Annotated in this window: 61 protein-coding genes and 1 tRNA gene (2 of these 62 running past the window's edge); 39 read left to right on the forward strand and 23 right to left on the reverse strand. The window is 40.1% G+C overall.

Annotation, left to right across the window (positions count from 1 at the left end):
• The 5 genes from I5349_RS00975 to I5349_RS00995 form a co-directional block, all read left to right on the forward strand.
• Positions 1–210 carry the 3' portion of a RagB/SusD family nutrient uptake outer membrane protein gene (locus I5349_RS00975; protein ID WP_226388852.1) on the forward strand. 1,368 nt of this gene lie to the left of the window's left edge, so only the last 210 of its 1,578 coding nucleotides appear in the window; its start codon lies beyond the left edge, outside the window; it ends in the stop codon at positions 208–210.
• Positions 211–230: 20 nt separating this feature from the next.
• Complete coding sequence (locus tag I5349_RS00980; RefSeq protein WP_226388853.1) at positions 231–1,271, forward strand: SusE domain-containing protein; 1,041 nt, start codon at positions 231–233, stop codon at positions 1,269–1,271.
• Between the two features lie 81 nt (positions 1,272–1,352).
• The gene (locus tag I5349_RS00985; protein ID WP_226388854.1) at positions 1,353–4,154 is read left to right on the forward strand and encodes an alpha-amylase family glycosyl hydrolase; all 2,802 of its coding nucleotides are present in this window, start codon (positions 1,353–1,355) and stop codon (positions 4,152–4,154) included.
• A 26-nt stretch (positions 4,155–4,180) separates the two neighbouring features.
• Positions 4,181–5,242, forward strand: coding sequence for a class II fructose-bisphosphate aldolase (gene fbaA / locus I5349_RS00990; protein WP_226388855.1), 1,062 nt, complete (start codon positions 4,181–4,183; stop codon positions 5,240–5,242).
• Positions 5,243–5,312: 70 nt separating this feature from the next.
• Complete coding sequence (locus I5349_RS00995; RefSeq protein WP_226388856.1) at positions 5,313–6,881, forward strand: alpha-amylase family glycosyl hydrolase; 1,569 nt, start codon at positions 5,313–5,315, stop codon at positions 6,879–6,881.
• Positions 6,882–6,929: 48 nt separating this feature from the next.
• Here I5349_RS00995 and I5349_RS01000 read toward each other — a convergent pair whose 3' ends face one another.
• Positions 6,930–8,036, reverse strand: coding sequence for a porin (locus I5349_RS01000; RefSeq protein ID WP_226388857.1), 1,107 nt, complete (start codon positions 8,034–8,036; stop codon positions 6,930–6,932).
• Positions 8,037–8,234: 198 nt separating this feature from the next.
• On the opposite strand from I5349_RS01000, the gene I5349_RS01005 reads away from it, so the two are divergent.
• The 4 genes from I5349_RS01005 (at position 8,235) to I5349_RS01020 (ending at position 12,661) form a co-directional block, all read left to right on the forward strand.
• Positions 8,235–8,840, forward strand: coding sequence for a sugar transferase (locus tag I5349_RS01005; protein WP_226388858.1), 606 nt, complete (start codon positions 8,235–8,237; stop codon positions 8,838–8,840).
• Positions 8,841–8,847: 7 nt separating this feature from the next.
• Entirely contained in the window at positions 8,848–9,447 is a 600-nt protein-coding gene (locus tag I5349_RS01010) for an acetyltransferase (protein ID WP_317194217.1), read from the forward strand.
• A gap of 1 nt (position 9,448) precedes the next feature.
• Positions 9,449–10,576, forward strand: coding sequence for an aminotransferase class I/II-fold pyridoxal phosphate-dependent enzyme (locus tag I5349_RS01015; RefSeq protein ID WP_226388859.1), 1,128 nt, complete (start codon positions 9,449–9,451; stop codon positions 10,574–10,576).
• A 180-nt stretch (positions 10,577–10,756) separates the two neighbouring features.
• Positions 10,757–12,661, forward strand: coding sequence for a polysaccharide biosynthesis protein (locus tag I5349_RS01020; RefSeq protein ID WP_226388860.1), 1,905 nt, complete (start codon positions 10,757–10,759; stop codon positions 12,659–12,661).
• Between the two features lie 50 nt (positions 12,662–12,711).
• Here I5349_RS01020 and I5349_RS01025 read toward each other — a convergent pair whose 3' ends face one another.
• From I5349_RS01025 to I5349_RS01035, 3 genes are all read right to left on the reverse strand, one after another.
• On the reverse strand, positions 12,712–12,897 hold the full coding sequence (locus I5349_RS01025; protein WP_226388861.1) for a CsbD family protein: 186 nt from the start codon (positions 12,895–12,897) through the stop codon (positions 12,712–12,714).
• 158 nt (positions 12,898–13,055) lie between these two features.
• Positions 13,056–13,478, reverse strand: coding sequence for a DoxX family protein (locus tag I5349_RS01030; protein ID WP_226388862.1), 423 nt, complete (start codon positions 13,476–13,478; stop codon positions 13,056–13,058).
• A gap of 11 nt (positions 13,479–13,489) precedes the next feature.
• Positions 13,490–14,263 (reverse strand): sulfite exporter TauE/SafE family protein, encoded by a 774-nt coding sequence (locus I5349_RS01035; protein WP_226388863.1) that lies wholly within the window; start codon positions 14,261–14,263, stop codon positions 13,490–13,492.
• A gap of 92 nt (positions 14,264–14,355) precedes the next feature.
• Between I5349_RS01035 and I5349_RS01040 the strand changes: the two genes are divergently transcribed.
• On the forward strand, positions 14,356–14,919 hold the full coding sequence (locus tag I5349_RS01040) for a DUF3109 family protein (protein ID WP_226388864.1): 564 nt from the start codon (positions 14,356–14,358) through the stop codon (positions 14,917–14,919).
• 5 nt (positions 14,920–14,924) lie between these two features.
• Here I5349_RS01040 and I5349_RS01045 read toward each other — a convergent pair whose 3' ends face one another.
• Complete coding sequence (locus I5349_RS01045; protein ID WP_226388865.1) at positions 14,925–15,512, reverse strand: MarR family winged helix-turn-helix transcriptional regulator; 588 nt, start codon at positions 15,510–15,512, stop codon at positions 14,925–14,927.
• A 146-nt stretch (positions 15,513–15,658) separates the two neighbouring features.
• Here I5349_RS01045 and I5349_RS01050 point away from each other — a divergent pair, with 146 nt between their 5' ends.
• Positions 15,659–18,103: a TonB-dependent receptor gene (locus tag I5349_RS01050; RefSeq protein WP_226388866.1), complete on the forward strand. Its 2,445-nt coding sequence runs from the start codon at positions 15,659–15,661 to the stop codon at positions 18,101–18,103.
• A 56-nt stretch (positions 18,104–18,159) separates the two neighbouring features.
• Here the strand turns inward: I5349_RS01050 and accC are convergent, their stop codons facing one another.
• The 8 genes from accC to pdxA form a co-directional block, all read right to left on the reverse strand.
• Positions 18,160–19,506 carry an acetyl-CoA carboxylase biotin carboxylase subunit gene (accC, locus tag I5349_RS01055; RefSeq protein ID WP_226388867.1) on the reverse strand — a complete coding sequence of 449 codons (1,347 nt, stop codon included), beginning with the start codon at positions 19,504–19,506 and terminating at the stop codon, positions 18,160–18,162.
• A gap of 40 nt (positions 19,507–19,546) precedes the next feature.
• Positions 19,547–20,020, reverse strand: a complete 474-nt coding sequence (accB, locus tag I5349_RS01060) for an acetyl-CoA carboxylase biotin carboxyl carrier protein (RefSeq protein ID WP_226388868.1) — start codon at positions 20,018–20,020, stop codon at positions 19,547–19,549.
• A 133-nt stretch (positions 20,021–20,153) separates the two neighbouring features.
• Complete coding sequence (gene efp / locus I5349_RS01065) at positions 20,154–20,717, reverse strand: elongation factor P (RefSeq protein WP_226388869.1); 564 nt, start codon at positions 20,715–20,717, stop codon at positions 20,154–20,156.
• 29 nt (positions 20,718–20,746) lie between these two features.
• Positions 20,747–21,745, reverse strand: coding sequence for a beta-ketoacyl-ACP synthase III (locus I5349_RS01070; RefSeq protein ID WP_226388870.1), 999 nt, complete (start codon positions 21,743–21,745; stop codon positions 20,747–20,749).
• Between the two features lie 10 nt (positions 21,746–21,755).
• On the reverse strand, positions 21,756–22,703 hold the full coding sequence (plsX, locus tag I5349_RS01075; protein ID WP_226388871.1) for a phosphate acyltransferase PlsX: 948 nt from the start codon (positions 22,701–22,703) through the stop codon (positions 21,756–21,758).
• Positions 22,704–22,715: 12 nt separating this feature from the next.
• Positions 22,716–22,901, reverse strand: coding sequence for a 50S ribosomal protein L32 (rpmF, locus tag I5349_RS01080; RefSeq protein WP_226388872.1), 186 nt, complete (start codon positions 22,899–22,901; stop codon positions 22,716–22,718).
• A 19-nt stretch (positions 22,902–22,920) separates the two neighbouring features.
• Entirely contained in the window at positions 22,921–23,496 is a 576-nt protein-coding gene (locus tag I5349_RS01085; RefSeq protein ID WP_226388873.1) for a YceD family protein, read from the reverse strand.
• 84 nt (positions 23,497–23,580) lie between these two features.
• Positions 23,581–24,612, reverse strand: a complete 1,032-nt coding sequence (gene pdxA, locus I5349_RS01090) for a 4-hydroxythreonine-4-phosphate dehydrogenase PdxA (protein WP_226388874.1) — start codon at positions 24,610–24,612, stop codon at positions 23,581–23,583.
• Positions 24,613–24,747: 135 nt separating this feature from the next.
• Between pdxA and rsmA the strand changes: the two genes are divergently transcribed.
• From rsmA to I5349_RS01115, 5 genes are all read left to right on the forward strand, one after another.
• Positions 24,748–25,542, forward strand: coding sequence for a 16S rRNA (adenine(1518)-N(6)/adenine(1519)-N(6))-dimethyltransferase RsmA (gene rsmA / locus I5349_RS01095; RefSeq protein ID WP_226388875.1), 795 nt, complete (start codon positions 24,748–24,750; stop codon positions 25,540–25,542).
• Positions 25,520–26,887: a magnesium transporter gene (gene mgtE, locus I5349_RS01100; RefSeq protein WP_226388876.1), complete on the forward strand. Its 1,368-nt coding sequence runs from the start codon at positions 25,520–25,522 to the stop codon at positions 26,885–26,887. The genes rsmA and mgtE overlap by 23 nt, the downstream gene beginning before the upstream one ends.
• Before the next feature lie 8 nt (positions 26,888–26,895).
• Entirely contained in the window at positions 26,896–27,831 is a 936-nt protein-coding gene (locus tag I5349_RS01105; protein WP_226388877.1) for a 2-hydroxyacid dehydrogenase, read from the forward strand.
• A gap of 221 nt (positions 27,832–28,052) precedes the next feature.
• Positions 28,053–28,526, forward strand: a complete 474-nt coding sequence (gene greA / locus I5349_RS01110) for a transcription elongation factor GreA (protein ID WP_226388878.1) — start codon at positions 28,053–28,055, stop codon at positions 28,524–28,526.
• A gap of 2 nt (positions 28,527–28,528) precedes the next feature.
• Positions 28,529–28,924 (forward strand): HIT family protein, encoded by a 396-nt coding sequence (locus tag I5349_RS01115; protein WP_226388879.1) that lies wholly within the window; start codon positions 28,529–28,531, stop codon positions 28,922–28,924.
• A 74-nt stretch (positions 28,925–28,998) separates the two neighbouring features.
• On the opposite strand, the gene ruvC is transcribed toward I5349_RS01115, so the two are convergent.
• Positions 28,999–29,571 (reverse strand): crossover junction endodeoxyribonuclease RuvC, encoded by a 573-nt coding sequence (ruvC, locus tag I5349_RS01120; RefSeq protein WP_226388880.1) that lies wholly within the window; start codon positions 29,569–29,571, stop codon positions 28,999–29,001.
• Positions 29,572–29,573: 2 nt separating this feature from the next.
• Between ruvC and I5349_RS01125 the strand changes: the two genes are divergently transcribed.
• The 16 genes from I5349_RS01125 (at position 29,574) to I5349_RS01200 (ending at position 42,474) form a co-directional block, all read left to right on the forward strand.
• Positions 29,574–30,464 (forward strand): hypothetical protein, encoded by an 891-nt coding sequence (locus I5349_RS01125; RefSeq protein WP_226388881.1) that lies wholly within the window; start codon positions 29,574–29,576, stop codon positions 30,462–30,464.
• Positions 30,458–31,576, forward strand: a complete 1,119-nt coding sequence (locus I5349_RS01130; protein ID WP_226388882.1) for a glycosyltransferase — start codon at positions 30,458–30,460, stop codon at positions 31,574–31,576. The genes I5349_RS01125 and I5349_RS01130 overlap by 7 nt, the downstream gene beginning before the upstream one ends.
• Positions 31,536–31,820, forward strand: coding sequence for a hypothetical protein (locus I5349_RS01135; RefSeq protein WP_226388883.1), 285 nt, complete (start codon positions 31,536–31,538; stop codon positions 31,818–31,820). Before I5349_RS01130 ends, I5349_RS01135 begins: the two co-directional genes overlap by 41 nt.
• 3 nt (positions 31,821–31,823) lie before the next feature.
• Positions 31,824–33,035: a PP2C family protein-serine/threonine phosphatase gene (locus tag I5349_RS01140; protein WP_226388884.1), complete on the forward strand. Its 1,212-nt coding sequence runs from the start codon at positions 31,824–31,826 to the stop codon at positions 33,033–33,035.
• Positions 33,032–33,661, forward strand: a complete 630-nt coding sequence (locus I5349_RS01145; RefSeq protein WP_226388885.1) for a polysaccharide deacetylase family protein — start codon at positions 33,032–33,034, stop codon at positions 33,659–33,661. Before I5349_RS01140 ends, I5349_RS01145 begins: the two co-directional genes overlap by 4 nt.
• On the forward strand, positions 33,658–34,740 hold the full coding sequence (locus I5349_RS01150; protein ID WP_226388886.1) for a glycosyltransferase: 1,083 nt from the start codon (positions 33,658–33,660) through the stop codon (positions 34,738–34,740). The genes I5349_RS01145 and I5349_RS01150 overlap by 4 nt, the downstream gene beginning before the upstream one ends.
• The gene (locus tag I5349_RS01155) at positions 34,737–35,507 is read left to right on the forward strand and encodes a TatD family hydrolase (protein ID WP_226388887.1); all 771 of its coding nucleotides are present in this window, start codon (positions 34,737–34,739) and stop codon (positions 35,505–35,507) included. Before I5349_RS01150 ends, I5349_RS01155 begins: the two co-directional genes overlap by 4 nt.
• Before the next feature lie 3 nt (positions 35,508–35,510).
• Positions 35,511–36,587, forward strand: a complete 1,077-nt coding sequence (locus tag I5349_RS01160; RefSeq protein ID WP_226388888.1) for an asparaginase — start codon at positions 35,511–35,513, stop codon at positions 36,585–36,587.
• A gap of 113 nt (positions 36,588–36,700) precedes the next feature.
• Positions 36,701–36,788, forward strand: a tRNA-Ser gene (locus I5349_RS01165).
• Between the two features lie 211 nt (positions 36,789–36,999).
• The gene (locus I5349_RS01170) at positions 37,000–37,830 is read left to right on the forward strand and encodes a MotA/TolQ/ExbB proton channel family protein (RefSeq protein ID WP_226388889.1); all 831 of its coding nucleotides are present in this window, start codon (positions 37,000–37,002) and stop codon (positions 37,828–37,830) included.
• Positions 37,831–37,862: 32 nt separating this feature from the next.
• Positions 37,863–38,195, forward strand: coding sequence for a hypothetical protein (locus I5349_RS01175; RefSeq protein WP_226388890.1), 333 nt, complete (start codon positions 37,863–37,865; stop codon positions 38,193–38,195).
• On the forward strand, positions 38,195–38,830 hold the full coding sequence (locus I5349_RS01180; protein ID WP_226388891.1) for an ExbD/TolR family protein: 636 nt from the start codon (positions 38,195–38,197) through the stop codon (positions 38,828–38,830). The genes I5349_RS01175 and I5349_RS01180 overlap by 1 nt, the downstream gene beginning before the upstream one ends.
• Positions 38,830–39,291 carry an ExbD/TolR family protein gene (locus tag I5349_RS01185; protein WP_226388892.1) on the forward strand — a complete coding sequence of 154 codons (462 nt, stop codon included), beginning with the start codon at positions 38,830–38,832 and terminating at the stop codon, positions 39,289–39,291. Before I5349_RS01180 ends, I5349_RS01185 begins: the two co-directional genes overlap by 1 nt.
• Before the next feature lie 60 nt (positions 39,292–39,351).
• Positions 39,352–40,656 carry an MFS transporter gene (locus tag I5349_RS01190; RefSeq protein WP_226388893.1) on the forward strand — a complete coding sequence of 435 codons (1,305 nt, stop codon included), beginning with the start codon at positions 39,352–39,354 and terminating at the stop codon, positions 40,654–40,656.
• Positions 40,657–40,742: 86 nt separating this feature from the next.
• Positions 40,743–41,105 carry a T9SS type A sorting domain-containing protein gene (locus I5349_RS01195; RefSeq protein WP_226388894.1) on the forward strand — a complete coding sequence of 121 codons (363 nt, stop codon included), beginning with the start codon at positions 40,743–40,745 and terminating at the stop codon, positions 41,103–41,105.
• A 112-nt stretch (positions 41,106–41,217) separates the two neighbouring features.
• The gene (locus tag I5349_RS01200; RefSeq protein ID WP_226388895.1) at positions 41,218–42,474 is read left to right on the forward strand and encodes an MFS transporter; all 1,257 of its coding nucleotides are present in this window, start codon (positions 41,218–41,220) and stop codon (positions 42,472–42,474) included.
• A 58-nt stretch (positions 42,475–42,532) separates the two neighbouring features.
• Here I5349_RS01200 and asnS read toward each other — a convergent pair whose 3' ends face one another.
• Positions 42,533–43,984 carry an asparagine--tRNA ligase gene (asnS, locus tag I5349_RS01205; protein WP_226388896.1) on the reverse strand — a complete coding sequence of 484 codons (1,452 nt, stop codon included), beginning with the start codon at positions 43,982–43,984 and terminating at the stop codon, positions 42,533–42,535.
• Between the two features lie 244 nt (positions 43,985–44,228).
• Between asnS and rpoN the strand changes: the two genes are divergently transcribed.
• From rpoN to I5349_RS01220, 3 genes are read left to right on the forward strand one after another with little or no spacing between them, the layout of a single operon-like run.
• Positions 44,229–45,686 carry an RNA polymerase factor sigma-54 gene (gene rpoN / locus I5349_RS01210; RefSeq protein WP_226388897.1) on the forward strand — a complete coding sequence of 486 codons (1,458 nt, stop codon included), beginning with the start codon at positions 44,229–44,231 and terminating at the stop codon, positions 45,684–45,686.
• On the forward strand, positions 45,686–46,303 hold the full coding sequence (locus I5349_RS01215) for a PA-phosphatase (protein ID WP_226388898.1): 618 nt from the start codon (positions 45,686–45,688) through the stop codon (positions 46,301–46,303). Before rpoN ends, I5349_RS01215 begins: the two co-directional genes overlap by 1 nt.
• 13 nt (positions 46,304–46,316) lie before the next feature.
• The gene (locus I5349_RS01220) at positions 46,317–47,099 is read left to right on the forward strand and encodes an enoyl-CoA hydratase-related protein (RefSeq protein ID WP_226388899.1); all 783 of its coding nucleotides are present in this window, start codon (positions 46,317–46,319) and stop codon (positions 47,097–47,099) included.
• 68 nt (positions 47,100–47,167) lie between these two features.
• Here I5349_RS01220 and I5349_RS01225 read toward each other — a convergent pair whose 3' ends face one another.
• Genes I5349_RS01225 through I5349_RS01235 form a run of 3 tightly spaced genes read right to left on the reverse strand, consistent with a single transcriptional unit; the run spans position 47,168 to position 49,104 of the window.
• The gene (locus I5349_RS01225; RefSeq protein WP_226388900.1) at positions 47,168–47,656 is read right to left on the reverse strand and encodes a DUF4168 domain-containing protein; all 489 of its coding nucleotides are present in this window, start codon (positions 47,654–47,656) and stop codon (positions 47,168–47,170) included.
• 51 nt (positions 47,657–47,707) lie between these two features.
• Positions 47,708–48,154: a gamma-glutamylcyclotransferase family protein gene (locus I5349_RS01230; protein WP_226388901.1), complete on the reverse strand. Its 447-nt coding sequence runs from the start codon at positions 48,152–48,154 to the stop codon at positions 47,708–47,710.
• On the reverse strand, positions 48,151–49,104 hold the full coding sequence (locus I5349_RS01235) for an NAD-dependent epimerase/dehydratase family protein (protein WP_226388902.1): 954 nt from the start codon (positions 49,102–49,104) through the stop codon (positions 48,151–48,153). Before I5349_RS01235 ends, I5349_RS01230 begins: the two co-directional genes overlap by 4 nt.
• Positions 49,105–49,226: 122 nt before the next feature.
• On the opposite strand from I5349_RS01235, the gene I5349_RS01240 reads away from it, so the two are divergent.
• Both I5349_RS01240 and kbl read left to right on the forward strand, forming a co-directional pair.
• Positions 49,227–49,412 carry a hypothetical protein gene (locus I5349_RS01240; protein ID WP_226388903.1) on the forward strand — a complete coding sequence of 62 codons (186 nt, stop codon included), beginning with the start codon at positions 49,227–49,229 and terminating at the stop codon, positions 49,410–49,412.
• A gap of 1 nt (position 49,413) precedes the next feature.
• Positions 49,414–50,610: a glycine C-acetyltransferase gene (gene kbl, locus I5349_RS01245; RefSeq protein WP_226388904.1), complete on the forward strand. Its 1,197-nt coding sequence runs from the start codon at positions 49,414–49,416 to the stop codon at positions 50,608–50,610.
• Between the two features lie 80 nt (positions 50,611–50,690).
• On the opposite strand, the gene I5349_RS01250 is transcribed toward kbl, so the two are convergent.
• From I5349_RS01250 to folP, 5 genes are all read right to left on the reverse strand, one after another.
• Positions 50,691–51,605, reverse strand: coding sequence for an alpha/beta fold hydrolase (locus I5349_RS01250; RefSeq protein ID WP_226388905.1), 915 nt, complete (start codon positions 51,603–51,605; stop codon positions 50,691–50,693).
• Positions 51,606–51,722: 117 nt separating this feature from the next.
• Positions 51,723–52,592, reverse strand: a complete 870-nt coding sequence (locus tag I5349_RS01255) for a DUF808 domain-containing protein (protein WP_226388906.1) — start codon at positions 52,590–52,592, stop codon at positions 51,723–51,725.
• A 441-nt stretch (positions 52,593–53,033) separates the two neighbouring features.
• Positions 53,034–53,177 carry a hypothetical protein gene (locus I5349_RS01260; protein ID WP_226388907.1) on the reverse strand — a complete coding sequence of 48 codons (144 nt, stop codon included), beginning with the start codon at positions 53,175–53,177 and terminating at the stop codon, positions 53,034–53,036.
• Positions 53,178–53,683: 506 nt separating this feature from the next.
• On the reverse strand, positions 53,684–54,550 hold the full coding sequence (gene cdaA, locus I5349_RS01265; protein ID WP_226388908.1) for a diadenylate cyclase CdaA: 867 nt from the start codon (positions 54,548–54,550) through the stop codon (positions 53,684–53,686).
• Positions 54,534–55,319: a dihydropteroate synthase gene (folP, locus tag I5349_RS01270; RefSeq protein WP_262895342.1), complete on the reverse strand. Its 786-nt coding sequence runs from the start codon at positions 55,317–55,319 to the stop codon at positions 54,534–54,536. Before folP ends, cdaA begins: the two co-directional genes overlap by 17 nt.
• 122 nt (positions 55,320–55,441) lie before the next feature.
• Between folP and I5349_RS01275 the strand changes: the two genes are divergently transcribed.
• Positions 55,442–55,999: a DUF1599 domain-containing protein gene (locus tag I5349_RS01275; RefSeq protein WP_226388910.1), complete on the forward strand. Its 558-nt coding sequence runs from the start codon at positions 55,442–55,444 to the stop codon at positions 55,997–55,999.
• A gap of 21 nt (positions 56,000–56,020) precedes the next feature.
• A protein-coding gene (locus I5349_RS01280) for a BT_3928 family protein (RefSeq protein WP_226388911.1) crosses the window boundary here: on the forward strand, positions 56,021–56,609 show its 5' portion. It continues 509 nt past the right edge of the window; 589 of the gene's 1,098 nt are visible here — the first part of the coding sequence; the start codon lies at positions 56,021–56,023; the stop codon falls past the right edge of the window.

Consider the following 56,609-nt stretch of genomic DNA (forward strand, 5'->3'; position numbering starts at 1 on the left):
TTAGATGAGCGCATGAGGGAGTTAAGCTGGGAAGCACACAGAAGATCTGACTTGATCAGATTTGGACTATTCACAGGTGGTGATTATCTATGGCAGTGGAAAGGTGGCGTGAAGGATGGACAGTCTGTACCAGCTACTAGAAATTTATATCCACTTCCAGCAGCTGAATTGACAGCTAATCCTACTTTGGAGCAAAATGATGGATATTAAGAACCCAAAATCAAATGAATATGAAATCAATCTTTAAAATTTTAAGCCTAGTGAGCATGATGGTGTTCGCTATAGCTTGTACTGAGGAGCCTGCTATCTTTTTAGAGGAAAATCCTCAAATGGCAACACTTTCAGTGCCGTTTAACAATGCGGTATTGAATCAAGAGAATGCTGATGAGAACATTACTTTCACTTGGGAGAAATCAAACTATGGTTATGATGCAGCGGTGACATATACTGTTCAGGTCGCGATTGCAGGAACTGAGTTTAGAGAGCCTATAGATTTAGTATCTAGTACAACTACACAAGCATCAGTGACAACTGCTGAGTTTAACCAAAGACTTATTGCATTGGGAATACAAGCAGATAGTGAAGGTGAGATAGAAGTAAGACTAGAATCAAAACTCAGCGGAACAAAAGTGTCTGAAATGTATTCAAATTCTTCTATTATGACTGTTACTCCTTATTTCGTAGAGTTGACATTCCCAAGATTATACATTCCGGGTGAATACCAAGGATGGGATCCTTCTAGAGAAAATACGATCATTTACTCAGAAAGATCTAACAATATATACAGTGGATATATCCATATCTATGGTGGATCTGGTGAGTTTAAAATCAATGAAGGCCCAAGCTGGGATGTCAACTATGGTGATAATGATGCTAATGGGACTCTTGATCAAAATGGAGCTAACATCAACGTAGGAACTGAGTTCGGTACGTTCAAATTGGATGTCAACATGAATGAGTTGACTTATACACTTGGTGCACCGATCAAATGGAGAATCATCGGTAGTGCTACACCAGGTGGATGGGATGCCGATACAGATATGACTTTCAATCCAGATGAAAACGTCATGGAAATCACTACTGATCTAGTCGTTGGAGAGTTGAAGTTTAGAGGTAATGCAGACTGGGGTAGTAACTTCGGTGATGATAATGGAGATGGTGTTTTAGAGGCTAATGGAGATAATATACAAGTGCCAGAAGCTGGTAACTACACCATCAAGATGGACTGGAAAACTCCAGGGCAAGTTAGTTATACATTAGTTAAGAATTAATATTACACCTATACAATGAAAGGAACAGTGACTCCACTGTTCCTTTTTTTCCTCTATTAAGATTACATTTCCCTCTTGCTTATGAAACGATTATTACTTTCTCTGATAGGTTTATTGGTGACCGTATTTGCTATAGGGCAAGTCACCACAGAACCTGCCAATCCAAGACCCAATCAAACAGTCAAAATCATTTATGATGCTACTCAAGGTACTTCAGGCCTACAAGGAGCTGCGAAGGTTTACATGCACTCTGGTGTGATCATCGATAGCCCAAATGGCACTACATGGGAATATGTGGTAGGTAACTGGGGTCAAGATGATGGTATCGGTGAGATGACTCGAGTAGAAGGCGAGACTAATAAGTGGGAGATCACGATCACACCAACTGAATACTACCCCATTACAGCAAATGATGTCATATATAGATTAGGGATGGTTTTTAGAAATGCTGACGGAAGTAGAGAGGGTAAAAATGCCAGCAATGGTGATATTTTTGTCAATATGAACCTTGGCTTTGATGTCAGATTTGATGAGCCAGCCAATAGCAGTATTGCGATATCTGAAGGAACATCGGTTAATTTCAAAGCAGCAGCCACTGAGATAGCGGATTTTTCTTTTAAGCAAGATGGAGTAGAAATTGGGACTGGAGCAGCTTCTTTGACTTTTGAGCAAACAGTATCTGGCCTGACAGAGGGTTCATACACTTTTCAAATTGACGCCACTTTTGAAGGCGAAACAAAGTCCGCGACTAGAGAAGTGGTTGTTTTTGGTGCTAATGTACAAGAGCCACTTCCTGTAGGTGCTAGACCTGGGATCAATTATATAGATGATCAGACTGCCATTTTAGTTTTACAAGCACCCAACAAAGCAAATGCCTTTGTGATTGGTGATTTTACCGATTGGGAGATCAATGCGGCTTATCAAATGAAGCAAACACCAGATCAAGAGTTTTTCTGGTTACAAATCAATGACCTCACTCCAGGGGAAGAATATCTATTTCAATACTTAGTAGATGGAAGAATCCGTATAGCTGATCCTTATGCCAAAAAAGTGGCTTTTCCTAATAGCTATGGAGAGGAAGAAGAGATCACTGCAGAGAATAGATATCCAGGATTGAAGCCTTATCCAGCTGGGAAGACTAATTTTGCGGTTTCATATCTGCAAACAGCACAAAATGAGTACGCTTGGATAAATACAGACTATGAAAAACCAGCACCAGAAGACCTTGTGATTTATGAGCTTTTGGTGAGAGACTTTACAGATGAGCGCACATATAATGCTGTCACTGAGCGCCTAGACTATCTTCAATCTTTGGGTATCAATGCCATAGAACTTATGCCTGTGATGGAGTTTGAAGGAAATCTTAGTTGGGGATATAATCCTGCCTTCTTTTTTGCTCCAGATAAATACTATGGAACAGAAAACGAGCTTAAAAGACTAATCGATGAGGCACACGGCAGGGGGATGGTGGTCATCATGGATATGGTCTTGAATCATGCCTACGGGCGTAATCCGATGGTCAGACTCTACAGCAGCGGAGACTATGGACCACCTACAGCTGATAATCCATGGTTTAACATTGAAGCTACGCACCCATTTAGTGTGGGCTATGACTTCAATCATGAAAGTGAGTACACCAAATCATTTGTAGACTCGGTCAATAGATATTGGATAGAAGAATATAAGATAGACGGCTACAGGTATGACCTTTCTAAAGGCTTCACACAAGTCAATAGTGGAGGAGATGTAGGACTATGGGGTCGAAGAGACGATAGTCGAATTGCGCTTCTTAAGAGAATGTATGATAAGATCAGAACTTACTCTGATGCTTATGTGATATTGGAGCACTTTGCTGATAATGAAGAAGAGAAGATCCTAGCTGACTACGGCATGATGCTCTGGGGCAATATGAATGGAGACTTTAGAAATATGGCCAAAGGTGCTAGCAGTAATTTCAATTGGGCATATCATGGAACCAGAAATTGGGAGCAACCTCACCTAATTGCCTATATGGAAAGTCATGATGAAGAGCGACTCATGTGGGAATCTCTCAACTTTGGAGCTACTAATTCGACCTTCAATGTGAGACAGCTTCCTAACGCTGTTCGTAGAAATCAAATGTTGGCCGCATTTTTCTTCAGCATACCAGGTCCTAAGATGCTCTGGCAGTTTGGAGAGTTTGGGTATGATGAGGAATTGAATGATGACCGACTGGGAGTAAAACCTACTAGATGGGAATACTTGGATGATCCTGACCGCAGTAGACTATTTGGAGTATATGCCAATATGGCTAAACTCAAGACTACTGAGTCTATATTTAAGACTACCGATGTGACCCTTTCTCTCAACAGTAATTTGAAAAAAATCTTGCTTCAAGAAGGAGACACTAAGCTTTTTGTGGTAGGGAACTTTGCAAGTACGGTTTACAGAGGCTCATTAGGCTTCCCAGAAGAAGGTACATGGTATGATTACCTGACTGGTGAAGAGGTACAGGTAAATAGAGTTGGACAGGATTTTAGACTAGAGCCTTCTCAGTTTCACGTATTGATCAATAAACCGATCACTTTTCCAGAGGAGGAAGATCTTGTAGATTTTTCTCTCAATGGTGTTGTGACTAATATTGAGGTAGTCAATTTTAATAAAGTATTTAAACTATACCCTAACCCAACCAATGGTGTAATAACTTTGGAAATACCATCAGGATTGCAGACTTTTGAGTGGCGAATCCATGACCTATCAGGTCGTGAAGTGCTCAATGGCCGCCACCAGCAGTATCAATCCGATGCGATATCTTTAGATATGACAGCTATGAAGGCTGGGATTTACATGCTTGAAATTTTTGATGGTCAAAGAGTCTATCGCTCAAGAATCAGTAAACAATAAATTTTCAACATTTTAACCATTGCATAATGAAATTTAAACCAGGCGTACTACATGGCCAAGCGCTAAAGGATCTGATGGCTTATGCTAAAGAGAACCAGTTTGCACTTCCAGCTGTCAATGTCATCGGAACAAACTCTGTCAATGCAGTATTAGAAACTGCAAAAAAGGTAAATTCACCAGTGATCATCCAGTTTTCGAATGGTGGCGCTCAGTTTTTTGCAGGGAAGAGTTTGCCTAATGACCAACAGCAAGCATCTATCGCTGGTGGTATCTCAGGGGCACTTCATGTACATGAGATGGCCAAAGCCTATGGAGTACCAGTAGTCCTTCATACGGATCATGCAGCTAAAAAATTACTTCCTTGGATCGATGGATTGTTAGATGCAGGAGAGAAATATTTCAAAGCTAACGGACAGCCACTTTACAGCTCTCACATGCTTGATTTGTCAGAAGAACCTATCCATGAAAATATCGAGACTTCCGTCAAGTACTTTGAGCGGATGAATAAGATGGGAATGGGCATCGAGATAGAGCTTGGTGTAACAGGCGGTGAAGAAGATGGTGTAGACAATAGCCACGTAGATAGTTCTAAGCTTTATACACAGCCTGAAGAAGTCAATCAAGCATACGAAGCTTTGAGCAAAGTTGGAGATCTATTCACCGTAGCAGCAGCTTTTGGTAATGTGCATGGAGTATATAAGCCAGGAAATGTGAGTTTGAGGCCTTCGATTTTGGATGATTCACAACAATTTATCGTCAAGAAGCATGGATTGACTGGCAAGCCAGTATTCTTTGTATTCCATGGTGGCTCTGGCTCTTCCGTAGAGGAAATCAGAGAAGCGATAGGCTATGGTGTGATCAAAATGAACATCGATACTGATATGCAATGGGCATACTGGGAAGGTGTCAAAAACTACTATCAAGCCAACGAAGGCTACCTACAAGCACAGCTAGGAAATCCTGACGGTGATGATAAACCAAATAAAAAGTATTATGATCCGCGTGTTTGGTTGAGAAAAGGAGAAGAGAATTTTGTAAAAAGACTCGAAGTGGCTTTTGACATGCTCAATGCGATCAACAAAAACTAAATTTAATGTCAGAGCCTCAGTCGATTTATTGACTGAGGCTTTTAGTTTATTTCAAACCTAATCTAATACCATGAAGACCAAAAACTTATTACTTGTAGCTTTAGCAGCGGTGAGTATGGCTTGTGGCGAGCAAAAAGCCGAAGAACCAGCAGTGGAAGCTAAGACGACTAAATTTCCCAATGGAGTTACTTATGAAATCTTTGTTCAGTCATTCAATGATACGGATGGAGATGGCATTGGAGACTTTAATGGTGTCACTGAAAAACTAGATTATATCAAAGATCTTGGAGTTTCTGCTATTTGGTTTATGCCGATCATGCCTTCTCCATCTTATCACAAGTATGATGTGACTGATTATAAGGCAGTTCATCCAGACTATGGTACCATGGAGGATTTTAAGCGACTACTAGATGAGGCGCATAAGAGAGATATCAAGATCATCATAGACTTGATCATCAATCATACAAGTGATGAGCATCCGTGGTTTTTAGAAGCTAAAAAAGGTCCTGATAATCCTTACAGAGATTACTATGTATGGGCACAGAAGGATACTATCCAAGACTATTTGAACAAGAAGACAATCACACTAGACAGTGATAATATCCGTCAATGGCATGATCCAGGGCAAGGCGATCAGTTTTACTATGGCTTTTTTGTGGGAGATATGCCAGATCTAAACTTTGACAATCCTAAGGTGAGAGAAGAAGTCTATGAATTAGGAAGATTTTGGCTAGAAGATATCGGTATAGATGGGCTTCGAATGGATGCTGCTAAGCACATCTTTCCAGATGAGCGCGCTACAGATAATCATGCCTTTTGGAAAGAGTTTAGAGATGAGATGGTCAAAATCAAACCTGATGTATATATCGTAGGTGAGGTCTATGACAATCTCGATGTAGTAGCACCTTATTTACCAGGTCTACCAGCACTATTTGATTTCGATTTTCATTATACCTTATTAGGTGCTTTCAATGAGTCTGATGGAATGAAGCTAGTGAAAAGACACCAAGAAATCTTAGATTTTTATGCAGAGATTTCTGATGATTTTGTAGACGCTACTTTGCTATCTAATCATGATCAAAACAGAATATTGACTGATCTGGGTGGAGATATCAGAAAAGGAAAAGTAGCAGCTGCTGTACTCTTCACTATGCCTGGGGCACCATACATTTATTATGGCGAAGAGATAGGTATGCTAGGCAAAAAGCCAGATCCTAATATCCGTGAACCATTCCTATGGGATATCAAAGAGAAAGATAGCGGGAGAACTACTTGGATCGAACCAGTCAATACGACTGACGAAACAGTCACGCCTTTAGCACTTCAAATCCAAGATGATCAATCGATCTATAATGTTTATAAGCAATTGATCGCTTTGAGAAATGATAATGCTGTCCTCGTTCACGGGGAGTTGATAGCAGTAGACACGCAATCTGACAAATCAGTCATGGCCTTAGAGCGAAAGTTAGGCAATGAAAGTTGGTTGATCTTCCACCAAATTGGTGATCAATCGAGTACTTTTACGCTTCCTCAAGGATACGAAGATCATAGCGAAGAGGTCTGGAAGCATGCAGGTGCGACTATTTCAGATGGTCAAGTCACACTTCCACCTTTTAGTACATTGATTTTGAAGAAATAAACAAATGCATAAAGCCTTTGAAGTAGTTCAAAGGCTTTATTTTTTTGACTAATAAACTGATTTAGATAATTGCATTGCCATAGATAAGGCAACAAAGATATTGTTTTGAGAAATACCCGAAGGGCTTTCAAATATTTCTGTACTACTCCTTAGATTTCTCACTTCTAGCCTACAAAATAAACTGGTTACGGGCTGATAATCTAAGTTGAGTGAAAAGCCTAGTGTTTCGAAGCCCTGTTGTTGATCAGTAATAACGATGACTTCATTAGGATCTTGATAGTACTCTGCTCTGGCTGCTAATCGCCATTGATCAGATATTTGATATCTTCCTATCAATAGTGGGCTAAGCCAAGTTTGGGATAATCCAGTTTGGTCATTGTTTTGCTGTAAGCCCAAATCAAAGCCTGCTATCAAACCTATGCGATCTGTTATCTCAAATTGGCCATAAAAATTATTAAAAACCCGTATTCTCCTACTAATATCTGGATCGTCAGTTCCTACAAAAGTGCTCCAATTAAGTAGCAGATTTTTGGAAGGTGTATATCTCAATTGGCTTCCTGCAGATAAGAGAGAATTACCTGTTACTCGTTGTATTCTTTGCCATCCATTTAATGCTAAAAGTGAGATTTCCCAAGCATCATTAGGGTTATAAGATAGTTTTGCTCCTGCCATGAAATAAGGGGAGTTTTCTGCGGCTAATGATCTAGTTAGTGTCCAGTTTTCTGAGGATACTGCACTCTCTATTCCTATATGAGAAGGCATGATGCCAGCATCTAGCCAAAGAGTATTAGCGTTGTTTAAAGAGATACCGATATTAGCTTCATGTATATTTTGAATAATACTGGCTTCTTGGACATAATTATCGCTCACATAAGTTCCTGATTGCCAAGCTAGATTTGCTCTATATTTAGTGCTTTGTACATTGATTTTGATCAAGGCTAAATTAAAATTGAACTCATGATGCCTATTATGATTGAACAAAAAATCTTGACGAACATTTCCTTGAGGTCTGCTAAAATCATAGATATAATAAGTGTCTAGAAATCCAAAAATAGTGATACTAGGTTTTTCTTGCCAAGAGCTATCACTTTGAGCACTTAATGTGGATATGGCAAGGCTTAAAAAGCAACAAGTTAGAATCAAACTATTCTTCATAATGAGTCAAATATAAATCATTACTTGAAAATGACATGTTGTATTTTACTTTTGACGTCTTCTCATTTTACTCAAGCTAAAGAAGTATGAAATGGTTTTAGCTTTATCCATAATACCTAAGATTAATTGAATTTGTAGTAAAATGAAAAAATACTGTTACCACTCATTTTTGACTATATTAGCCTTAAATTTTCAATAGTGTATAGGCATTTCTTCAAATATCTCATAGACTTTATTTTAGCATTTATCGCTTTTGTGCTCCTTTCTCCTATATTTTTGGCTGTCACATTAGCTTTATTGATTGCGAATAATGGTAAGCCTTTTTTTCTACAAGCTAGACCTGGGAAGGATCAGCGTATATTCAAAGTGATCAAGTATAAGACCATGAATGACAAGAGAGATACACAAGGAGTGCTATTGCCTGATGCTGATCGCATGACCAAAATTGGGTCTTTAGTCCGAAAATCCTCCTTAGATGAGATTCCCCAACTTTTAAATGTGATCAAAGGTGATATGAGTTTGGTGGGGCCTAGGCCGCTTTTAGTAGAATATTTACCTTTATACTCTGCTCTTCAGGCACGCAGGCATGAAGTTAGACCGGGTATCACAGGTTGGGCTCAGATCAATGGCCGAAATACGATCACTTGGGAACAGAAGTTTGCTTATGATGTATGGTATGTAGATCATATGAGTTTTTGGCTGGATATCAAGATCCTCTTTATGACAGTACTCAAGGTCTTTAAAAGGGAAGGAATCAGTCAAGAGGGACAAGCAACAATAGAGAAATTTAAAGGAACACGTTAATCAATCGATGATGTATATATATGGAGCTTCTGGACATGCTAAAGTAATTATTGATATTCTTTTCACTCAAAATGAAGGAATTAGAGGGATTTTTGACAAGAATCCTGAGATCAAAGATATTTTGGGCTTGCCTGTGTTAGGTCCTTTAGAGGATGATTTTGACTTTGATGCCCCTACGATCATTGCGATTGGGAGTAATATTATCAGAAAAAATATAGCGGAGAAACTTGCCTCAAGGACAGAATTTGGAAATGCTGTTCATCATAGTGCGATCATCTCTGACATGGTCTCTATTGAGGAGGGCACAGTCGTGATGCATGGAGCGATCTTGCAAGCCAATACCTTCATAGGAGCTCACGTAATCATCAACACTGCTGCTTCGGTAGATCATGACTGTGATATCGAGAATTTCGCTCACATAGCACCTCATTCCACACTTTGTGGTGGTGTGAGTATTGGGGAGGGGACATTAGTTGGCGCTGGTGCTACGATTATTCCTGGAGTGAAGGTCGGCAACTGGTGCACTATAGGAGCAGGTGCAGTGATTACTAAAGATGTTCCTGATGGGGCTACAGTCGTTGGATTTGACAGAGTGATTAAGAGATAAGATGAAAGATAAAATATGGCTTTCCTCACCTCATATGGGGCATATGGAGCAAGTTTTCGTGAAAGAGGCTTTTGATACCAACTGGGTAGCACCACTAGGTCCTCATGTAGATGGTTTTGAGCAAGACCTGGCGAGATATACAGGAGCTAAACATGCCGCAGTTTTGACTTCTGGTACAGCAGCCATTCATCTGGCATTGATTTTACTGGGAGTAGAGAGAGGTGATGAGGTTATCTGCCAGTCTTTTACATTTTCAGCATCAGCTAATCCGATCGTTTATCAAGGAGCCACCCCTGTTTTTGTGGATTCTGAGAGAGATACTTGGAATATGTGTCCACAGCATCTCGAGCAGGCTATTAAAGATCGCTTGTCTAAAGGTAAAAAAGTGAAGGCCATCATTCCAGTGCATCTTTATGGGATGCCCGCTAAAATGCAGGAAATTCAAACTATCGCTACGCAATACAATATTCCCATCATAGAAGATGCAGCCGAAGCGCTTGGGTCTAGCTATCAGGGAAAAGCTTGTGGTACATTTGGGGAACTGGGCGTTTTATCGTTTAACGGAAATAAAATCATCACTACGAGTGGTGGTGGAGCGCTGATCGGAAATAATGAAAAACAAATCATTCAAGCTAGGTTTTTGGCAACCCAAGCAAGGGATGCAGCGCCACATTATCAGCACTCTCATATAGGCTACAACTACCGCATGAGCAATATTTCTGCGGGCATTGGAAGAGGTCAGATGATTGTCTTGCCAAATAGAGTTGCGCAGCGTAGAGCCAATTTTGAATGGTATCGATCACAATTAAGTAAGGCTGGATTTGACTTTCAGCCTGAGGCAAGTAGTAGTTTTAGCAATAGATGGCTGACTGCACTGACCATAGATCCTAAAGAAACTGGATATGATAGAGAAGCACTTAGGTTAGCGCTAGAAAAAGAAAATATAGAGTCTAGACCACTTTGGAAGCCGATGCACATGCAACCTATCTTTAAAGAGGCTCCATATTATGGAGAGGGGATAGCAGAAGATTTATTTGACAAGGGACTTTGTCTTCCTAGTGGTAGTAATCTAAAAGAGGATGACCTCCTTAGGGTGAAAGAGGTCGTGTCACAACTAACTAGCGGATGACTTATTCATTGATTTATCAAAAGTCTAAGGATTTGAAATATACGTATATGTGTCTGTAAATGAGGGTAGTTTTAAATTATCCTTTCATTAATTTCCATCAGAAATACTTCTTTCTTTGAATAGAAATTGTATTTTTGTTTTGGTTGAATATGAATAAAAGACCACTAGCCTAACCGTATAATGACTAAGCAAGCAAGATTTCTAAATACCTTGACCATCCTGCCTAGATGGATCATCGTACTGCTTGACACAGTAGTTTTTGCACTCTCTGCTGTTTTAGCTTACGCGCTACGTCTCAATTTTGAAATAGATGCGATGTATAATATTGACTTCATGAATGGGGTCGGACTTTTTACTACCGCAGGTTTACTCTCTATCATTCTGACTAAAAGCTACGCAGGTATCATCAGATACACGGGTGTGCAAGATGGTATGCGTGTGCTTGGGGCTATTTCACTAGCCTTTTTGATTTCATTGATAGCAAACAATGTTTTGGTTAAAGTATACGATCGAAACATCATTCCATATTCAGTTCTAATCATTGGCTTCTTAGTTTCCGCATTTTCATTAATCATCTATAGGCTTTTGGTAAAAGAGCTTTTTGAGTTTTTTAAAAATGGCAATAAAACTGTTCGATCGGTCGTGATTTTTGGGGCAGGTAGAACTGGAATGCTCACTAGACAGGTGATCAGTAAGGATAATACCGCTAGGCTTAGAATGGTAGGTTTCTTAGAAGATGACCAATCTAAAGTAGGCAAGGTAATAGATGGGATTAGAATCTATGATGCTAAAAAGTCAATCAAAGATGTCTTCGAAAAATATTATGTAGATGAAGTAATCATCGCTATACCTGACCTCCCGCTCGATAGAAAGAATCAGGTAATTGATATTTGCCTAGAATTTGGAGTAAGAGTAAGTACTGTGCCTCCATTAGAAAACTGGACAAACGGAGAGCTAAGTGCAGGCCAAATTAAAAAGGTAAATATAGAAGATCTGCTAGGTAGAGAATCGATCAAGTTGGATAATTCATATGTAAGAGATGAACTCTCCGACAAAGTCGTCATGATCACGGGAGCTGCTGGCTCTATCGGTAGTGAGATTGTACGTCAGGTAGCTGGATATCAGCCTGCTGCCATCATCATGGTAGATCAATGGGAGACTGGACTTTTTGATATCGATGGTGAAGTAGCCATTAAGTTTCCCTTACTGAAAGCGATACCGATCCTTTCGGATATTAGAGATGAATCTAGGATGAAAGGAGCCTTTGAAACTTTTAGACCTGATATCATCTTTCATGCGGCAGCTTATAAGCATGTTCCTATGATAGAAAATAACCCTTCAGAAGGAATTAGTTGTAATATCAAAGGAACAAAAATACTGGCTGACTTAGCGACTGCTTATCATGTGGAGAAGTTTGTCATGATCTCTACTGACAAAGCTGTAAATCCAAGTAATGTCATGGGAGCCTCTAAGCGTATAGCTGAAATCTACGTGCAGTCTCTCAATAACTTCCTGAGAAAATATAATCCCGGTCACACGAAGTTTATCACGACTAGATTTGGTAATGTCCTTGGCTCCAATGGTTCAGTGATCCCTCTTTTCAAAAAGCAAATTGAAGAGGGCGGACCAATTAGAGTTACTCATCCTGAGATCACAAGGTATTTCATGACCATTCCTGAAGCGTGTCAACTAGTATTGGAAGCTGGAGTCATGGGTAAGGGAGGCGAGATATTTATCTTCGATATGGGTCAACCTATCAAAATAGTGGAGTTGGCAAAGAAAATGATTCGACTTTCTGGGTTAAAACTAGATGTGGATATAAAAATTCAGTTTACTGGCTTGAGAGATGGTGAAAAACTCTTCGAAGAGTTATTAAACAATCAAGAGGTAACACTAGCAACACACCATCCGAAGATCATGGTGGCAAAGGTTAGAGAATATGATTTTGAGGAAGTGAAGCAAGATATGCTGGAACTTTCAAGCTTGCTTGAAGCATCGGATGAGATGCAGTTTGTAGCTAAGATGAAGTCCATGGTGCCAGAATACGTGAGTAATGCCTCTAGGTTTACCGCTTTAGATAAATAAAAAAAGCTGACCTTTAGGTCAGCTTTAATTACATTTCAACTGGATAATGCTTAATCGTTAAAAAGCATTTTTTTCAATTCGTCTTTCGACTGTCCTGTTTTCTTCTGCAGAGTGCCGAGAAGTTCATCCTCTTTGCCTTCTGCGTATATCAAATCATTATCAGTCAGATCGCCATACTTTTGCTTTAACTGACCTTTTAATTCATTCCAATTACCTTTCAATGTGAGCTTGTTCATGTCAATAAAATTTAAAGTGAAACATGTGAGCTGGTTATAAATGTCTAAAACCCAAAATGAGAAATGTTGCTAAAGCGCATAAGTTTTTAGACTACTCTTACACTTTATATATACGGCATCGGTCTCAAAAAGTTGCTAATTTTTAAAATTAGAGGGTTTTATAGCCTTAGATTGCTATCTAAAGACCATTTGCCTCCTCCCTTGATGATCAGGAAAATACTACCAAGGAGCATAGACCAATCTGTTCTACTACTATGCATCATCGGCCAAAACCCCTCTTCTGAAAAGATAGTAAATTTAGTAGTGGCGATGGCTACTAACATGATGACTAAAGTAGGTACTGCAGCCAATCTAGTAAGCAGTCCAAGGAGTATCAACATGCCAGATAATATCTCAAAAAGACCAACACAGCTCCCTAGAAATTCAGGATTTGGGAGGCCAATTTTTTCAAATCTACCAGCACCTCTAATGGCTGGAAAGAGGAATTTTTGGATGCCTTCTGACAAAAATACTGTACCTACCATAAGTCTGATTAGAAATATACTAGCTTCATTTTTAGTTTGGAGTAGTTTGTTTTTCATTATTCTAAAGTTTAGATGATGCCCATACCAAGTGCTAAAGAAATCAATAGAAGCATGATAGCTACCAATCTTTGAATAAAGATCAAGGTTACTTTTTTGAGCAATCTATGACCAATATAAGCTCCTACAATCGCGGAGATAGTCGCTGAAATAACCAAAGGTAAGTTATCAGTCAGCCCTGCACTGGTAAAGCGTGTGGCATATACTGCAAGTCTAGTAAAGTCTATGAAGCAAGCAATGATCACAGCTGTTCCCACAAAGGACTCTTTGGATAGTCCGGCCTTGATTAGAAAAGCACTTCTCAATGCTCCCTGATGACCAGAAAGACCACCAAAAAAGCCACTTAGAAAACCTCCTAGAGGAAGTTTTTCTTTACCAAATTGAAGTCTTTCAAAGAATGGTATAAGATCCATAAGCGCGAAACAGATAAGCAATAAGGAAATGACAAACTTGATGTAGCTAACTTCGAAGAGTTTTCCTTGAAGGGTATAAGCATAAAGTATGGTATCTTCTGGAAGTTTCAAGAGTGCCCAAGCCCCTAAAAAGGAGGCTATGATAGCAGGTATACCAAACTTAATCAACACATCTTTGCTAGCACTTTTTCCTACTAAGCCTACCTTAAAAAGGTTATTAAAGAAATGGACTACACCTGTCAATGCGATAGCGAGATCGACTGGGAAAAAGACGATAAATACTGGCGTGAGGATAGTGCCGAGACCAAATCCTGAGAAAAAAGTAAGTATGGCTGTGACAAATGCAGCTATACTGATCGTGATGATTTCCATAGTTAAAGATAAGTCTTAAAAGCTTTAATTTTCAAAAATGCAGACTTGTCTCTACGCCTAATAACTTATCTTTGCTATAAATAATCAAAGTTATGATCATAGTAGGAAATGCCGTCATCAGTGAGGATATCAAAGATCAGTTTTTTGTATGCGATCTAGAAAAGTGTAAAGGTGCATGCTGTGTAGAAGGTGATGCGGGTGCTCCACTCGAAGATGAGGAGTGTGCTACACTGGAGGAGATATATCCACTAGTGGCACCCTATCTGACGCAAGAAGGTAGAGATGTCATAGAGACTCAGGGTAAGTGGGTACTTGATAGCGATGGGGATAAATGTACACCGACCATTGGTGATAATGCAGAGTGTGCTTATGCGCTATATGATGAAAGAGGAATCTTAAAATGTGGTATAGAAGAAGCTTATAATGATGGGAAAGTAGATTTTAAAAAACCGATTTCCTGTCACCTGTATCCGATAAGAGTCACTAAGTATGATCAATATGATGCGCTGAACTACGATAGATGGCATATTTGCAATCCAGCATGTAGTTTAGGAAAAGCTTTGGAGCTGCCTATCTATAAATTTCTAAAAGATGCGCTAGTCAGAAAGTATGGTCAAGATTGGTATGATGAATTGGTGCAGGAGGTAGAAGGCTGAGGCAATTATTTCAACTTCTCGCTATGCGCTTGATTAAGTTTTGAAAGCTGCTGGATCATATCACTTTTAGCACTAGCATCCATTCCGATGAGGACTTCATTGATACTGTCTAGTTTCATATAGGCTTCTCTGACTTTTAGCTTCCCACTTTCTGAAAGCATCAATGTCTTTGCTCGCTTATCATTAGGGTCTGTATCTTCTATGATCCACCCTTCTTTTTGAAGTCTTTTGATGATGTCATATCCCGTTGAAAGCTCAATGAGATTGATCTCGCAGAGAACTTTTTTTTGTATTCCTGGTATCCGATCTATGGTAGAGAGAAAGCCAAAATCATCTAGACTGTGGATATTGATTTCATGTAACAGTTCTTTGCTATACAATCTGATAAACTTGTATAGTCTAGCGATGAGATAGCCTGCTACGGCATCTTTATTTGCAGTACTTTGATGCTCTATGGCATAGCTTTGTTTTGAACTTTCCCTTTCAACTAGCCATTTACCAAAGTCAGCCAGATTACCTTCAGCATTTAAGCTTAAGTATTCTTCCCATTTTTCGATCAGGGGCAGATAGGACGTCATCTTATTTGGTGTCATTTACTACGAAATCGTTATTTATCAATGAGCTCAATGTATTAAAATTATGAAAAAAATATTTTCAAAGTAGAGAACAAAAATTAAGTGTTATGGTTTCGTAATATTATCAAATGCTTCATCTTTCATCAAAAACAGATTTGAAATCAATGAAATTAAACAAACTACTTTTGATTTTTTGTACGCTGATTACTTTAAAAGTAAATGCACAAACTAATGGGGTATTACAAGGGACTATTTTGGATAAAAACACAAAAGAGCCTCTTATTGGAGTATCAGTTGCACTAATAGGTACAGATCCACTTATAGGAGGTATCACTGATATCTCAGGGAAGTATCGCATTGAGGCTCCGACTGGCAGTTACAATGTGCGTGCAAGTTTTATAGGCTACAAGTCTGAGCAGCGTTTCAATATCATCCTAAGCTCAGGGAATGCTTATATCGTCAATTTTGAGTTAGAAGAAGAAGCATCCAATCTAGATGAGGTAGTTGTCACAGTAGGAAGGGCTGCTTCAGCCGCTACAATTCAGAACCCAATTTCTATTAATAGGTTGAGTACTGAAGAGATTAAGAGTAATCCAGGAGGAAACTTTGACATCTCCAGAGTGATACAAACACTGCCTGGTGTGGGAGGCTCAGCGGGTACGGGAGGAGCTTTTAGAAATGACATTATCATCAGAGGTGGAGCACCTAATGAAAACGTATTTTATCTCGATGGTATAGAGATTCCCGTGATCAATCACTTCCAGACTCAAGGAGGATCAGGTGGCCCAGCAGGTATTTTAAACGTATCCTTTATCGAAGACGTCACGCTTAATTCCTCTGGATTCAACGCCAAATATGATAATGCCCTCGCCTCTGTATTTGAATTTAAGCAAAGAGAAGGTAATCAGGAGCGATTTCAAGGAAATGTCAGATTGAGTGCTACTGAGCTAGCAACTACTTTTGAAGGGCCAGCAGGTAAAAAGACAAACTATCTAGTTTCGGCTAGAAGGTCATATTTGCAGCTATTGTTCCAAGCGATAGATCTGCCTATCAGACCAAACTATTGGGATTTTCAGTACAAAGTCAGTCACCAGTTGAATGATAAATTAACGCTGACAGCTTTAGGAGTAGGAGCCATCGATGAGTTCAGGTTTGGTGTGCCTAGAGAGTCTAGTCCAGATAAAGCATATGTCCTTAGAGCTACTCCGAGTAATAATCAGTGGAACTATACTGTGGGATTTTCATTAAGAAAAAGATTGGCAAACGGCTACAGCTTACTTTCAGTAAGTAGAAATGTGTTTGACAATCGCGTGGATAGGTTTGAGGACCAAGAGAGTGGAGAGAATAATCAGCGAAATCTAGGTATCCAGTCTCAAGAGGTAGAGAATAAGCTCAGATGGGAAGTCAATAAAAGCCAAGGATCATGGAAATATAGCTATGGTCTCATGGCGCAGTACATTGACTTTTCAAATGAGGTGTTTAATGTGGTTCGTAAAGAGCTAAGAGATGAAAACGACCAAGTAGTTCAACCAGCAGTCGTCTTTGATTATAATGCACAAATAGATTACTTAAGATATGGAGCATTTGGTCAAGTTTCTAGGTCATTTTTCAATAATAGACTAGGTTTCAATGCGGGTATCCGTACAGATATGAATAGCTTCACTGATACAGGCATGAATCCACTGAGAACACTTTCGCCAAGAATGTCACTTTCCTATGTACTGACTGATAAACTTAACCTGAATGGATCTGTAGGTCAATACTATAAAACACCAATCAATACAGTTTTATCATTTCAAGACGAATCAGGCAATTTTGTCAATAAGAACAATGAGTACATCGGATCACTTCATTACGTGCTTGGCTTAGAGTATTTGCCAAGAGAAAGTACGCGATTTACAGTAGAGGGCTTCTATAAAAAATATACGAACTATCCAGTTTCTATCAGAGATGGTATTTCTCTAGCCAATTTGGGAGGTGATTTTTCTGTTGTTGGCAATGAGCCAGTTGCTAGTACTGGAGATGGGAGAGCTTATGGTTTCGAGTTTTTGTTTCAGCAAAAGTTGATAGAAAACATCTTTGCGGTATTTTCATATACTTATGTCAGGAGTGAGTTTTCAGGTTTAGATGGTGAGTTTATCTCGTCTTCATGGGATAATCGAAATTTGATCTCAGCACTTTTTGGTAAGAAATTCCCAAAAGGATGGGAGCTTGGTCTGAAGTATCGATATGCTGGAGGCTCCCCTTTGACACCATTTGATCTAGAGGCTTCAAGACTTAATTTCCTATCATTAGGCACTGGAGTTTTAGATTTTGATAGGTTGAACTCGGAGCGACTTGGTGGATTTAGCCAGCTAGACGTTCGTATAGATAAGAAGTGGAACTTCCCTAAGTACTCGCTCAATATCTTCTTGGATGTTCAAAACGCACTTATCACAGTCAATCCGTCTGCACCTAGGTATTCATTCCAGCGAAATGCAGATAATACAGCATTCTTGACAACTGATGGGCAAGCTATCAGGCCAGATGGATCAAATGGGATTCCTATTTTGCTCATTGATGATGACGCCATCCCGACACCAAGCATTGGGATCATCTTTGAATTCTAACAACTTACTTGATAACCAAACCAAAAAGAAAGGCTACCCTAGGGTAGCCTTTTCTATTATTTGATTTTCGAAAAGTCGAATGTTTCGAGATATTTGGTAGTGAATTCACCTTTTTTGAAGCCCTCATCTTCCATGAGTGCGATATGAAAAGGAATAGTCGTTTTGATACCTTCGATGACAAACTCCTCAAGCGCACGTTTCATTCTGACGATCACTTCTTCTCTAGACTGACCGCTTACTATAAGCTTAGCGATCATAGAGTCATAGTTAGGAGGGATGACATAGCCTGCATACACGTGACTATCCACTCTGATACCTCTACCTCCAGGAATGTGAAGATTAGTGATTTTGCCTGGACTTGGACGGAAGTTGTTGGCAGGATCTTCGGCATTGATACGACACTCCATCGCGAAAAGACTAGGGTAGTAGTTTCTGCCAGAAATTTTCTCACCAGCAGCTACTTTGATTTGTTCTTTGATCAAGTCAAAATCCGTCACCTCTTCCGTGATTGGGTGCTCAACTTGGATACGGGTATTCATCTCCATGAAGAAGAAGTCACCGTTTTTGTCCACTAAGAACTCGATAGTTCCAGCACCTTCGTATCCAATAGCCTCAGCACCTTTGATCGCAGCTATACCCATTTGCTCTCTGAGCTCTTGTGTCAAGAATGGAGATGGGGTTTCTTCTACGAGCTTTTGATGTCTTCTTTGAATAGAGCAGTCTCTTTCAGATAAATGACAAGCTCTTCCTGAGCTATCACCTACTATTTGGATCTCTATATGACGAGGCTCTTCTAAGTATTTTTCCATGTAGAGTCCATCATTGCCAAAGGATGCACTAGCTTCTTGCTTCGCATCATCCCAAGCTTTTTTGAACTCCTCATTATTTCTAACGATACGCATACCCTTACCACCACCTCCAGCTGTTGCTTTGAGGATGACAGGATATTTCATTTTATTAGCTAGTTTGATGCCTTCCTCGATAGAGTCTAGCAATCCATCTGAACCAGGAATAGTAGGCACTCCAGCGGCTTTCATAGTAGCTTTAGCTGTGGCCTTGTCACCCATTTTGTCGATCATATCAGGGCTAGCACCGATAAATTTGATCCCATATTCTTGGCATACCTTTGAAAACTCAGCATTCTCAGATAAAAAGCCATAGCCAGGGTGAATGGCGTCAGCATTAGTGATCTCTGCAGCTGCGATGATTCTTGGGATATTGAGGTAAGATTCTTTGCTCGGTGCTGGACCTATGCAGACTGCCTCATCAGCAAATCTAACATGCAAACTATCCTTATCTGCTGTAGAGTAAACAGCTACTGTACTGATACCCATCTCTTTACAAGTACGGATAACTCTAAGTGCTATTTCTCCTCTGTTAGCTATTAATATTTTTTTAAACACGATCTATCAAATTAAGAAATGAAACAATCAACCCAATTTATCAAGATGGATCTACTAAGAACAATGGCTGATCATACTCTACTGGAGAGGCATTGTCTACTAGGATTTTGACGATAGTTCCTGATACTTCAGATTCGATTTCGTTGAAGAGTTTCATCGCTTCGATGATACAAACTGTGCTGCCAGCACTCACTTTGTCACCTACTTGAACAAAAGCAGGAGAATCAGGATTGGCAGATCTGTAGAAAGTACCGATCATCGGTGATTTGATTTCTATATATTTTTTATCGGTAGCTGCGGGTGCTGCGGGGGCTGGTGCCGCGGCAGGAGCAGGAGCTGCAGGTGCTGGTGTAGCGGCTACAGGAGCAGGAGCTGCTATAGTTTCGATGCGTTGGATAGTTGGCTCTACAGCCTTTTTTACTGAGATTTTAAAAGCTTCTGTCTCAATGTTTACTTCAGCAAGTTCTGATTTGGCAATAAAATCAATTAGGTCTTGAATTTCTTTAGCTTTCATTTGTCTATTGTTTGTGTTAAGCTTCTGTGTTTTGATAAAAAGGAAAGACTCGTTTGAGCAGTTCTTCCTCGGATGAATCCATATGGAAACAATAAAGCTATACAATTTAAGCAAATCGCATAGCTTTCGTAAATTATTTTACTCTTTCGGAGTATGATCCGTCTCTAGTATCTACTTTGATGACTTCATCTTGCTCGATAAAAAGAGGAACCATCACTGTAGCACCAGTTTCCATAGTAGCAGGCTTTAAGGCATTTGTAGCCGTATCACCTTTGATGCCAGGCTCTGTATACGTCACTTGTAAGATAACAAATGGAGGTAGTTCTACAGAAAGAGGGGTTTCAGTCTCTGCATGATAGAAAATATCCACTGTTTGACCCTCTTTTAAAAGCTCTGGTCTTTCAAGTAGTTTTTCATCGATAGGCACTTGCTCAAAGGACTCGCTGTCCATGAAGTGATATCCTAGGTCATCTTTGTATAAAAATTGATGAGCTCTTTTTTCTACACGAGCGGTAGTTACTTTTACACCTGAGTTAAAAGTATTGTCTATCACCTTACCTGTTCGGAGGTTTTTCAGCTTCGTTCTCACGAAAGCAGGACCTTTTCCTGGCTTCACGTGTTGGAATTCCACGATAGAGTAGATGTCATTGTTATACTCTAAGCAAAGTCCATTTTTAAAATCTGCAGTAGATGCCATGTATGTTTTGCTATTTAAGTTGCTCTTGATTATTTAGGGTCGTATGCCCACTTCACATAAATAGATCCCCAAGTAAAGCCACCACCAAAGGCCGCTAAAATGAGGTTATCTCCTTTTTTAAGTTGTTTTTCATACTCCCAAAGGCATAGTGGTATAGTACCACTTGTAGTATTGCCAAACTTGTGGATATTGAGCATGACTTTGTCTTCTCCTACGCCCATTCTGTTGGCAGTAGCATCGATGATACGCTTATTTGCCTGATGGGGTACGAGCCAAGCGACATCATCTGCCTGTAAGTTATTTCTCTCCATGATCTCAGCAGAGACATCCGCCATGTTGGTAACGGCAAATTTGAACACTGCAGAGCCTTCTTGATAGACATAATGCTGACGTGCAGCTACTGTCTCAGCCGTAGCTGGTCTTCTGCTTCCACCTGCTTTCATGTGTAGGTAGGGCGCTCCGGAGCCATCAGACTTCATGATAGTATCCATGATGCCAAACTCCTCAGTGGTAGGCTCTAGTAATACTGCACCACCACCATCTCCAAAGATGATACAGGTAGCACGATCAGTATAGTCTATGATAGAAGACATCTTATCAGCTCCTACCACAATGACTTTTTTGTATTTACCTGTTTCGATAAATTGTGATCCCGTAGTCAATGCATATAAGAAACCTGAACATGCAGCTTGTAGATCATAACTAAAAGCGTTTTTTGCTCCGACACCATCAGCGATTAGGTTGCCTGTAGCAGGAAACTGCATATCAGGAGTAGTTGTCGCACAGATGATGAGATCAATGTCTTCTGCTTTTGTATTTGTTTTTGCTAGAAGTCCCTTTACAGCATTGATTCCTATGACAGAGGTACCTTGGTCTTCACCTTTTAGGATTCTTCTTTCTTTGATTCCAGTACGGCTGGTGATCCATTCATCGTTTGTATCTACCATGGTCTCGATTTCTTGGTTGGTCAAGACATAGTCTGGCACCCAAGCGTTGATTCCAGTGATAGCGGCTCTGATTTTTTTCATTTTAATAGGTTTATGCGTTGCCATTAAAGGCCTCGTAAATTTTATGGTAGATATCAGCTTTGGCCATTTGCTCTGCCTGCAAAATCATATTTTTGATAGCCTCAGGCGAAGATATACCGTGTCCCACGATCACATTACCATTGACTCCCAAGATAGGACTACCGCCTACCGCTTCGTAGTTGAAGTTTTCAAAGAAAGGATCGAGGAAGTTTCTAGATTTAAGTAAATCATAGAGTGATTCACCCATTTTGATCAAGATATTACCAGTAAAACCATCACAGACGATCACATCTGCTTTGTCATTGAAAGCATCTCTTCCTTCTATATTACCGATAAAATTGATCTGAGGATTATCCTGCAGGATAGGGAAGGTAGCTTGGCAGACTAGATTGCCTTTCTTCTCTTCTTCTCCTATATTCATCAATCCCACTTTAGGATTGTTTATTTTCAAAACGTGCTCAGCATAGATAGAGCCCAAGATGGCAAATTGATTGAGTACATCAGGCTTGACGTCTGCATTGGCTCCCACATCTAGTATAACACCAAACCCTAGAGTTTCCTTAGGCATAAAGCTAGCAATAGCAGGTCTGAACACACCTTCAATAGGCTTGATGGTAAACATAGCACCTACTAGCATCGCTCCAGTGTTACCTGCGCTGCAAAATGCTTCTACTGATTTACTTTTGAGGAGTTTGTAGCCAACAGATATGCTGGACTGGGGTTTTTGAGAAAAAGCTTTCGTAGGGTTTTCACCCATTTCGATCACTTCCTCTGCATGCATAATTTCTAGCTGAGGACTAGAGATATTGTGATCCTTCAGTTGTGCTTTTATAAGCTCTTCAGGACCAACCAAAACAATGGTAATGTCTTTTGGTAACTTTTCTAGGGCTAATTTTACTCCGGATATTACGTTTTCCGGAGCAAAATCACCTCCCATTGCATCTACTGCAATTTTCATAAGCTACTAAGATTAAACTGCGAGTTCTTTCTCTATGGCTGGTTTGCCTCTATAGTAACCACACTCTCCACATACTCTGTGGTATAATACTGGTGAACCACAGTTAGAGCACTCCATAAAAGTGGCTGCTGTTAACTTATAGTGAGTTCTTCTCTTGTCTCTTCTCGTTTTGGAAATTTTACGTTTAGGATGCGCCATCTCTATCTAATTATTTATATTATTCAAATTTGTTTTTCAAGTCTTTCAATTTACTCCAGCGAGGATCAGGTTCAATTGGATCATCACTTTCATCACCTTCTGATACCTCTTCGATATCCTCGTCTTCAGCGATCTCTGAGCTGTATACTAGTACACCTCCTAGATAGTCTTCATCATCATCTTCTTCAGTACGATAGTCAGGATGTATCTTTTTGACAGGAACTTGCAAACAGATAATCTCGAAGAGTATTTGACCTACATTGATACTTTGTGTATCTCTAGTGATGATCACGATCTCTTCACTGACTTCTTTATACTCTTCACCGAATTTGTAAATGACTTTTTCGGTAATTTGTATCGGAAAATCAAATTCTTCCAAGCTTCTATCGCATGTTAGAGACACTTTGCCATCTATTTCCATGGTCATGTTGATCATGGTAGATGTTTTATTCAAGGTCACTAGCGCTTTGAGATCTCCTTCTTTGACTATGTCGTTTTCATAGTAAGCGAAGAAGTCATTTTTAATCTCAAACTCAAAGGAATGAATCCCTTCTTTGAGTCCGTAAATGTCGATATTGTACTGCTTTAAATTCATTCCCAATACCTCTACTCTAAATCAAGGTCGCAAAGTTAAGCAACTAATTTAAAATACTAAAATATTATTCTCTTTTTGATGATATTAAAGCACTGGACTTGCGGCTTCTTTTCTTTTGAGTACGATATCATAGGCAGCAAAGAGCGCAGCGCGCATACTATTTTCATCGGCTACATTTTTACCAGCTATATTATAAGCCGTGCCATGATCTGGAGAGGTTCTCACGATCGGAAGTCCAGCAGTGAAGTTGACCCCAGTTTCAAAAGCCATTGCTTTAAAAGGAATCAGGCCTTGATCATGGTACATGGCTAGCACTGCATCAAACTTACGCTGATGTGCCATACCGAAGAATCCGTCTGCGGGATACGGTCCAAAGACCAAACTACCTTTTTGCTTGAATTTTTGAATAGTAGGTTTGATGATTTCCTCTTCTTCTTTGCCCAAAAGTCCATCTTCGCCAGCATGTGGATTTAATCCTAATACAGCTATTCGTGGTTTTTTGATACCAAAGTCTTTCTGTAATGATTTTTCTAAAAGCCCAAGCTTAGTCTCTATTCGCTCAGCGGTTAGTTTCTGTCCTACTTCCATTAGTGGGACATGACCTGTGACCAAACCTACTTTAAACTCTTCTGAAATGAGAAACATCAAGCTGTCTTTAGTATCAAAGCTCTCTGTAAACATTTCTGTATGGCCAATGAAGTGAAAATCTTCAGAATTGATATTGTTTTTATTCACTGGAGCAGTACATATAGCATCTAATTTACCAGCTTTCATATCTGCTATGGCAGTAGTGATAGCGGCTATGGCCATCTTACCAGCCTCATGCGTCTCCTGTCCCGGATATACATCTGGAGACTCTTCTAAGCAGTTGATCACATTGATCTTACGAGCATGAGCCTCATCGATACTTTTGATTTGCATAAACTGAAAATCTTCCTTTTCCAGTTGTTTTCTATAAAAGGAGATCACCTTACCATGTGCATAGATGATAGGAGTGATCATTTTTAGGATTCTATTGTCAGATAGTGATTTCATGACTACCTCAGGACCGATGCCATTGATATCTCCGATGGTAATGCCTATGATAGGTTTATCGTGGGGTCTATTTGTACTCATAGCTTGTAAGGTACGCTTTTTGATTTAATAGCAAATTCTTTGACACACTCCTCTACACTATATTTGTATGGAGGTTGCCATTTAAATTCGTAGTTTTGGACTTGCAAGTTATAACAATTTCGAAGAGTTGACAATATGAAGAGCGTCAAGCCTAAAAAGCACCTAGGACAACATTTTTTACTTGATTTGAGCATTGCTGAAAGGATAGTAGAGGCACTCGGTAGCAAAGATAAACCAAGAAAAGTGTTAGAGATCGGTCCAGGTACAGGGGTTTTGACGGATTTTCTAAAAAATAGGGCTGACGTTCAGCTGTATTTACTAGATATAGATACGGAGTCTATTGTATTCTTAAAGGAGAAATATGGTCAGGAGCCGATCGATATCATCGAAGGGGATTTTTTGAATCATGACTTGAGACCATACTTCGAAGATACCTATGCGATCATCGGTAACTTCCCTTATAATATATCATCACAGATATTTTTCAGGGTTTTAGAAGATAGGCAACAAGTAGAAGAGGTTGTATGTATGTTACAAAAGGAGGTGGCAAGGCGTATCGCATCTCCTCCTGGAAGCAAAGAATATGGTATACTGAGTGTCTTATTGCAAGCTTATTATGATATCGAATATCTATTCATGGTGGGGCCTGATGTCTTTGACCCGCCTCCTAAGGTAGATTCAGCTGTTATCCGATTAGTTAGAAATGATGTCAAAGAACTTCCGTGTAACGAACGTCTGTTTAAGACTATCGTGAAGCAGGGGTTTAACAATAGAAGAAAAACATTGAGAAATGCTTTGAAAGCCATGGGTTTTTCGGATGCACTCAAATCCGAAATGATCTTAGATAAGAGGGCTGAGCAGTTGTCAGTAGAAGATTTTATCCTACTCACTCAAAAAATAGCGCAAGATGGAAATGATCAGAAACTTTGAGCTCAGTAAGGAGTACCTAGACTCTGTCCGCTACGCGATAGAGCAGGGCGATAGCGCCTTTATCCTAGAGACAATGGAGGGAGTCAATGAAGCTGATATAGCCCTATTGCTCGAAGAGTTAGATACAGAAGAAGCTCAATATGTAATCCGTGCTCTTGACTCAGAGACTTCAGCTGGTGTTATCAAAGAGATAGACTCTGATGTCAGAGGTAGATTTCTAAGAAACTTCGAACCAACTGAAGTAGCACCCTTCATCGATGAAATGGACTCAGATGATGCGGTGGATTTGCTCAATGAGCTTGATGTCAAACGTAGGGAGGAAGTTATCGCCAACCTGACGGATAGTGAACAAGCTGCCTATATACACGACCTCATGCGCTATGAGGATGATTGTGCTGGTGGTCTGATGGCTAAGGAATTCATCAAAGCCAATCAAAACTGGACAGTCGTTCAATGTATAGAAGAGATCAGAAGACAAGCCGAGAATGTAGAAAAAATCTACTCCATCTATGTAGTCAGTGACGATGATGTATTATTGGGGCGTGTATCACTCAAAAGAATTATTCTTTCCTCAAGTCATACTAAAATAGCAGATATCTACGAGCCAGAGCTGATCTCAGTACCAACTTACATGGATGAGGAAGAGGTAGCAGATATCATGCAGAAGTATAATCTTGAAGCAGTTCCTGTGGTCAATGTACATGGTAAACTAGTGGGAAGAATTACTATTGATGACATCATCGATGTCATCACGGAGCAAGCAGAGCAAGACATGCAGATCATGGCTGGTATCTCAGCTGACGTAGAGGAGACCGATGGGGTATGGGATCTTACTAAAGCCCGTATTCCGTGGTTGATTATCGGTATCGTAGGAGGCTTGATAGGGGCTAAGTTTATAGGCCTATTTGAAGGAGACATAATGGTCATTCCTGCATTGGCATTTTTTATCCCGCTGATCACTGCGACTGGAGGTAATGTAGGTATCCAGTCATCAAGTATCATCGTCCAGTCTCTCGCCAACAAGTCTGTACTGGACGATAGTTATGCCAAGCGATTTGCTAAGGTGCTATTTGTCGCTTTGCTCAATGGACTTGTGCTAGGCCTGATTGTTTTCTTTACGGTTGTTTTTCTATATGGTGACTCAGCTGAGATAGGGTTAGTAGTGTCTATAGCACTCTTTAGTGTGGTATTGCTAGCCTCATTTATGGGGACTATCACGCCATTGATTCTTGATAAATTTGGAGTAAACCCTGCCCTAGCTTCAGGGCCATTTATCACTACAGCCAACGATTTGATAGGAATTGCTGTTTACTTTTTGATAGCTACACTCTTATTGAATATTTAACAAAGACAATGAAAGTACTGATCATAGATGAAATGCACCCTAGTATAATTCCTTTGCTAGAGGATTTAAACTATAAGGTAGATTATAAGCCGAAGATCAGTCGTGAGGAAATTCAAGCTTCTCTTTCTGATTATGTAGGGATGATCATTAGGAGTAAAACGCCTATTGATCAGGCACTATTGATGCATGCTGATCGGCTGAAATTCATCGCTAGGGCTGGCGCTGGTCTTGATCAGATAGACCTAGAGGAGGTAACACGCAGAGGTATTCAGCTTTTTCATGCCCCAGAGGGAAACAGAGACGCAGTAGCAGAGCATGCTCTCGGGATGCTTTTGATGCTTTTTAATAGACTTCACATAGCCAATCAAGAAGTAAAGCAACGAGTCTGGGCTAGAGAAGCTAATAGAGGCATTGAGCTCAAAGGAAAGACTGTAGGAATCATAGGTTATGGTAATATGGGACAGGCATTTGCACAAAGATTGAGTGGATTTGGTGTTCGAGTATTAGCCTATGATAAATATAAATCTGGTTTTTCTGATGCTTTTGCAGATGAGGCGAGTCTATCAGAAATACAAAAACAGGCAGATGTACTAAGCCTGCATATTCCGCTTACAGAGGAAAATAAGTATTTACTGAATAAGGAGTTTTTGTCTCAGTTTAACAAGCCCTTTTATCTGATCAATACCGCTAGGGGGGAGTTGATCCAGTTAGAAACACTGCTGTGGGCGCTAGAGGAACAGATTTTACTTGGAGCATGCCTAGATGTGCTAGAAAATGAAAAGCTTCAAACGTTGAGCGGAGAAGAGGAAACACTTTTAGATCAGTTGGCAGCCAAAGAACAAGTGGTTTTTTCTCCACATATCGCTGGATGGACGCATGAGTCTTACAGAAAAATCAATGAAGTGCTTGCTGCTAAAATCAAGGGAGCTTTTAAAAATCATTAATTAAGTTACTAGTAAAGTGTTTTATTAATTTATATGCGCTAAGAAGTCATCTTTTGAGATGAATCGGACATGCACTGTCAATATCAGATTGAAAGGCTTGTTTCGAATCTGCATTATGCTTAATTTTGACTTAATATTAAACATATCGGAAATAATGTGCTAACGGTCTTCGCTTAGAAGCCGTTATTTTATTTTAGGACAAGGAGACATTAAAAAATATTATGGCAAAGTTATCTTATTACACAGAGGAAGGGCTGAAGAAGTTGAAGGACGAGCTTCACACTTTGAAGACTAAGGGAAGAACTGACATCGCAAAGCAGATAGCAGAGGCTAGAGATAAGGGAGACTTGAGTGAAAATGCAGAATATGATGCAGCAAAAGACGCTCAGGGACTGTTAGAATTGAAGATCTCAAAATTGGAAGAGGTAGTAGGCAACGCCCGAGTGATCGATGAGTCTACACTAGACACTTCTAAAGTATCTATACTTTCTAAAGTGACGATCAAAAACAAGAAAAATGGCATGCAAGTGACCTACACTTTAGTTTCTGAAGAAGAGGCTGACCTGAAGGCTGGCAAGATTTCTATTGGCTCTCCATTTGGACAGGGGTTGATGGGTAAGAAAGTTGGTGATATAGCAGAGATCAAAGCACCTGCTGGAGTGATGGAATTTGAAATCTTAGAAATAGGCTTCTAATCATGGCTTCGATCTTTACAAAAATCATCAACCGAGAGATTCCAGCACAGATCATAGCTGAGGATGATCGATATATCGCTTTTTTGGATATCATGCCATTGGTCAGAGGGCATGTCTTAGTGGTGCCTAAGCAAGAGGTAAACTATATCTTTGATCTAGAAGACGAAGTTTTGGCGGGGTTGCATGTTTTTGCCAAAAAAGTAGCTAAAGCGATCGATCAAGCAGTCAAATGCACTCGAGTAGGCGTAGCAGTGATAGGTCTGGAAGTACCGCATGTACACGTACATTTGGTTCCACTTAGAACGATGGATGATATCAATTTTACAAGACCGAAGCTTAAGCTCTCAGATGAAGAGCTCAAAGAGGTCGGAGATCAAATCAGAGCCAAACTAGCATAAGAAATTATAATGTGAAAAGCCCTCAGTTAATTGATTAGCTGAGGGCTTATTTTTATGATGGATAAATGAGAAACTCAGATGAGTCTATCAGGATTATCTATGAGAAATGATTTCCAACCTTTAGCATTACCCTTAGACTGTAGTCGACCATCGTGATAATGGTGGCAAAGTGCTACAGCTAGCGCATCTGTAGCATCCAAAAGTTTGGGTAGTTCTTTGATTTGAAGCAGTGTTTTGAGCATTTCAGCTACCTGTTCTTTTGAGGCATTCCCATTGCCAGTGACAGATTGCTTGACTTTCTTAGGTGCATACTCTGTGATAGGAATCTCGCGGGCTAGTGCCGCTGCCATAGCAACTCCTTGAGCACGACCTAGCTTCAGCATGGATTGTACATTTTGTCCGTAGAATGGAGCTTCCAATGCTACGTTATCTGGTTCAAATTCCTCTATCAGTCCACTAATTCGCTCAAAGATTTTTTTGAGTTTGAGCTCGTGACCTGTGTATTTTTTGAGGTGGATGACACCAAACTGAAGTAGGGTTACTTTTTGGCCAAGAGTATGGATTACCCCATAACCCATGATATTAGTACCAGGGTCTATTCCTAGGATTATTTTCTCTTTAGGTTTACTTTTATCTAAATTGCTCACTTATGCAAAGTAAGAACATTCTGCTGAAGTCTGGCGGTCTTTTGATGATTAAAATTGTAGTCACTCTAGGGGTAGTGGGCTATTTATGGCATCATTTGCATCAAGAAGAGCAAGTCTTCAAACAAACTTTGGAATGGCTTCAAAACATAGGGGAGGACACTGCTTCCTGGGGCTTACTTTTCTTTATCATTCTGCTAGTTCCTATCAACTGGGCCTTAGAAGCTAAAAGATGGCAATTAATACAAGGTGATAGCTTCTTTGATTCATTTCAAACAGTTTTAAGTGCTTTGGGTACTGGACTAATCGCTCCTCAGTATGTAGCTGAGCTATGGACAAGGATGCAGTTTAGAGGTGATCTTAGCAGAACTGAATTGACCAAACGCTGGGCTTTTAATAGTATACTTTTAGCGATGATAGTCGTTTTTGTAGGAGGGTCATTTTTATTTTTTAAGCGCACTACATTGCCTATTAGCTACTATTTCATAATTCTCTTTTTACTTATTGCCCTTAGCTTTTGGATGATTAAAAAGCTGAAACTAGTGGTTTCCTCTTTTAAACAATGGGCTATCTTGGGCTTGACACTCTTGAGATATATAGTCTTCAGCAGTCAATTCGTCTTGATGCTTTATCTTTCAGATGTGCCGGTGAATGTATCAGAATTGATAGCCTGTGTGAGCATGATCTACCTATTCAAGACCATTTTACCTGTTTTAGGCATCATTGCGGAGATTGGTTTGAGAGAGGCTACTGCTTTATATTTTTTCCAAGATTATGGGGTGGCAGAGTGGCCAATAGTCATGGCTAGTTTTAGTATCTGGTTTGTAAATATTCTAGTGCCTGGACTTTTAGGATTAGTGATTTGGTGTCGTACAAAATCATTAAAGGTATGTTGACAGTAGTTTGGGTATTTTTCTACATAGCATATTCACTAGTCTTAGTTCATTTAGTTAGGTGCTGGAAACAGCTTCCATCAGCTACTTTACATGATCATAGTGAGTTGGAAATCTCACTTATCATTCCGTTTAGAAATGAAGCTGAGAGGCTACCTCGACTTCTTGAAAGCTTGTCTACGCAGCAGTACAAACACTTAGAAATCATCTTTATTGATGATTATTCGACTGACCATTCGGTAGGTATTATTGACGAATTCATAGCTGCAGCGCCACTTGACTGTCGACTGATAAATAATCAAAACCAAGGAAAAAAATGGGCTATCACCACTGGCATTCAAGCGGCTAGAGGGAAAATTATCTTGACAACAGATGCAGATTGTGTCTTAGGTGCAAGTATACCAATAATTGTAGCTAGTACTTTTGAAAATGAAGCTTGTCATTTAGCTTTTGGAGCAGTGGGCTTCAAGCAAACCGATCAGTTGGTAGAAAAGCTTCAGCAGATAGAATTCGCTAGTTTGATGGCAGTCAATGCTAGTATGGCAGCTAGTGGGTCTCCTCTGACTGGCAGTGCGGCTTTCATGGCATTTCGAAAGTCAAGCTTTGAAACGGTAGGAGGGTTTGAAGGGAATTTTGATATTCCTAGTGGGGATGATGAGTTTTTGATTCGTAAAATCAAAAGTGCTTTTCCAGATGGTATTACTTTTATCAAACATCCTAATGCCAGGGTTACTACCGAGTATATCAAATCGTGGAGGGATTTCTATCATCAGCGGGTAAGGTGGGCTGGAAAGTGGCGCCAAAGTAGCCATGGAAAAGAGCGCTGGGCAGGACCTGCTGTATTCCTTTTTCATTTGGTAAGTCTGGCAGGAATCACCGGACTACTCTTTGACTCGATTTCAATTTATTGGGTTTTGGGAGGTTTACTAAGTAGAGCTTTTTTTGAATACCAGTTGATTCACGGCTACTTGAGATTTTACAGTGTTCGAGTATCTTTCCTTCACGTGCTTTGCTTATCTTTGATTTATTCTTTGTATGCCATATTCTTTGGGATAGCGGCTAATATCAATCAGTATGACTGGAAAGGCAGAAGATACCATGCACATGACCGATGAGGAATTTGATGTTTTAGACGAACTGTATTTTGTACAGTCTTTTGAATACCTTCTTGGTCAATTAGATTTCACCCCTTCGAGCTTGCTTGAGATCTTAGCAAAATTATTCGATAAAGGCTGGGTCAAATGTTTTTCTTCTATGAATGAGGAGATATTTGACAAAGACATTGATATCAAGGCCAAAGGGGCGACTTATTATTATCTGGCAACGAAAGCAGGTCTTTTGGCGCATAATGGACATTGAGTTTTGGAAATTGAAAACGTAGATTTTAAGAGAAAGGAACTAGAGCTCAACGCGCTTCTAGAAGTCACGATGGCGATTAATAACAATCTCCCAGAGGATTCGCTTTTCAAAATTTTCAAGTTTACCTGCCTCCCTTATCTCAAAGTCAAATCTCTCGTGCTCTATACAAAGACAGGAGATACACTTACGGTCAAAGTAAGTCATGGCATCAATGAATCAGAAGTACCCGTTTTGCCAACGAATTATTTCAAGCGTCACAGCGAACTTACAGATGCGGCAAATTTCAGATCGGATTTCCCCGTATTTGCTTTATTTGAGAGATATATCCCCGTATTTCACAAATCTGAATTGCTTGCTGTAGTTCTAGTTAAATCTAGTAAAGGGGCCATTTTGGATCTCACTTTCATACAAGCGCTCATCAATATCCTGGTGGTAGCTGTAGAGAACAAACGTTTTGCTAGGAAACAGCTAGAGCAGGAGCGACTTCGAAAGGAGATAGAGATTGCTTCTGAAGTACAGCAATTGCTCCTTCCCAAAAATCTACCTTGGAGAGATAAGCTTAAGGTCAAAGTAAGTTATCAGCCTCACTCCATGGTAGGAGGTGATTACTATGACTTTATAGAAAAAGATAACAACACTTTTATCTTTTGTATAGCAGATGTCTCGGGCAAAGGCATGCCAGCAGCTATGCTGATGTCAAATTTTCAAGCTGCCCTAAGAACCTTGGTGCGTAATACCAACGATATAGGGCTCATAGCTCGTGAGCTAAACACCTCAGTCTTTGAGAATAGTGGAGGAGAGCGATTTATCACCTTCTTCATCGGTCAATATTTGATCAAAGAGCGTACACTCAACTATATCAATGCAGGCCATAATCTACCGATTCTCTGTCAAAATGAGGGCAGGCAAGTGGAGGCTTTGGATGCAGGGACTACTATCTTGGGAGCTTTCGAAGAATTGCCCTTTTTGAAACAAGGTGTGATCGAAAATTTGAATCACTTTACAGTTCACTTATTTACAGATGGACTGACAGAGACTTTCAATGACGCTCAGGAGTACTATGGGGATGAGCGTTTTTATGATTTTATCAAGACCCACAGTTTGATGGATCCCGAGCGCTTTCACGAGTACTTTTTTAGAGAGTTGGATGTTTGGAGAAATGGCCAACCTTATATAGATGACGTCACGCTACTAAGTATAGAAGTGAAGCCATGATTATCCATCGGATACCCACGTTTATTCAAAAGCTATTTCCCGACTTTATCTGGTCTATCGATACGATTGAGAAAGCAATCTATCTCAGCTTTGACGATGGTCCAGTGCCAGAAGTCACCCCTTGGGTATTGGATATTTTGGCTAGTTTTGGAGCTAAAGCCACTTTCTTCTGCGTAGGAGATAATGTCAAAAAACATCCTGAGATCTTTCAACGAATACTTACAGAGGGACATCAAGTGGGCAATCATACGCAGCACCATCTCAACGGCTGGAAAACGCCACTGGATTCTTATTTGAAAGATACTGAAGAAGCGAATGCTATCATGCAGCAGTTTACCGAATCTCCTTTACGCTACTTCAGACCACCTTATGGAAGGATGCGTATGGGCCAAGCCAAGGCACTGAAACAAAGCTATGATATAGTGATGTGGGAAGTACTGACTGCTGACTATGATCCTACACTCTCAGCCAAAAGTTGTCTAGCAAATAGTATCAGAGCAACTAGAAGTGGCTCAGTAGTGGTCTTTCATGACCATGAGAAGTGTTTCAGTAAGTTGCAGAAAGTATTGCCTGCATACTTGTCACATTTTCAGCAGTTAGGATATAGTTTTCAAAGACTGCCATGATTTTTCTGATTTTAATCATCGGCCTATTGATCATCCAAGACTTTTTACTGCTCTTGGTGTTTCGTGCTGATCCCATTTTGGCTCAAAAGGAAACTCCTAAAGTGACGCTGATGATCGCGGTGAGAAATGAGTCAGCTAACATGGAACCACTCATCCAGTCGCTCAAGGCCTTGGATTATCCCGTAGATCGCTTACAAATATTGATTGGAGATGATCGCTCAGAAGATGATACTTGGCAAAAGCTCAAGGAGCTGACTGCGGGTGATGATCGATTTACTTGCTATGAAATAGCCCCGCTCTATCCTCTCAATGGCAAAGCGAATGTGCTGGCTCAGCTATCTGTTTATGCGCGAGGTGATTATTACTTATATACAGATGCTGATTGTCGACCAAATGCTCAGTGGGTGAGACAGATGCTAGCACAACTCATGAATAAAAATGCAGCGCTGATTAGTGGAATCACTACGGTTTCTTCAGGGGGCTATTATGGACATTTACAAAACCTGGATTGGCTACTGACACTCGGCATGGTCAAAGCAATCACGAGACTTGGTCTGCCTGTCACGGCAATGGGCAATAATATGGCGATCACACAAAATGCTTATCAGCAGGTGGGAGGCTTTGCTACGCAGCCTTTTTCTTTGACAGAGGACTTTGAGCTCATGCATCAGGTCAAAAGCAAAAAGGGAAGCATAGACTTAATCATCAATGCCGCCACGCACATATACACACACCCCATAGCAGACCTTAAAGGTCTACTACAACAGCGCAAGCGGTGGATGACGGGAGCTGTCAAACTACCATTTTTATTGGTTTTCCTCTTAGGCTTGCAAGTTGCATTTTTTCCAGCAGTGGTGGCTTTGATTTGTAATCACATGACTTTGGGTGTATTTGCTTGGATGATCAAACTTTCGATTCAATCCTTATTTATACAAAAAGTAGCCAGATCAGCGGAACAAAGAGTTTCTTTTTGGCATTTTCTGTTTTATGAAATCTATTATTTAAGTTTGTCCATCGCCACGGTGGTCTACTTTATATTACCTATTAAAACCTATTGGAAAGGGAAGAGCTATAAATGAATTGGATAGATACGCATGCGCATATTTATGCGGAAAGTTTTCAAGCTGACCTAGATCAAGTATTACAAGAAGCTCGTGAGCTTGGAGTGTCTCGCATCTACATGCCCAATATAGATGTAGAGTCCATAGACCTCATGCTCGAAGTTGAGCAAAAATATTCAGAACAATGTATCGCCACCATGGGGCTTCATCCTTGTCATGTGGATAAGGATTTCGAAAAGCAACTGTACATCATGGAAGATTGGCTATCCAAAAGACCTTTTGTAGCAGTGGGAGAGATAGGGACAGACCTTTATTGGGACAAGACCTATTTTGAGCAACAAAAAGAGGCTTTTAATATTCAAGCCAATTGGGCTAAAAAATATCAAATACCCATCATCATACACTGTAGAGAGTCAATCGATGAAAACATCGAGCTAGTAGCAGCATTGAAAGATGAAAGATTGACAGGAGTTTTTCATTGCTTCAGCGGTGATTTAGACCAAGCCAAAAAGATAATTGACTTAGGTTTTATGCTAGGGATAGGAGGGGTAGCCACTTTTAAAAATGGGGGCTTGGATAAAGTCCTTACTCATATAGATCCTAAGCATATCGTGTTGGAGACGGATAGTCCATATCTAGCACCTACGCCACATAGAGGTAAGCGAAATAGCCCCGCTTATATCCCACTGATTGCTAGGAGAGTTTCAGAACTGATGAGTATATCTGAAGAAGAAATAGCCAACATAACGACTCTAAATGCGCTGAGACTTTTTAAAGCCAAATAAGATATGAACTATAAAATAGTACGCCTCAATACAGCCTCTACAAAAAATATAGAATCAACTATCTTGATCATCTATACTGGAGGCACCCTTGGGATGGCTTATGACCATACAGGTGCGCTTGTACCTTTTAACTTTGGCCAGATTCTCGATAAGATTCCTGCGATTACAAGTTTAAATATTGCCATTACGGTGATATCTTTTCCAGAACCTATTGATTCATCTAACATCAATATCCAACACTGGAAAGATATTGCATATATCATCTATGAAAATTACGATTCGTACGATGGCTTCTTGGTATTGCATGGGACAGATACGATGGCCTACAGTGCGTCAATGCTGAGCTATATATTAGAAGGGCTCAACAAGCCTGTCATCTTCACAGGGGCGCAGCTTCCGATCAGTGCGATGCGCTCTGATGCAAGAGAAAACCTGATGACGGCACTTGAAATCGCTACGGCTAAAGTAAATGGTGTACCCGTAGTACCAGAAGTGTGTATTTTCTTCAATCACATGCTTCTAAGAGGTAATCGCTCAAAAAAAGTGCAAAGCGTCCATTTTGACGCTTTCGAATCTGAAAACTATCCTGTCTTAGCAGAGGCTGGTATCATCATCGATTACAATAAAAATGTGATCATGCCATACAAGCCAAGCAACCAGTTGCGATACAATAGTGCGATCGATACCAATGTAGTGATCTTAAAGCTTTTTCCAGGGATTTCTAAACATATGATCGAGAGCGTATTTAAGATAAACGGTTTAAGAGGAGTAGTACTAGAGACCTATGGTTCGGGCAATAGTCCAAGTGAAAAATGGTTTATAGAGACCTTAGAAGAAGCTATAGACAACGGGCTGATTATCTTCAATGTCTCTCAGTGCAATGGTGGTCGTGTGATCCAAGGACGGTACGAAACTAGCCGTGACTTGCTGAGAATAGGCGTATTAAGTGGTGGGGACATCACCTCGGAGGCAGCAGTTACCAAGCTCATGTTTTTACTCGGTCAGGAAAAGGATCCAGAGGAAGTAAAGCGTAGACTTTCCATCCCGCTAGCAGGTGAGATGACAATGATTAAATCTTAATCAATTTTGATAAATGGCTTGCTTTAAGCCTAGATTATTAATTTATTTGTTGCTTGTAAGAAAAGATAATCGTACGAAAAGCGTGCTATTTGCTTACTAAAATGTAATTGATAGGAGAGGTGTCCGAGTGGTTGAAGGAGCACGCCTGGAAAGTGTGTATACCTCTAAAGGGTATCGAGGGTTCGAATCCCTCTCTCTCCGCGACTGATATGAATTATACGGCTTGTGTGGTCATTTGTAGAGACCCTAAGCACTTATATATAATGAATGTTAGCAACAAAAAGCCAATCAAATGATGCAGTGTTTTCAACCCACTAAAAATTTAATTGACCTTTTGTTTTAATATTAAATCTTTAATTTTATAAATTTAGAACTGTTTTAACCTTTATTAAAGTCTATTAAAAACTAAACTATGAAAAAGTTAATTGCTTTATTCTTGCTTACAGGTGTATTGACATTTGCTATCGCACCTGCATCTATTTCAATGGCTCAAGAAGCTACTACAGAGGAAGCGGCTCAAGATACTTCAGCTACTGAAGAAGCAGCTCCAGTGGAAGAGACTGTATCTGAGCCTGTCCTTACAGACGATGAGTTTGTTGAGGAAGAAAAATCTTTCCACCAAGTAATCAAAGAAAAGTTTATTGAAGGTGACTGGCAATTCATGTCTCCAGTATTGATCTGTTTGATCTTAGGTCTTGCAGTTGCTATTGAGAGAATCATCACTTTGAACCTTTCTACTACTAACACAAAGAAGCTTTTAGCTAAAGTAGAAGATGCGCTAGCATCAGGTGGTGTAGAAGCAGCTAAAGATGTAACTAAAAACACTAAAGGCCCTGTAGCTTCTATCTTTACACAAGGTCTAATGAGATACTCTGAAGGTATAGACATGGTAGAGAAGTCTATCATTTCTTACGGTTCGGTAGAAATGGGTAGATTAGAAAAAGGTCTTGTTTGGATCTCTCTTTTCATTTCTCTTGCTCCGATGCTTGGTTTCATGGGTACGGTAATCGGTATGATCGGTGCATTCGATGCGATCGAAGCAGCTGGTGATATCTCTCCTTCACTCGTAGCAGGTGGTATCAAAATCGCCCTTTTGACTACAGTAGCGGGTCTTATCGTAGCGATCATCCTTCAATTGTTCTACAACTATTGCGTTTCTAAAATCGATTCTCTAGTAAACAACATGGAAGACGCTTCTATATCTCTAGTAGATATTCTAGTTAAGCACAAGCTTACTAAGTAATTCCAATTGTTTCACTTTAAAATCAATTTGATATGAATGTAGATTCAGCAGTAGATATCATGTTATGGGTTGCTTACATCCTTACAGGTTTAGCGATTATAGGAGCCATAGTAGGACCTTTGATCAGCTCGTTTAGCGATCCTAAGAGTTTGTTAAAATCAGGTTTGGGTATTGGAGTATTAGTAGTATTGTTTCTAATATCTTTCTCACTCTCTGGTAACGAAGTGACACCACTTTATGAGAAATTCAACATTGACGCTGGCTTATCACAAACGATAGGTGGCGTATTGACAATGGTTTATCTTTTATTTGGTATTGCAGTCGTTTCAATAGTTGTAACAGAAGTAAGTAAAATCGTAAAATAATGGCAAAAGGTAAAAATAGAATGAGCGCAGAAGTGAATGCCGGCTCTATGGCTGACATTGCATTCCTGTTGCTGATATTCTTCCTAGTGACAACTACGATAGCCTCTGATAAGGGTATCACGATGTTGCTACCGCCTAAGCCGGACGAAAATACTCCTCCACCAGAAGTTGACAAAAACGCGAGAAATATCTTCAAAGTGCAGATCAACTCAGCGGATCAACTGCTTGTCGAAGACGAGCCTCTGGAGGACGTGGAAGAAATCAGTGTAATGGCTAAAGAGTTCATATTAAACTTCGGTAGACCAGATGAAGCTAATCAAGCATTGTTCAACAGTTTGCCTGCTTCTCTAAGAGCGCAAGCACTCCGTGCGGACAACTCCTCAGATCACCCAGGTGAAGCGGTAGTATCTTTCAAGACGGATAGAGGTACAAGCTATGAGCTATATCTCCAAGTACTTGATGAGATCAAAAAGGCTTACTTTGAGATCTATGGAGAGCGTGTAGGCTTGTCAGCTGATGAGTACAGAGCGCTTAGCACTAGAAATCCAGGTGAAAGGGAATTAATAGATAGAGGTAAGGAAAATATTCCTATGAACATCTCTATCGCTGAACCATCAAAAGCGGGAGGTAACTAATGTCAAAGTTTAAGAAAAAAACCGGAACAAGTCAGGACATCCCAACTTCAGCACTTCCTGATATCATTTTCATGCTTTTGTTCTTTTTCATGGTGACTACCGTGTTGAGAGAGACAGATTTGCTAGTAGAGCAGAAAATCCCTGCGGCTACGCAACTTCAAAAGCTTGAAAAGAAGTCACTAGTGAGTTATCTGTACATAGGTAAGCCTAAAAATGCAGCACTTTATGGTACTGAACCTAGAATCCAAGCCAATGATGCGATCATCTCTGTAGATGATATCTTCAGATGGGTAACGGAAGAGAAAGATAAATTGTCTGAAATTGAAAGAGATCAGATCACTATTTCTCTAAAGGTAGACCAAGAAGTGAAAATGGGTCCTATCACGGATGTTCAGATGGAGCTAAGAGAAGCTAATGCAAGAAAAGTACTCTATGCATCTATCAAGAAAGTAGATTTGTAATTAACTATTCATGGTATATAAAAGTCATTCCTTTATTGGGATGACTTTTTTTTTGAAAAAATGGAAATCAAACTGAACGACAAGCGAATCACTAATGCTTGGTGCATGTATGACTGGGCTAACTCTGTTTACTCCCTAGTCATCACCTCTTCGATTTTTCCTGTTTATTACAACAGTGTCACCAAAGGACTTAAGGAAAATGATCAAGTAGATTTCTTTGGGTTTGAGATAGTGAATACAGTCTTGTATTCATACTCTATCTCTTTTTCCTTTCTACTGATTGCTTTTATTTCACCGTTATTATCTGGTATAGCAGATTATGGAGGATTGAAGAAGAAGTTTATGAAGTTCTTTGCCTACTTGGGAGGAGTGTCTTGTATTGGTTTGTTTTGGTTTGATGCAGATCATATAGAGTGGGGCATACTTTGTAGTGTTCTAGCCAGTATGGGATATGCAGGGAGTATCGTTTTTTACAATGCTTTTCTGCCAGAAATCGCTACACCTGATAGGTATGATTTCTTAAGTGCCAAAGGTTTTGCTTTAGGTTATATCGGCTCTGTGATTTTGATGGTTTTTAATTTAGCCACTATTCAGATGCCAGAGCTTTTCTTTTTAGCAGATGGCGGTCAAGCTGCTCGCCTATCTTTTTTACTGGTAGGTCTTTGGTGGATAGGTTTTGCTCAGATTACCTTTAATCGCTTGCCTGAAAATATCTATGGCAAGAAGGTCAGTGGTAAAATCTTACTCAAAGGATATCAGGAAATACAAAAGGTTTTCAGACAAGTCATTCAAATGCGCGTCATCAAATACTTTCTTTTGGCTTTCTTTTTCTACTCTATGGGAGTACAGACTACCATGTATTTGGCGGCAACTTTTGGAGACAAGGAGCTTCAGATGCCTGGAGATCAGTTAATTTTAACGATTCTGATTATACAGATAGTTGCTATTGGAGGTAGTTATCTATTTGCTTGGATCTCCAAAAGGTACGGCAATAAGCGTTCATTGATCAGTATGGTGCTGATCTGGATAGGTATCTGTATTGCAGCTTATTTTGTCTACACCAATTACCAGTTTTATGCTTTGGCTTTTGTCGTAGGTTCGGTGATGGGAGGAATCCAGTCACAGTCTAGGTCTGCTTTCTCTAAGCTCATACCAAGTGAGACCACAGACCATGCTTCTTATTTCAGTTTCTATGATGTGACAGAAAAAATGGCCATCGTATTGGGTACACTTTCTTACGGACTCATTGAGCAGTTGACTGGAGACATGCGCAATAGCGTACTAGCTTTAGCTTTATTCTTTGTGATTGGCCTGTTGCTCTTATCTGTCGTGAGGACAAAAGCAGTTACCGTGGGTCAAACGTAATTTTTATTGTTAAAATTTATTAAAGTGCACAATTTGGCTTGTGATTTGCCAATAATCTTTTCGTAATTGAATGATTATTTGGTGATATGAAAACAGGTGTACTTATAGCTTTATTTTTGTTAGGAAGTGTTTTGATGGCTTCTGCTCAAGCTGTCTCTCAAAAGACAGGATTCATCAATGAATCAGGTCTCTCTGAAAGGGTGATTTCCGTGGATCTTTTCCCAAACCCTGCAACTGATTTTCTCAATATCAAAGTGAATCAAGGTAAGCTTGACTTAGCCAAGGTAGAAGTCTTTAGTATCATCGGCAATAAATTATCCCTACCAGTGACTAATCTATCAGATAAGATCGTAGTAGACGTGCGAGACTTAGCTTCAGGCATTTATGTCGTAGTACTGAGCGGTCATGAACCTCAGTCTAGAAAAACGATTCGTTTTTACAAAAAATGATTAATTCTATATAATATTCTAAATTCACATAAGATTCATAAACCAATCTCTCAGAGATCGTGTTTGACTAATTGGCTACTCTAAAAGTGGTCATTTTTATTTTGATTAATTGATGAAAAAAGAGCAAATACTTTTATTTATTCTAGCAGCCATTCAGTTCGCTCATATCGTAGACTTCATGATCATGATGCCGCTCGGACCTCAGCTCATGAGACTATTTGAGATCAATCCGAGTCAGTTTGGGATGCTGGTTTCTTCTTATACTTTCAGTGCTGGTATCTTTGGTTTTGCAGGCGCTTTTTTCATTGACAAGTTTGATCGAAAAACGCTTTTACTCTATACTTTCCTAGGCTTTACTTTAGGGACTTTTGCTTGTGCTTTTGCCCCTAACTATGTGCTATTATTATCAGCAAGGATATTTACAGGAGCATTTGGAGGAGTATTAGGAGCATTAGTTTTGTCTATCGTAGGAGATGCGATCCCACATGAGAGAAGGGGTAGAGCCATGGGCATCGTGATGGCTTCCTTTTCAGTGGCCTCGGTATTTGGAGTACCTTTTAGTCTTTATATAGCGAGCGTGTGGACATGGCATGCGCCTTTTATTTTCTTAGGAGCCATTGGAGTAGTAATCTCTATATTTATCTGGCTATATATCCCTTCCATGAGAGCGCATATGAGGGATAAGTCTGAGGCGAGACCACATCCGCTACAGGTACTCAAAAATGTTCGCGACAACAAAAATCAACAATGGGCACTACTTTTCACTGTACTGATCATGCTGAGTCAGTTTTCGATCATACCATTTCTCAGTCCTTACATGGTTGCTAATGTAGGTTTCAGTGAAATGCAGCTTAGTTATATTTACATGTTTGGGGGCTTGGCCACGATATTCACTTCTCCATGGGTAGGTAAGCTAGCGGATAAATATGGTAAGATGAAAATCTTCACCATATTCATGATTCTCAATGCCATACCGATAATAGTGATCACACATATGGGTATTACACCATTGATTTATGCCCTCTTGATCAGTACCTTTTTCTTTGTGACATCCAATGGCAGGATGATCCCATCTATGGCATTGATCACCAGTGCGGTAAAGCCTAAAAATAGGGGCGGATTTATGAGTATCAATTCCTCAGTACAGCAGTTGGCCTCAGGTTTAGCTTCTTTCATTGCAGGATTGATCATTGTAGAAAGTACCTCTGGCGAGTTGATTAATTACAACCTTATTGGCTATGGTTCTATCGTACTTTTGGTGATTAGTTTGTTTGTCGTTCGCAAGCTGCAAGTAGTAGATGAAGAAGCTATAGTAGATCTCAATCAAGAAGTACCAAGTCAAAATACTGCTTTAGAAAAAAGCATTTAGATAGAGTTCCACAAAAAAAGCTAGCAGATTGAATTGCTAGCTTTTTTGTTTAATGCTTTTAGAACTCTGCACTACCAGGAGTCCTAGGAAACGGTATTACATCTCGGATATTGGTCATCCCTGATACAAACAAGTTGAGTCTTTCAAATCCCAGTCCAAATCCTGAGTGTGGAGCCGATCCGAACTTTCTAGTTTCTAGATACCACCAAAGATTTTCTTCTTCTACATGCATTTCTTTCATACGTGCAGTAAGCTTATCAAGTCTCTCCTCTCGCTGTGATCCACCCACGATCTCTCCGATGCCAGGGAATAGGATATCCATCGCTCTGACTGTCTTACCATCATCGTTTTGTCTCATGTAGAAAGCTTTGATTTCCTTAGGGTAATCTGTCAAGATTACCGGCTTTTTGAAGTGCTTCTCTACCAAGTATCGCTCATGTTCAGACTGTAAGTCAGTACCCCAGCCTTCTACAGGATAAGCAAATTTCTTTTTCTTATTTGGTTGAGAGTTTCTAAGTATATCAATAGCTTCTGTATAAGTTAATCTCACAAACTCATTGTCTACTACGAATTTGAGTCGCTCAATGAGTCCCATCTCGCTTCTTTGATCAGCTTTTTTGTTTTGCTCTTCTTCAGCAGCTCTTTTGTCCAAGAAGTCCAGATCCTCGGCACAGTGGTCAAGCGCATATCTGATGACATACTTCATGAAGTCCTCTGCGAGGTTCATATTGTCCTCTAGATCATAAAAAGCCATCTCGGGCTCAATCATCCAAAACTCGGCTAAGTGGCGAGTGGTATTGGAGTTTTCGGCACGGAAAGTAGGTCCAAAGGTATAGATCTCAGCAAGTGCCATAGCAGCAAGCTCACCTTCCAGCTGACCCGATACCGTGAGATTGGCTTCTTTTTCGAAAAAGTCCTGCTTATAATCTACTTGTCCTTCAGCAGTCTTAGGAACCTTATTGAGGTCTAGAGTAGTCACATGAAACATCTCACCAGCACCTTCGGCATCAGAACCAGTGATGATGGGCGTGTTCATGTAAAGAAATCCCTTCTCATTGAAATACTTATGCACTGCAAAGGCTAAAGCATGACGGACTCTAAACACGGCTCCGAAAGTATTGGTACGCATGCGGAGGTGTCCTATTTCTCTTAAAAATTCTAGAGAGTGCTTTTTTGGTTGCAATGGGTATTTTTCTGGATCAGCTTCCCCTAGTATCTCTATACTTTTTGCCAAAAGTTCTACTGACTGGCCAGCTCCTTGAGAAGCGGCCAATACACCCTCAGCTGAGATACAAGCTCCTGTGGTGACTTTCTTGAGAATCTCTTCGGATATTTGGCTAGGATCTGCTACGATTTGAAAATTGCTTATCACCGAACCATCATTGAGTGCGATAAAAGTCACGTTCTTATTGCTGCGCTTTGTTCTTACCCACCCTTTTACTACGATAGATTTACCTACTTCTGCTGAAGCCAGTATCTCTTTTACCTTGGTTCTGTTGTTAAAAGCCATTTTCTTATTTTATATGAGTGCTAATGTATGATAAAGAAGCCTTTTTTCTTGAAAAGGCTCCAAATTAATGTGGCTACAAAAAAACGATATAATCAGCTTTTTATCAAAAAATTGTCTGATTTATAATAAATTTGACAGAGATATAGGTACTTCGATTAATTACTACATCAGTGTAGAACAAAGTGAGGTACCAGTCGTTTTCAATCATTATCTTATTTGCTAAAAGTATTTTTTTTAAGAGGGTATGCAAAAATTAGGATTAAGTCAATCGCTAGGTCAAAAACTGTCTCCGCAGCAGATCCAGTTCATAAAATTGCTGCAGGTGCCTACCGTGGAGCTAGACTCTCGCATAGAGGAGGAGCTAGAGATCAATCCAGCATTAGAGGAAGGCAAGGAAGAGACTGATCAAGTAGAAGATTTTGCAGACGATAATTTCGAAGATGATTTTAGTCAAGATGATAGAGATGTTAATATAGATGACTATCTCAATGAAGACTACTCTGGCTATAAAATGCAGGGAGACGGCAACTACAATCCTGATGATGATGATAGAGAGATGCCGTTAGCTAGTGGTACTTCCTTGCACGATCAGTTGATGCAGCAATTGGGTTTTTTGAGACTCAATGAACATCAGCAAAAGATCGGAGAGCAGCTCATAGGAAGTGTAGAGGGTGATGGGTATATCAGAAGAGATATAGAAGCGATCATTAATGACATGGCTTTTTCTCAAAATTTAGAAACAGATACAGATGAGGTAGAGGAGGTTTTGAGAAAGATTCAAACATTTGATCCAGCAGGTATAGCCGCTAGAAATCTACAAGAGTGCCTATTGCTTCAGCTAGAGCGATTTGAAAATACCTCAGATCCTGTAGTGGCTACAGCTATACAGATAGTGTCTGATTGCTTTGATGAATTTACTAAAAAGCACTATGACAAGATCCTCAAAAAACTCAATATAGAAGAGGATGAAGAGCTACTCAAAGATGCAGTCAATACCATCATCAAACTCAATCCTAAGCCTGGAAGTAGTTCAGATGGTATCGTGCGTACACAGTTTTTGTTCCCAGACTTCATTCTAACCAATGTCAATGGTAAACTAGAAGTGTCGCTCAACTCTAAAAATGCACCTGATTTGAGAATTAGTAAGTCTTATGCGGAGATGTTTGACGCCTATGACAAGAGTGATAAGAAAGATAAAAAACTCAAAGATACGGTGACCTTCGTCAAGCAAAAGCTAGATGCGGCCAAGTGGTTTATCGATGCGATCAAGCAGCGTCAGCATACACTTTTGAGAACCATGCAAGCGATTCTAGAGTATCAGTTTGAGTTTTTTCAAGAAGGTGACGAAACAAAACTCCGTCCAATGATCTTAAAGGATATCGCCAATGAGATCGGTATGGATATCTCTACTGTTTCTCGTGTGGCTAATAGTAAAGCGATTCAGACAGAGTTTGGTATTTACCCACTCAAATACTTCTTTTCAGAAGGTATTGCTACCGATAGTGGGGAGGACGTGAGCAATAGAGAAGTGAAGAGCATCCTTCAGCAAATCATTGGAGAAGAGGAAAAGAAAAAGCCGCTTTCTGATGATAAATTGGTGAAAATATTAAATGATAAAGGCTACAATATAGCCAGAAGAACTGTTGCCAAATACAGAGAACAACTCAATATTCCTGTGGCAAGACTTAGAAAAGAACTGTAGTGAATAAACAACTAGCCACGGCATTATCAGTGATTTTTCAACCATTGGTAATGCCTACACTGACTTACATTATCCTATTTTATTATGCACCAGACTTGGTGAGCATCAGTGATGAGGTGAAGTTAGGGCTTTTGATATTGATCAGCTTAGTTACGCTAGTGATCCCCACGATCAGTATTCTCTCGATGAAGTGGACAGGGATGATCGCCAGTCTAGAGATGCAAACGAAGAAAGAGCGTTTGATCCCCTTCTTTACTATCACGGTTTTTTATATCATTTCTGCTTATTTTTTTCAGCAGCGATTCAACTATGATCCGATGATCAATTTGGTCTTTTTGACTATCACAGGGGTCATCACGGTGCTTTCCTTCATCACGATCTTTTGGAAAATCAGCGCTCACAGTGCTGGATTAGCAGGTATATTAGGCTTCATGATCGCATGGAATGCCAAATTCCAACAACCAAGTCTATTAGGTCCGCTGGTTTTAGTAGGACTACTTACAGGCGCGGTGATGTCTGCAAGACTCTATCTCGATAGTCACAGACCTTTGGAAGTGTTAGGAGGAGCCATATTTGGATTTGCTTCCTGTGCTGCAGCAGTGTATTTTTATGCATAACCAAATCTTGCTTATGGAATTTCAATATATCACTTATCACCAAACCAATGCTTGTGTCACACTGACGCTCAATCGTACAGAGGTTTTCAATGCATTCAATGCTGAGATTCTTTTCGAATTACAACGTGCTTTCAAGCAAATTGCCTCGGATGAAAGCGTCAGAGTAGTTGTACTCACAGGAGAGGGTAAAGCTTTCAGTGCTGGTCAAGACCTCAAAGCTGCTGGCGATCCTGACAAAATCAATTTCAATCAAATCATTACTGAGCGATACAATCCCTTAATCAAAGCAATGCGTAACCTCCCCAAGCCGATCATCTGTAGACTCAATGGTGTAGCAGCTGGAGCAGGATGTTCTTTGGCCTTAGCTTGTGACCTGATCATTGCAGCAGAGGAAGCATACTTAGCAGAGATTTTCATCAATATTGCATTGGTGATGGATGCGGGGTCTACTTATTTTTTACCGAGACAGGTGGGAAGCTTGAAGGCTTTTGAGCTAGCGACTATGGGGCCTAAGGTCACAGGCAAAGAGGCTGAATCTTTAGGTTTAGTCAATAAAGCAGTACCGATGGAACAGCTAGATGAGACAGTAGCCAAGTATGTAGCCTATTATGAAACAGCCCCTACCAAAGCCGTAGGCCTGATCAAAAAGATGCTTCAAAAGTCATCTACCTCAACTTTGGAGGAAGTCTTAGCCTATGAGGCACTTTGTCAGCAGACAGCAGGTCAAACCAGTGATTTTAGAGAAGGCGTGAGAGCCTTTTTAGAAAAGAGAAAGCCTAGCTTTCAAGGAAAATGAGATTATAGCAAGTATAAAAAAAAGCTTCAAAATGTAAATTTTGAAGCTTTTTTTTATACTAAGAAGGATTAGTTGTCCTCGTTTTCTTCCGCAAGCAACTTATTGATTTTTTCCTGCACTTTAGGAGACTGCTGATAGGCCATTCCGATCTCAGTAAAAGTCTGGATCTTCATGCCTTCATCAGTTATTTTCTCTTGTATTTCATTGTTGACTTCCTGCTGTATAGCCTGTACTTTTTGCACCGCTTTATTAAAAGAAGCTACTTCATCTTGACTTGCTTTAGCCGATTCTAAATCCTGCTTTTGCATAGCTTCCATGATTTGATTGAATCGCTGCACTTCTAATTTTTCTTCTGTGATAGCACTCATCATCTTCTGAGTACCTGCTTCTTGCAAGGGAGCGATTTTCTTGTTGATGTCTACAAACTGTTTGATTTCATTGTCGCTAAAATCGTCTCTAACTTGTTGCTGAGGAGGCATCTGCTGTGCAGTAGTGGCAAAAGCCAAAACGATAAGTGAAAGTGATAAGAGAGATTTTAGGATGTTTGAATAAGTCATAATATGTTGTTTTGTGGAACATGTTCATATAAATAACGTCTCAAACTCGATTTAGTGCCCTAAAATTGGAAAACCTCGTTTTTGGATGTGGTTGATGTATGTCTCAGGCAAGCCATTTTCACGAGCACCTGAGAGCATCAAGTCAAGGTATTCTTTGTCAAGTGGTAGCTGAGCATGAGCAGGTGAGATGAAAGTTTGTGTCGTCTGAGTTCCACTGTCAGTCACGACAGTTACATTGATGAGTTTGTAGCCAGGTTCTGTTTTTTCAAGCTTGTCAAGTACCTCCTCTGAGATCGTATAGAGGATTCCATAGGTATGTGCGTTAGGGTCTATTTGGATATTGGCCCTTGCTTGACCAGCACTATTTTTTCCATCGAAAGTGAGTGTATAGCCACTAAGTTTGACGACCTCTTGTCCGTAGACTTGGTCTTGGATACGCGCTAAAAAAGTTGGGGTATGCAAATTACTTGCATACCCGAAATATTGGATCAATTTCATACGAAATGCTTCATATAGGCAGGCAAGTTGGCAAGGATATCATCCGTCATAGCATCTAAGTCATACTGATGTGCCCAGCCCCAATCTGCTCTGGCCGCGCTATCATCGATACTATCTGGCCAGCTATCAGCTATAGCTTGTCTAAAGTCAGGTTGATAACTGATTTTAAAGTCAGGATACTTTCTTAAGATGCTTTCGTGAATTTCTTTTGGTGAAAAGCTCATACCACTAAGATTGTAGCTAGACCTGATTTTCACTTGCTCCTTAGGGGCATGCATGAGGTCTAAGGTAGCCTTGATCGCATCAGGCATGTACATCATCGGTAGATAGGTCTTTTCAGATAGGAAGCATTCAAAAGCTTCTCCAGCAATGGCTTTATGATAAATGTCTACAGCATAGTCCGTAGTACCACCACCTGGGAGGGATTTGTAGCCTATGAGACCAGGATATCTAAGGCTTCTCACATCTACACCATACTTTTGGAAGTAGTACTCACACCATCTTTCTCCAGCTTGTTTAGAGATGCCATAGACGGTATTAGGATCCATGACGCAGTGTTGAGGGGTATTTTGCATCGGGGTATTTGGTCCAAATACTGCGATAGATGATGGCCAGTAAACTTTGATGCCATGAATCTTAGCCAGCTCCAAGACTGTCAGTAGTGACTCCATGTTGAGTGCCCAAGCAAAGTGTGGATTCTTCTCTCCAGTAGCTGAGAGGATGGCTGCCAAGTGGTAGATTTGTGTGAATTTCTCTTTGGCTACTAAGTCTGTCAAAGCTTTCTTATCCATCACATCTAGGACTTGAAACCTGCAGAAATCAAACTTACTATTTGCGGCAGCATTGATATCTGTAGCCATCACTTGTTCGCCACTATAGCGATCTACTAAGGCTTGTGTGAGTTCTGATCCGAGTTGGCCTGCTGCGCCTATTACGAGTATCTTTTCCATAAAATTGCTTGTCTCATTCACGGCTCTCTCAGAAGCTGTTAGAGAATTTTGTTTTATATTTGGGTTATCAGATGCAAATCTAACAAAATAGGGCTTATTAAAAATACAGGATCATCAAATCAATGACCTTTGAAGTTTATCTCCAACAAAAGAAAATTGACAGTGTTACCTTTCAACAGCGAGAGCCTGAAAGGTGGCAAGCTTTCAAACAGGTTTTTGATCAAATAAGCCCAGAAAGTTTCACTCAGCAGAAACTGTTTTTGATCAATCAAATCAGAAGAAATTATCCATTAGTCAACCCAGTATAACATGTATCAAAAGTTAAAACCAGTATTAGAAAATGAAATCGCAGAGATCAAAGCTGCGGGACTTTTTAAGCAAGAGCGTATCATCACTTCAGCACAAGGAGCGGAGATCACTATCGAAGGGGGACAGCAAGTGCTCAATTTTTGTGCGAACAACTATCTCGGACTTTCTTCACATCCTAAGGTGATCCAAGCTGCCAAGGATGCGATCGATACACATGGTTTTGGTATGTCTTCAGTACGATTTATTTGTGGTACGCAAGATATACACAAGACTCTTGAGCGTAAGATATCTGAATTCCTCGGAACAGAAGATACCATCCTTTATGCAGCGGCATTTGATGCTAATGGAGGCGTATTTGAACCGCTTTTCGGTGCAGAAGATGCAATCATCTCTGATGCGCTCAATCATGCTTCTATCATAGACGGTGTGAGACTGACTAAGTCGATGAGATTTAGGTATCAGCACAATGACATGGCTGATCTAGAAAAGCAGTTGCAAGATGCCGATGCACAAGGGGCGAAGCAAAAGATCATCGTAACAGATGGCGTATTTTCTATGGATGGTACCATCGCTCAGTTGGATAAGATTTGTGCGCTAGCAGATAAATACAATGCCCTTGTGATGACGGATGAATGTCACTCTACTGGATTCATGGGAAAGACAGGCCGTGGAGTACATGAACTCAAAGGAGTGATGGACAAGGTAGACATCATCACAGGAACGCTAGGTAAAGCATTAGGTGGAGCTTCAGGAGGCTTTACATCAGGTAAAAAAGAGATCATAGAGCTACTCCGTCAGCGCTCTAGACCTTATTTATTTTCCAATACCCTAGCACCTTCTATCACTGGAGCAAGCATCGCGGTATTTGACATGCTATCTGAAACTACGGCTTTGAGAGATAAATTAGAAGATAATACCAAGTATTTCCGTGCAAAGATGACTGAAGCTGGCTTTGATATGAAGCCAGGTGAGCATCCGATCGTACCGATCATGCTGTATGATGCGGTATTATCACAGCAGATGGCAGCGAAACTATTGGAGAAAGGAATCTATGTGATCGGCTTCTACTATCCAGTAGTACCAAAAGGTCAAGCAAGAATCCGAGTACAGATTTCAGCCGCTCATGACCGCAGTCACCTAGATACAGCTATTGCTGCCTTTATCTCAGTGGGTAAGGAGCTAGGCGTGATCAAGTAAAAATGATTGAATTATAAAATACAAGCCAGCTTAAGGATGTCTTAAGCTGGCTTTTTGCTATACACCTCATCCTTTGTCAGTCATTTCACCTGCTGCGCTAACCAATCAGCGACATCTTCGTAGACGCTTTGTCTAATGCTTTCATTGAGGATCTCGTGCCTCATGTTTTCATATAGTTTCAAAGTGATATCACTAAATCCATCCTGCTGATGATCATTTACGGTTTGGATTACCCCTTTGCCAAAGTTTCCAATTGGATCTTGCTCCCCACTGATGAATAGGAAGGGAAAGCGCTTATTAATTTTGCTAGCCCAATTTTTCTGAGTAGCCTTACTCACTAGATTAAATAGTGTAGCGAAGCCGTTGAAGGAGAAGTCTATTCCAGAAAGTGAGTCTTGGATGAAGTTTATGCGATTTTGTTTGTCAAGGCTGAGCCAGTTTGTGCCATCTAGAGGTTGCTCATTTTTAAAGCGAGTATTATTTATTTGATCAAAGAAGGTATTGATAAACTTGCTTCTATGGGTGGGAGCGATGACATTGAGTAACTGGAAGAGAGATTTAATGATTGACATACCAAATACTTTGCCTCCAGTCCCTACGATGATGGCGCCATGAAAAGAGTTGCTTTCCTCACGCAGTAGATTTCTAGTGATGAAAGATCCCATGGAATGGCCTAGGATGAAATTTGCCACATTCGGGTATTGAGTTTTTAAAATTTCAGCTAGGTGAAAAGCGTCAGATACCAATTGCTCTGCTGCCTGTTTCTTCTTGAAAAAACCTAACTCCTTCGGCTCATTCACTGAGTGACCGTGGCCTATATGATCATAGATCAGAACCGCATATCCCTGATTTGATAGGTAAGAAGCAAATTCGACATATCTTCCACTATGTTCCTTCATCCCATGTAGGATGAGCAGTGTGGCTTTTACCGTACCATTACTTGGTAGGAGGATTTGATAGTGGTTATGAGAAAATGGCAGTTTTTTAATGGCCATGATTTTCTAATTTTGAAAGGAATGTAGTCTTAACTATTTTCGTAAAGGATATCAATATAATTAATTTACCATTATCCCTTTTCTAAAGACTTTTACTAAGTATAGTCAAAATCCCCGCTATTTTCCTTTAACTAGCGAAAACACTTTTTTCCCCACAGTCATCAAAACTACAGCTATCAGCCCACCTAGGAGCCCAAAGAGAAATTCTTTGATAATGTCAGGCCACTCGGGCAGGATATGATGCAAGTACTCGATATTGTGTACAAAAATGCCGCCTGATACGAGGATCAAGGCAATGGTACCAATCACAGCTAGGGACTTGATGACTACAGGAAGGGACTTGACCAATGCCATCCCCAGTGTCTTCAAAAAGCCTTTATTACCCGACTGCCTGATCAGCTGAAAGCCAAAATCATCCATGCGTACGATCAAGGCCACTATGCCATAAACGCCTATAGTGGCGATGATCGATACAGCAGACAGGGTGAGGATTTGCATACTCAGACTTTTGTCTAGTACTGTGCTGAGGGCGATGATGACGATCTCTACAGAGAGGATAAAATCTGTCGTGATAGCTGATTTTATTTTAGCACTTTCTAGCTCAGCTCCTTCCTTAGCTAGTGCTGAGGTAGTTTCCTTTACAGCTTGTTTTCGGTGAAAAATATACTCGATGATCTTTTCCATACCTTCATAGGCTAAGTAAAAACCTCCTACTAGTAGCAATACGATGATGGCAGTTGGCAAAAAGACATTTAATACTAAAATGATAGGTACGATGATGAGCTTGTTGATAAAGGAACCTTTGGTGATAGCCCACAGCACGGGGATTTCTCTAGAAGAGACGAAGCCAGTGGATTTCTCGGCATTGACAGCCAAGTCATCGCCAAGTATACCTGCTGTCTTTTTGGTAGCCAGCTTGGCATTGATCACTACGTCATCCATCAAAGCAGCGATGTCATCTAAAATTGCAAAAAAGCCTGAAGCCATAAGGAGAGTAAATTATAAAGTTGAATGAGTAAAAACACTTGTGAGTTAAAAGAATACTTTAAGATTCACCCCAAATATAAGCTTATAACTTGATCTGTCTATTATTGATCAACCTTTATCAAATTTGCTGTCAAGTGTTGGCATGTTTAACAGTTTTGAGCTATCATTGAATCATAAGACAACACCGTATTTTTAAACAATAATCATCAAAATACATGGTCCTCAAATACTCATTGGGAGAAAAAGATTACTTAGCATTTCAGCTTTACTATGCCTCTAGCAGTCCTAGGATTAGGACGCAGCGAAACAAGGAGTGATTGTGTGTATCTATAGCCTTTCTACTTTATGAAGTATTCTTTTATGTAAGGGGAGATGTATTTTAGCAATAAGAAGTGGTGAGATAAAATAGCGCGGGGTTTAGCTCAGTCTACTCATAACATCTTATTTATCTAGTTTTTCTTCTATTTTTCTGAGCTTTTCATTTACGGACTCCAAGCCTTTTATGATTTCGTTGATTCCATTTTTTAGAATGATGATTATCGCTCCTCCAAGGATCAGTATAGCAATCAGTATAAATAATTCCATAGGTAATTTAAAATTAAGATGTTTATAACTGTCTAAATTTTAAAATTAAAAAGTTATTTATGAAAGGATTTGCTATTTATTTCTTCTAGAGCATAGGGTTATCAATATCAAAAACTGAAACATTCTTGAGATCTGATAATGAGATTTTGAGGGTTGTTTTAAACCTTTCCGGTAAGTTTGGCTACTTAAAAGAAGATATACCTACTGAATAGAAAATCATGAAGTATTATATTCACGTTTGGTCGAGATTTAATTAGCCACAGAGAAAGTTAGAATTTGTTTTACCTTGGTTGTCAAGGCTAGTTTTAGAGGGCTTATCCTCTAGTCATCCTCTAGTTATCCCCTAGTCTTCCTCTAGTCTTCCTTTAGTTATCCTCTACTCGTTATTTATAGGTATTGATATTTGAGGGGGATTAATACTTCCTCTTTGTAGAAAGCATAACTTATTTGATGGTATCAACTGAGAATCTTTAAGTGCTAAACAGTGCTGTTTTAAAATAAAAAAATCACCCTTCCTTCTGCAACACACTCTTTCTTAGCATATCGGAAGACTTGTAGCGGTCGTCCTCTACCTCGCGGTCATTGAGGTATTCATTGATTTTGTCTCGTAGTTCAGAGGTACTGAGGTTGTGCATGATGCGGCCATTGCGCGCTAGGCTCAGTTGGCCAGTCTCCTCAGAGATGATCAGCACCAGTGTGTCTGTAGCTTCTGACATACCGATAGCTGCTCGGTGTCTCAGTCCAAACTGTGCCGGGAGATTGTCCTTCTCAGAGACAGGAAGGATACAGCGCGCTGCTTTAATGCGACCATTATAGATGATCACCCCACCATCATGCAGGGGGCTATACTTGTTGAAGATAGAAAGCAGGATGCGTTTGGAGACTAAAGCATCGATCAGATCCCCTGACTCAGCGTAAAACTTCAATTCTGAATTTCTAGAAAAGACAATCAACGCACCCGTATTGGTGGCTCCTAAGTTTTTGGCCGCCTCGATCACAGGAGTGATGTTGAAGGCATATAAGCCCTCTCGCTTGCGCCAAAAGATCAGTTCTTGAAAGATATTTTCTTTGCTAAAGATGGAAGTCTTTCCTAAGAGTAGGAGGAACTTACGGATTTCTTGCTGAAAGAGGATGATCACAGCGATCACACCGACTCCCATAAACTGTCCCAAGATGCCCCCAAGCAGCTGCATTTGCGCGGCATTGACCACGAGAGAGATGAGGTAAAGCGATAGGAAACCTAAAAATATCTTGATGGCCACACTGCCCTTCATGAGTTTGTACACTTGATACATCAAGAAACTCACTAAGACAATGTCAAAGATGTCTATCAGACCTACGTCTAAAAATCCTATTTTAAAGCCTAAAATCAAGGGTAATTTTTTTATAAAGTTTAACGACTTCTACTGCTTCTTTGACATCATGAACTCTCAAAATTGATGCCCCATTCTCAAGCGCCACCATGTGTAGCGCAGTGCTGCCATTAAGTGCCTCTTCTGGCGATATCTCTAAAGTACGATAGATCATGGATTTCCGTGACAGGCCAATGAGCAGTGGAAAGCCGATTTGTTTAAAATAACTTAAATTTTTCAACAAAAAGAAATTTTGATCGATAGTTTTAGCAAATCCTAAACCTACATCGAGGATGAGATCATGGATGCCTGCTGCTTTACATGTAGCTACCCGCTCAGCGAAGTAACTAGCTATCTCATTCAGGATATCATTATAATCAGTCATCCCCTTCATCGTCTGTGGAGTGCCGCGCATGTGCATGGCGATATATGGCACCTTAAGCTGTCCTACAATAGTGAGCATTTGCTCATCAAGCAAGCCTGCGGAGATATCATTAATGAGGTCTGCACCTGCTTCTATAGCCGCTTGGGCGACTGCTGCTCTGAAGGTGTCTATAGACAGGATGGCATCAGGGTAAGCGTCTTTGATGAGTAGGACTGCTCGCACTACACGGGATATTTCCTCATCAGTTGGTACTTCTGAAGCATCCGGTCTGGAAGAGTATCCTCCAATATCTAGGATATCTGCTCCCTCTGTGAGCATTTGCCCAGCCTTGGCTAGGATCTGGGCTTCACTATTGATCCGACTACCAGCGAAGAAAGAATCTGGAGTGACATTTATAATGCCCATTACCAGTGGTTTATCCATTGTGAGGAGCTTCCCACGGATATTGAGTGTGTAATTTGGCTTAAAAAAATTATCTTTCGTATTATATTCAGGCTTCAAAGCTAGGTCAAATTAAGAGAGCAATCGTGAAATCAGAAACTGTCAGCGAATATAACCAAGTTATCGCCTTATGTAAAGCCCTTTTTGCAAAGAAGACAAAGGACTATGGGACGGCTTGGAGGATTTTGAGACTTCCATCGATCACCGATCAGATACTGATCAAGGCACAGCGTATCCGGTCTATTCAGGAGAAGGGTGCGCAAAAGGTAGGGGATGCTATTACAGATGAGTTTGTAGGCATCATCAACTACTGTCTCATAGCGCTCATGCAAATAGCGCTTAAGGAAGATAAGCGGACAGAGATTCCTTATGATACATTAGAGCCCCTTTATGATAGCTGGGTAAATGCTACGCGTCAGTTGTTAGAAAATAAAAACCATGACTATGGAGAGGCTTGGAGAGAGATGCGTGTGAGCTCGATCACAGATATCATCCTCATGAAGCTTTTCCGTGTTAAGCAAATAGAAGACAATGCTGGCAAGACGTTAGTGTCAGAAGGGATAGAAGCCAACTATCAAGATATGATCAATTATGCAGTGTTTTGCCTGATCAAATTGGGCTATCACACATCCAAGGCAAGTTAATTATGCGTTAATCCAATCACTATGAAAAAGATCTTACTTCAGTTTTCACTCATTTTTGTGGGTGCACTCTTCATATTTTCTGGCTTGATTAAGATCAATGACCCTGTTGGCTTTGGGATCAAGTTGGAAGAGTATTTTGATGTCTTTGCCAATGACATCGCAGGCTTTTTTGATGTATTCAAACCTTGGGCATTGCCGATCGCTATTTTCGTTTCAGTGATTGAAGTTTGGTTGGGCTTAGCACTCCTTTTCAAATACAGGCTGCGCTTAGTGGCGCACATCCTTTTGGGGATGATCCTATTCTTCACTTTCTTGACTTTTTACTCAGCGTATTTCAATAAGGTGACAGATTGCGGTTGTTTTGGGGATGCGATTCCATTGACCCCGTGGCAGTCTTTTATCAAAGACATCATTCTATTGGTATTTATTGGTTTTATCTGGATTTCCCGCAAGAGTTTCTCTGTACCACACAAGGCTTACAAGCGATATGTCATAGGTAGCATTGCCATATTGACTTACGTTTTGGCGATCATAGCAGTCAATCACTTGCCATTCAAGGATTTCAGAGCCTATAAGGTGGGAAGAAATATCCCTGCTGATATGCAGCCTT

The organism is Penaeicola halotolerans, assembly GCF_016464625.1.
Lineage (GTDB): Bacteria > Bacteroidota > Bacteroidia > Cytophagales > Cyclobacteriaceae > Penaeicola > Penaeicola halotolerans.

What these genes read in the sequence shown, in the direction of transcription:
- I5349_RS01240 (WP_226388903.1), top strand. Translation starts at nt 49,227, where the DNA reads ATGACCTTTGAAGTTTATCTCCAACAAAAGAAAATTGACAGTGTTACC.
- I5349_RS01185 (WP_226388892.1), top strand. Translation starts at nt 38,830, where the DNA reads ATGTCAAAGTTTAAGAAAAAAACCGGAACAAGTCAGGACATCCCAACT.
- I5349_RS01025 (WP_226388861.1), bottom strand. Translation starts at nt 12,897, where the DNA reads ATGAACAAGCTCACATTGAAAGGTAATTGGAATGAATTAAAAGGTCAG.
- I5349_RS01035 (WP_226388863.1), bottom strand. Translation starts at nt 14,263, where the DNA reads ATGGAAATCATCACGATCAGTATAGCTGCATTTGTCACAGCCATACTT.
- I5349_RS00995 (WP_226388856.1), top strand. Translation starts at nt 5,313, where the DNA reads ATGAAGACCAAAAACTTATTACTTGTAGCTTTAGCAGCGGTGAGTATG.
- I5349_RS01040 (WP_226388864.1), top strand. Translation starts at nt 14,356, where the DNA reads ATGATCATAGTAGGAAATGCCGTCATCAGTGAGGATATCAAAGATCAG.
- I5349_RS01235 (WP_226388902.1), bottom strand. Translation starts at nt 49,104, where the DNA reads ATGGAAAAGATACTCGTAATAGGCGCAGCAGGCCAACTCGGATCAGAA.
- I5349_RS01020 (WP_226388860.1), top strand. Translation starts at nt 10,757, where the DNA reads ATGACTAAGCAAGCAAGATTTCTAAATACCTTGACCATCCTGCCTAGA.
- I5349_RS01130 (WP_226388882.1), top strand. Translation starts at nt 30,458, where the DNA reads ATGTTGACAGTAGTTTGGGTATTTTTCTACATAGCATATTCACTAGTC.
- I5349_RS01045 (WP_226388865.1), bottom strand. Translation starts at nt 15,512, where the DNA reads ATGACACCAAATAAGATGACGTCCTATCTGCCCCTGATCGAAAAATGG.
- I5349_RS01000 (WP_226388857.1), bottom strand. Translation starts at nt 8,036, where the DNA reads ATGAAGAATAGTTTGATTCTAACTTGTTGCTTTTTAAGCCTTGCCATA.
- plsX (WP_226388871.1), bottom strand. Translation starts at nt 22,703, where the DNA reads ATGAAAATTGCAGTAGATGCAATGGGAGGTGATTTTGCTCCGGAAAAC.
- I5349_RS01225 (WP_226388900.1), bottom strand. Translation starts at nt 47,656, where the DNA reads ATGACTTATTCAAACATCCTAAAATCTCTCTTATCACTTTCACTTATC.
- mgtE (WP_226388876.1), top strand. Translation starts at nt 25,520, where the DNA reads ATGGAAATGATCAGAAACTTTGAGCTCAGTAAGGAGTACCTAGACTCT.
- I5349_RS01220 (WP_226388899.1), top strand. Translation starts at nt 46,317, where the DNA reads ATGGAATTTCAATATATCACTTATCACCAAACCAATGCTTGTGTCACA.
- accB (WP_226388868.1), bottom strand. Translation starts at nt 20,020, where the DNA reads ATGAAAGCTAAAGAAATTCAAGACCTAATTGATTTTATTGCCAAATCA.
- I5349_RS01135 (WP_226388883.1), top strand. Translation starts at nt 31,536, where the DNA reads ATGACTGGAAAGGCAGAAGATACCATGCACATGACCGATGAGGAATTT.
- I5349_RS01125 (WP_226388881.1), top strand. Translation starts at nt 29,574, where the DNA reads ATGCAAAGTAAGAACATTCTGCTGAAGTCTGGCGGTCTTTTGATGATT.
- I5349_RS01015 (WP_226388859.1), top strand. Translation starts at nt 9,449, where the DNA reads ATGAAAGATAAAATATGGCTTTCCTCACCTCATATGGGGCATATGGAG.
- I5349_RS01255 (WP_226388906.1), bottom strand. Translation starts at nt 52,592, where the DNA reads ATGGCTTCAGGCTTTTTTGCAATTTTAGATGACATCGCTGCTTTGATG.
- I5349_RS01160 (WP_226388888.1), top strand. Translation starts at nt 35,511, where the DNA reads ATGAACTATAAAATAGTACGCCTCAATACAGCCTCTACAAAAAATATA.
- kbl (WP_226388904.1), top strand. Translation starts at nt 49,414, where the DNA reads ATGTATCAAAAGTTAAAACCAGTATTAGAAAATGAAATCGCAGAGATC.
- fbaA (WP_226388855.1), top strand. Translation starts at nt 4,181, where the DNA reads ATGAAATTTAAACCAGGCGTACTACATGGCCAAGCGCTAAAGGATCTG.
- rpoN (WP_226388897.1), top strand. Translation starts at nt 44,229, where the DNA reads ATGCAAAAATTAGGATTAAGTCAATCGCTAGGTCAAAAACTGTCTCCG.
- I5349_RS01230 (WP_226388901.1), bottom strand. Translation starts at nt 48,154, where the DNA reads ATGAAATTGATCCAATATTTCGGGTATGCAAGTAATTTGCATACCCCA.
- I5349_RS01180 (WP_226388891.1), top strand. Translation starts at nt 38,195, where the DNA reads ATGGCAAAAGGTAAAAATAGAATGAGCGCAGAAGTGAATGCCGGCTCT.
- efp (WP_226388869.1), bottom strand. Translation starts at nt 20,717, where the DNA reads ATGGCATCTACTGCAGATTTTAAAAATGGACTTTGCTTAGAGTATAAC.
- I5349_RS01190 (WP_226388893.1), top strand. Translation starts at nt 39,352, where the DNA reads ATGGAAATCAAACTGAACGACAAGCGAATCACTAATGCTTGGTGCATG.
- I5349_RS01200 (WP_226388895.1), top strand. Translation starts at nt 41,218, where the DNA reads ATGAAAAAAGAGCAAATACTTTTATTTATTCTAGCAGCCATTCAGTTC.
- rsmA (WP_226388875.1), top strand. Translation starts at nt 24,748, where the DNA reads ATGAAGAGCGTCAAGCCTAAAAAGCACCTAGGACAACATTTTTTACTT.
- I5349_RS00985 (WP_226388854.1), top strand. Translation starts at nt 1,353, where the DNA reads ATGAAACGATTATTACTTTCTCTGATAGGTTTATTGGTGACCGTATTT.
- rpmF (WP_226388872.1), bottom strand. Translation starts at nt 22,901, where the DNA reads ATGGCGCATCCTAAACGTAAAATTTCCAAAACGAGAAGAGACAAGAGA.
- I5349_RS01250 (WP_226388905.1), bottom strand. Translation starts at nt 51,605, where the DNA reads ATGGCCATTAAAAAACTGCCATTTTCTCATAACCACTATCAAATCCTC.
- folP (WP_262895342.1), bottom strand. Translation starts at nt 55,319, where the DNA reads ATGGGCATTATAAATGTCACTCCAGATTCTTTCTTCGCTGGTAGTCGG.
- I5349_RS01115 (WP_226388879.1), top strand. Translation starts at nt 28,529, where the DNA reads ATGGCTTCGATCTTTACAAAAATCATCAACCGAGAGATTCCAGCACAG.
- I5349_RS01030 (WP_226388862.1), bottom strand. Translation starts at nt 13,478, where the DNA reads ATGAAAAACAAACTACTCCAAACTAAAAATGAAGCTAGTATATTTCTA.
- I5349_RS00980 (WP_226388853.1), top strand. Translation starts at nt 231, where the DNA reads ATGAAATCAATCTTTAAAATTTTAAGCCTAGTGAGCATGATGGTGTTC.
- I5349_RS01175 (WP_226388890.1), top strand. Translation starts at nt 37,863, where the DNA reads ATGAATGTAGATTCAGCAGTAGATATCATGTTATGGGTTGCTTACATC.
- asnS (WP_226388896.1), bottom strand. Translation starts at nt 43,984, where the DNA reads ATGGCTTTTAACAACAGAACCAAGGTAAAAGAGATACTGGCTTCAGCA.
- I5349_RS01085 (WP_226388873.1), bottom strand. Translation starts at nt 23,496, where the DNA reads ATGAATTTAAAGCAGTACAATATCGACATTTACGGACTCAAAGAAGGG.
- pdxA (WP_226388874.1), bottom strand. Translation starts at nt 24,612, where the DNA reads ATGAGTACAAATAGACCCCACGATAAACCTATCATAGGCATTACCATC.
- I5349_RS01010 (WP_317194217.1), top strand. Translation starts at nt 8,848, where the DNA reads ATGATGTATATATATGGAGCTTCTGGACATGCTAAAGTAATTATTGAT.
- I5349_RS01260 (WP_226388907.1), bottom strand. Translation starts at nt 53,177, where the DNA reads ATGGAATTATTTATACTGATTGCTATACTGATCCTTGGAGGAGCGATA.
- I5349_RS01150 (WP_226388886.1), top strand. Translation starts at nt 33,658, where the DNA reads ATGATTTTTCTGATTTTAATCATCGGCCTATTGATCATCCAAGACTTT.
- I5349_RS01155 (WP_226388887.1), top strand. Translation starts at nt 34,737, where the DNA reads ATGAATTGGATAGATACGCATGCGCATATTTATGCGGAAAGTTTTCAA.
- I5349_RS01070 (WP_226388870.1), bottom strand. Translation starts at nt 21,745, where the DNA reads ATGAAAAAAATCAGAGCCGCTATCACTGGAATCAACGCTTGGGTGCCA.
- I5349_RS01050 (WP_226388866.1), top strand. Translation starts at nt 15,659, where the DNA reads ATGAAATTAAACAAACTACTTTTGATTTTTTGTACGCTGATTACTTTA.
- I5349_RS01145 (WP_226388885.1), top strand. Translation starts at nt 33,032, where the DNA reads ATGATTATCCATCGGATACCCACGTTTATTCAAAAGCTATTTCCCGAC.
- I5349_RS01170 (WP_226388889.1), top strand. Translation starts at nt 37,000, where the DNA reads ATGAAAAAGTTAATTGCTTTATTCTTGCTTACAGGTGTATTGACATTT.
- greA (WP_226388878.1), top strand. Translation starts at nt 28,053, where the DNA reads ATGGCAAAGTTATCTTATTACACAGAGGAAGGGCTGAAGAAGTTGAAG.
- I5349_RS01195 (WP_226388894.1), top strand. Translation starts at nt 40,743, where the DNA reads ATGAAAACAGGTGTACTTATAGCTTTATTTTTGTTAGGAAGTGTTTTG.
- I5349_RS01105 (WP_226388877.1), top strand. Translation starts at nt 26,896, where the DNA reads ATGAAAGTACTGATCATAGATGAAATGCACCCTAGTATAATTCCTTTG.